Source organism: Marinobacter sp. (assembly GCF_046484525.1).
In the GTDB taxonomy this organism is placed as follows: Bacteria; Pseudomonadota; Gammaproteobacteria; order Pseudomonadales; family Oleiphilaceae; genus Marinobacter.
This window is the reverse complement of the sequence record NZ_JAWOIS010000046.1, coordinates 1-47,624: the sequence shown is the minus strand read 5'-3', so window position 1 is coordinate 47,624 and position 47,624 is coordinate 1. Positions and strand designations below refer to the sequence as shown.

At 58.6% G+C, this 47,624-nt stretch carries 49 protein-coding genes and 2 pseudogenes; 29 read left to right on the top strand and 22 right to left on the bottom strand.

The window, feature by feature from the left end; genetic code table 11:
* Window positions 1–163 precede the first annotated feature (163 nt).
* Window positions 164–796 carry a hypothetical protein gene (locus tag R6W86_RS10300; RefSeq protein WP_410329265.1) on the bottom strand — a complete coding sequence of 211 codons (633 nt, stop codon included), beginning with the start codon at window positions 794–796 and terminating at the stop codon, window positions 164–166.
* Window positions 796–1,074, bottom strand: a complete 279-nt coding sequence (locus tag R6W86_RS10295) for a peptidylprolyl isomerase (protein WP_008939100.1) — start codon at window positions 1,072–1,074, stop codon at window positions 796–798. The genes R6W86_RS10300 and R6W86_RS10295 overlap by 1 nt, the downstream gene beginning before the upstream one ends.
* 183 nt (window positions 1,075–1,257) lie before the next feature.
* Here R6W86_RS10295 and R6W86_RS10290 point away from each other — a divergent pair, with 183 nt between their 5' ends.
* The 4 genes from R6W86_RS10290 (at window position 1,258) to R6W86_RS10275 (ending at window position 5,517) form a co-directional block, all read left to right on the top strand.
* Entirely contained in the window at window positions 1,258–2,844 is a 1,587-nt protein-coding gene (locus R6W86_RS10290) for an ABC-F family ATPase (RefSeq protein ID WP_410329264.1), read from the top strand.
* 176 nt (window positions 2,845–3,020) lie between these two features.
* Entirely contained in the window at window positions 3,021–3,584 is a 564-nt protein-coding gene (locus R6W86_RS10285; protein WP_410329263.1) for a DUF1415 domain-containing protein, read from the top strand.
* Between the two features lie 282 nt (window positions 3,585–3,866).
* Complete coding sequence (locus R6W86_RS10280; RefSeq protein ID WP_410329262.1) at window positions 3,867–4,598, top strand: spermidine synthase; 732 nt, start codon at window positions 3,867–3,869, stop codon at window positions 4,596–4,598.
* A 16-nt stretch (window positions 4,599–4,614) separates the two neighbouring features.
* Window positions 4,615–5,517 carry an NAD-dependent protein deacetylase gene (locus R6W86_RS10275; RefSeq protein WP_410329261.1) on the top strand — a complete coding sequence of 301 codons (903 nt, stop codon included), beginning with the start codon at window positions 4,615–4,617 and terminating at the stop codon, window positions 5,515–5,517.
* A 56-nt stretch (window positions 5,518–5,573) separates the two neighbouring features.
* Here R6W86_RS10275 and R6W86_RS10270 read toward each other — a convergent pair whose 3' ends face one another.
* Both R6W86_RS10270 and R6W86_RS10265 read right to left on the bottom strand, forming a co-directional pair.
* A complete protein-coding gene (locus R6W86_RS10270; protein ID WP_410329260.1) occupies window positions 5,574–6,986 on the bottom strand; it encodes a sodium-dependent transporter in 1,413 nt (470 codons plus the stop codon).
* Between the two features lie 93 nt (window positions 6,987–7,079).
* Entirely contained in the window at window positions 7,080–8,180 is a 1,101-nt protein-coding gene (locus R6W86_RS10265; RefSeq protein ID WP_410329259.1) for a Glu/Leu/Phe/Val family dehydrogenase, read from the bottom strand.
* A gap of 316 nt (window positions 8,181–8,496) precedes the next feature.
* On the opposite strand from R6W86_RS10265, the gene R6W86_RS10260 reads away from it, so the two are divergent.
* Window positions 8,497–9,237 (top strand): AzlC family ABC transporter permease, encoded by a 741-nt coding sequence (locus tag R6W86_RS10260; RefSeq protein WP_410329258.1) that lies wholly within the window; start codon window positions 8,497–8,499, stop codon window positions 9,235–9,237.
* The gene (locus R6W86_RS10255; RefSeq protein ID WP_410329257.1) at window positions 9,234–9,545 is read left to right on the top strand and encodes an AzlD family protein; all 312 of its coding nucleotides are present in this window, start codon (window positions 9,234–9,236) and stop codon (window positions 9,543–9,545) included. Before R6W86_RS10260 ends, R6W86_RS10255 begins: the two co-directional genes overlap by 4 nt.
* Here the strand turns inward: R6W86_RS10255 and R6W86_RS10250 are convergent.
* A complete protein-coding gene (locus R6W86_RS10250; RefSeq protein WP_410329256.1) occupies window positions 9,474–10,310 on the bottom strand; it encodes a DUF3750 domain-containing protein in 837 nt (278 codons plus the stop codon). The two genes, R6W86_RS10255 and R6W86_RS10250, sit on opposite strands and share 72 nt — an antisense overlap.
* A gap of 86 nt (window positions 10,311–10,396) precedes the next feature.
* Here R6W86_RS10250 and R6W86_RS10245 point away from each other — a divergent pair, with 86 nt between their 5' ends.
* From R6W86_RS10245 to R6W86_RS10235, 3 genes are read left to right on the top strand one after another with little or no spacing between them, the layout of a single operon-like run.
* Window positions 10,397–10,612: a dodecin gene (locus tag R6W86_RS10245; protein WP_092001404.1), complete on the top strand. Its 216-nt coding sequence runs from the start codon at window positions 10,397–10,399 to the stop codon at window positions 10,610–10,612.
* Between the two features lie 55 nt (window positions 10,613–10,667).
* Window positions 10,668–11,216 (top strand): isochorismatase family protein, encoded by a 549-nt coding sequence (locus R6W86_RS10240; RefSeq protein ID WP_410329255.1) that lies wholly within the window; start codon window positions 10,668–10,670, stop codon window positions 11,214–11,216.
* 17 nt (window positions 11,217–11,233) lie between these two features.
* On the top strand, window positions 11,234–12,571 hold the full coding sequence (locus tag R6W86_RS10235; protein ID WP_410329254.1) for a nicotinate phosphoribosyltransferase: 1,338 nt from the start codon (window positions 11,234–11,236) through the stop codon (window positions 12,569–12,571).
* Between the two features lie 11 nt (window positions 12,572–12,582).
* On the opposite strand, the gene R6W86_RS10230 is transcribed toward R6W86_RS10235, so the two are convergent.
* Entirely contained in the window at window positions 12,583–13,248 is a 666-nt protein-coding gene (locus R6W86_RS10230; protein WP_410329253.1) for a hypothetical protein, read from the bottom strand.
* 55 nt (window positions 13,249–13,303) lie between these two features.
* Window positions 13,304–14,458 carry a GNAT family N-acetyltransferase gene (locus R6W86_RS10225; protein ID WP_410329252.1) on the bottom strand — a complete coding sequence of 385 codons (1,155 nt, stop codon included), beginning with the start codon at window positions 14,456–14,458 and terminating at the stop codon, window positions 13,304–13,306.
* Between the two features lie 188 nt (window positions 14,459–14,646).
* Between R6W86_RS10225 and R6W86_RS10220 the strand changes: the two genes are divergently transcribed.
* Window positions 14,647–14,766, top strand: coding sequence for a hypothetical protein (locus R6W86_RS10220; RefSeq protein ID WP_410329268.1), 120 nt, complete (start codon window positions 14,647–14,649; stop codon window positions 14,764–14,766).
* On the opposite strand, the gene R6W86_RS10215 is transcribed toward R6W86_RS10220, so the two are convergent.
* Entirely contained in the window at window positions 14,725–14,937 is a 213-nt protein-coding gene (locus tag R6W86_RS10215) for a hypothetical protein (protein ID WP_410329251.1), read from the bottom strand. The genes R6W86_RS10220 and R6W86_RS10215 overlap by 42 nt on opposite strands.
* Before the next feature lie 12 nt (window positions 14,938–14,949).
* On the opposite strand from R6W86_RS10215, the gene R6W86_RS10210 reads away from it, so the two are divergent.
* From R6W86_RS10210 to R6W86_RS10195, 4 genes are all read left to right on the top strand, one after another.
* Entirely contained in the window at window positions 14,950–15,555 is a 606-nt protein-coding gene (locus R6W86_RS10210; RefSeq protein WP_410329250.1) for a YigZ family protein, read from the top strand.
* 83 nt (window positions 15,556–15,638) lie between these two features.
* On the top strand, window positions 15,639–16,169 hold the full coding sequence (locus R6W86_RS10205; RefSeq protein ID WP_410329249.1) for a DUF4136 domain-containing protein: 531 nt from the start codon (window positions 15,639–15,641) through the stop codon (window positions 16,167–16,169).
* Window positions 16,170–16,193: 24 nt separating this feature from the next.
* A complete protein-coding gene (locus tag R6W86_RS10200; protein ID WP_410329248.1) occupies window positions 16,194–16,547 on the top strand; it encodes a translation initiation factor Sui1 in 354 nt (117 codons plus the stop codon).
* A gap of 135 nt (window positions 16,548–16,682) precedes the next feature.
* Window positions 16,683–17,936: a D-amino acid dehydrogenase gene (locus R6W86_RS10195; RefSeq protein WP_410329247.1), complete on the top strand. Its 1,254-nt coding sequence runs from the start codon at window positions 16,683–16,685 to the stop codon at window positions 17,934–17,936.
* 56 nt (window positions 17,937–17,992) lie between these two features.
* On the opposite strand, the gene R6W86_RS10190 is transcribed toward R6W86_RS10195, so the two are convergent.
* From R6W86_RS10190 to R6W86_RS10155, 8 genes are all read right to left on the bottom strand, one after another.
* On the bottom strand, window positions 17,993–19,636 hold the full coding sequence (locus R6W86_RS10190; RefSeq protein WP_410329246.1) for a fatty acid--CoA ligase: 1,644 nt from the start codon (window positions 19,634–19,636) through the stop codon (window positions 17,993–17,995).
* A 153-nt stretch (window positions 19,637–19,789) separates the two neighbouring features.
* Window positions 19,790–20,071 carry a pyrimidine/purine nucleoside phosphorylase gene (locus R6W86_RS10185; RefSeq protein ID WP_410329245.1) on the bottom strand — a complete coding sequence of 94 codons (282 nt, stop codon included), beginning with the start codon at window positions 20,069–20,071 and terminating at the stop codon, window positions 19,790–19,792.
* Window positions 20,072–20,284: 213 nt separating this feature from the next.
* Complete coding sequence (locus R6W86_RS10180) at window positions 20,285–20,617, bottom strand: Na+/H+ antiporter subunit G (protein ID WP_410329244.1); 333 nt, start codon at window positions 20,615–20,617, stop codon at window positions 20,285–20,287.
* 9 nt (window positions 20,618–20,626) lie between these two features.
* A complete protein-coding gene (locus tag R6W86_RS10175; RefSeq protein WP_113862974.1) occupies window positions 20,627–20,896 on the bottom strand; it encodes a K+/H+ antiporter subunit F in 270 nt (89 codons plus the stop codon).
* Window positions 20,893–21,381 carry a Na+/H+ antiporter subunit E gene (locus tag R6W86_RS10170; protein WP_410329243.1) on the bottom strand — a complete coding sequence of 163 codons (489 nt, stop codon included), beginning with the start codon at window positions 21,379–21,381 and terminating at the stop codon, window positions 20,893–20,895. Before R6W86_RS10170 ends, R6W86_RS10175 begins: the two co-directional genes overlap by 4 nt.
* Window positions 21,381–22,898, bottom strand: a complete 1,518-nt coding sequence (locus R6W86_RS10165; protein WP_410329242.1) for a monovalent cation/H+ antiporter subunit D — start codon at window positions 22,896–22,898, stop codon at window positions 21,381–21,383. The genes R6W86_RS10170 and R6W86_RS10165 overlap by 1 nt, the downstream gene beginning before the upstream one ends.
* A complete protein-coding gene (locus R6W86_RS10160; RefSeq protein WP_410329241.1) occupies window positions 22,895–23,266 on the bottom strand; it encodes a Na+/H+ antiporter subunit C in 372 nt (123 codons plus the stop codon). The genes R6W86_RS10165 and R6W86_RS10160 overlap by 4 nt, the downstream gene beginning before the upstream one ends.
* Complete coding sequence (locus tag R6W86_RS10155; protein WP_410329240.1) at window positions 23,266–26,067, bottom strand: monovalent cation/H+ antiporter subunit A; 2,802 nt, start codon at window positions 26,065–26,067, stop codon at window positions 23,266–23,268. The genes R6W86_RS10160 and R6W86_RS10155 overlap by 1 nt, the downstream gene beginning before the upstream one ends.
* Before the next feature lie 349 nt (window positions 26,068–26,416).
* Between R6W86_RS10155 and R6W86_RS10150 the strand changes: the two genes are divergently transcribed.
* Window positions 26,417–28,471 carry an FAD-dependent oxidoreductase gene (locus R6W86_RS10150; protein WP_410329239.1) on the top strand — a complete coding sequence of 685 codons (2,055 nt, stop codon included), beginning with the start codon at window positions 26,417–26,419 and terminating at the stop codon, window positions 28,469–28,471.
* A 340-nt stretch (window positions 28,472–28,811) separates the two neighbouring features.
* On the opposite strand, the gene R6W86_RS10145 is transcribed toward R6W86_RS10150, so the two are convergent.
* Window positions 28,812–28,976: a hypothetical protein gene (locus tag R6W86_RS10145; RefSeq protein ID WP_410329238.1), complete on the bottom strand. Its 165-nt coding sequence runs from the start codon at window positions 28,974–28,976 to the stop codon at window positions 28,812–28,814.
* Window positions 28,977–29,433: 457 nt separating this feature from the next.
* Between R6W86_RS10145 and R6W86_RS10140 the strand changes: the two genes are divergently transcribed.
* Both R6W86_RS10140 and R6W86_RS10135 read left to right on the top strand, forming a co-directional pair.
* Window positions 29,434–31,239, top strand: coding sequence for an acyl-CoA dehydrogenase (locus R6W86_RS10140; RefSeq protein ID WP_410329237.1), 1,806 nt, complete (start codon window positions 29,434–29,436; stop codon window positions 31,237–31,239).
* Window positions 31,239–32,018, top strand: a complete 780-nt coding sequence (locus tag R6W86_RS10135) for a crotonase/enoyl-CoA hydratase family protein (RefSeq protein ID WP_410329236.1) — start codon at window positions 31,239–31,241, stop codon at window positions 32,016–32,018. Before R6W86_RS10140 ends, R6W86_RS10135 begins: the two co-directional genes overlap by 1 nt.
* A gap of 145 nt (window positions 32,019–32,163) precedes the next feature.
* Here the strand turns inward: R6W86_RS10135 and R6W86_RS10130 are convergent, their stop codons facing one another.
* Window positions 32,164–33,432, bottom strand: a complete 1,269-nt coding sequence (locus R6W86_RS10130; protein WP_410329235.1) for an alkane 1-monooxygenase — start codon at window positions 33,430–33,432, stop codon at window positions 32,164–32,166.
* Window positions 33,433–33,629: 197 nt separating this feature from the next.
* Here R6W86_RS10130 and R6W86_RS10125 point away from each other — a divergent pair, with 197 nt between their 5' ends.
* From R6W86_RS10125 to R6W86_RS10105, 5 genes are all read left to right on the top strand, one after another.
* On the top strand, window positions 33,630–33,887 hold the full coding sequence (locus tag R6W86_RS10125; protein ID WP_410329234.1) for a hypothetical protein: 258 nt from the start codon (window positions 33,630–33,632) through the stop codon (window positions 33,885–33,887).
* Between the two features lie 90 nt (window positions 33,888–33,977).
* Complete coding sequence (locus tag R6W86_RS10120; protein ID WP_410329233.1) at window positions 33,978–34,196, top strand: hypothetical protein; 219 nt, start codon at window positions 33,978–33,980, stop codon at window positions 34,194–34,196.
* A gap of 155 nt (window positions 34,197–34,351) precedes the next feature.
* Entirely contained in the window at window positions 34,352–34,915 is a 564-nt protein-coding gene (locus R6W86_RS10115; RefSeq protein ID WP_410329232.1) for an alkaline phosphatase PhoX, read from the top strand.
* Window positions 34,854–35,696: a PhoX family protein gene (locus R6W86_RS10110; protein ID WP_410329231.1), complete on the top strand. Its 843-nt coding sequence runs from the start codon at window positions 34,854–34,856 to the stop codon at window positions 35,694–35,696. Before R6W86_RS10115 ends, R6W86_RS10110 begins: the two co-directional genes overlap by 62 nt.
* A gap of 190 nt (window positions 35,697–35,886) precedes the next feature.
* On the top strand, window positions 35,887–36,210 hold the full coding sequence (locus R6W86_RS10105; RefSeq protein ID WP_410329267.1) for a DUF4870 family protein: 324 nt from the start codon (window positions 35,887–35,889) through the stop codon (window positions 36,208–36,210).
* A gap of 7 nt (window positions 36,211–36,217) precedes the next feature.
* Here R6W86_RS10105 and R6W86_RS10100 read toward each other — a convergent pair whose 3' ends face one another.
* Window positions 36,218–36,598, bottom strand: coding sequence for a DUF6316 family protein (locus R6W86_RS10100; protein WP_410329230.1), 381 nt, complete (start codon window positions 36,596–36,598; stop codon window positions 36,218–36,220).
* Between the two features lie 377 nt (window positions 36,599–36,975).
* On the opposite strand from R6W86_RS10100, the gene R6W86_RS10095 reads away from it, so the two are divergent.
* The 4 genes and pseudogenes from R6W86_RS10095 (at window position 36,976) to R6W86_RS10080 (ending at window position 39,475) form a co-directional block, all read left to right on the top strand.
* Window positions 36,976–37,716 carry an outer membrane beta-barrel protein gene (locus R6W86_RS10095; protein WP_410329229.1) on the top strand — a complete coding sequence of 247 codons (741 nt, stop codon included), beginning with the start codon at window positions 36,976–36,978 and terminating at the stop codon, window positions 37,714–37,716.
* Entirely contained in the window at window positions 37,713–38,033 is a 321-nt protein-coding gene (locus tag R6W86_RS10090; protein WP_410329228.1) for an OmpA family protein, read from the top strand. Before R6W86_RS10095 ends, R6W86_RS10090 begins: the two co-directional genes overlap by 4 nt.
* A gap of 20 nt (window positions 38,034–38,053) precedes the next feature.
* Window positions 38,054–38,617 (top strand): annotated as a pseudogene (locus R6W86_RS10085) (thrombospondin type 3 repeat-containing protein); the annotation flags it as partial.
* Complete coding sequence (locus R6W86_RS10080; RefSeq protein WP_410329266.1) at window positions 38,594–39,475, top strand: thrombospondin type 3 repeat-containing protein; 882 nt, start codon at window positions 38,594–38,596, stop codon at window positions 39,473–39,475. The pseudogene R6W86_RS10085 and the gene R6W86_RS10080, both read left to right, overlap by 24 nt.
* Before the next feature lie 608 nt (window positions 39,476–40,083).
* Here the strand turns inward: R6W86_RS10080 and R6W86_RS10075 are convergent.
* Both R6W86_RS10075 and R6W86_RS10070 read right to left on the bottom strand, forming a co-directional pair.
* Window positions 40,084–40,374 (bottom strand): hypothetical protein, encoded by a 291-nt coding sequence (locus R6W86_RS10075; RefSeq protein WP_410329227.1) that lies wholly within the window; start codon window positions 40,372–40,374, stop codon window positions 40,084–40,086.
* A 158-nt stretch (window positions 40,375–40,532) separates the two neighbouring features.
* Window positions 40,533–43,994: an EAL domain-containing protein gene (locus R6W86_RS10070; protein WP_410329226.1), complete on the bottom strand. Its 3,462-nt coding sequence runs from the start codon at window positions 43,992–43,994 to the stop codon at window positions 40,533–40,535.
* A 295-nt stretch (window positions 43,995–44,289) separates the two neighbouring features.
* Between R6W86_RS10070 and R6W86_RS10065 the strand changes: the two genes are divergently transcribed.
* Window positions 44,290–44,637 (top strand): roadblock/LC7 domain-containing protein, encoded by a 348-nt coding sequence (locus tag R6W86_RS10065; protein ID WP_410329225.1) that lies wholly within the window; start codon window positions 44,290–44,292, stop codon window positions 44,635–44,637.
* Between the two features lie 4 nt (window positions 44,638–44,641).
* Here the strand turns inward: R6W86_RS10065 and R6W86_RS10060 are convergent, their stop codons facing one another.
* Window positions 44,642–45,955 carry an MFS transporter gene (locus R6W86_RS10060; RefSeq protein WP_410329224.1) on the bottom strand — a complete coding sequence of 438 codons (1,314 nt, stop codon included), beginning with the start codon at window positions 45,953–45,955 and terminating at the stop codon, window positions 44,642–44,644.
* 171 nt (window positions 45,956–46,126) lie between these two features.
* Between R6W86_RS10060 and R6W86_RS10055 the strand changes: the two genes are divergently transcribed.
* Together R6W86_RS10055 and R6W86_RS10050 are read left to right on the top strand one after the other, a co-directional pair.
* Window positions 46,127–46,963: a 23S rRNA (adenine(2030)-N(6))-methyltransferase RlmJ gene (locus R6W86_RS10055; RefSeq protein ID WP_410329223.1), complete on the top strand. Its 837-nt coding sequence runs from the start codon at window positions 46,127–46,129 to the stop codon at window positions 46,961–46,963.
* Between the two features lie 31 nt (window positions 46,964–46,994).
* Window positions 46,995–47,624: pseudogene (locus tag R6W86_RS10050) on the top strand (hypothetical protein); the annotation flags it as partial.

Sequence of the window (47,624 nt, the reverse complement as noted above, 5' to 3'; positions counted from 1 at the left end):
TGAAATTCTGGAAACCCTTTCCAAAGAAAGTATGGCGGCTGTAATCTCCAAACTTCTTACATCATCTTAATATATGCCTGACAACCAAAAAATTGCCATTGTAATTCTGAACTGGAACGGCGAAAAACTATTTCCTGAATTTCTGCCTTCAGTCATTCGAAATTCAGCTGAACCGGAAATAAAAATTTATGTTGCCGACAACTTTCAGGCTTTGGGGGTGGTTTGCGGTGTATCGATCGGATGGAATCGGGTTGCCACTCCAGAATGGAGCGGGGCTCCCGTTCCGGAAATCGTACAGTAGTGGAAGCTGATGGTTGACCTGCCACTGCCGGACGGCGACGGCGCTGGTGGTGCCCAGTTCGAACAGCAGTAACATTGCAGTGACGACCGGGAGAAGCCAGGAAAGCGCATCCACACCTGTGTTGCGGGAAAGTACCGGCCGCCAGGCGAGTACCAGCCAGATTCCCAGCAGGTTTCGCAGAATGTCCTGCCAGTCGGCCTGCCGGTCCGTGCCGGATTGCAGCAACTCGATCAGGATGCCCAGTAAAAGGACCAGACTGGTCGTGGCGAGCCAGAGACGCCAGCCTGTCAGCCATTGCCAGGGCTTTAGCGCGAAGGTCAGAAGGGCAAAGAGGCCAATATGGCCCAGGTTCCAGACGGACCGGTGAAAAGGGCCTGACGCCCAGTCCGGACCGCCGATAAACAGCAGCGGTGCCACTCCGGCAGCGCCCAGAAAGGCCAGCAGTCGCATTCGCTGGCCCTTAAGAGCGCACACCGGCATGGACGCGGAACCCATCAGCTGCGGCTGGTGACTTCCAGCAAGTGGTAACCGAACTGGGTCTTGATCGGACCGATCACAGTATTCAGTTCGCTGTTGAATACCGCCTTGTCGAACTCCGGTACCATCTGGCCCGGGCCGAAAGAACCCAGGTCACCGCCGTTGCGGCCGGAGGGGCAGGAGGAGTGCTGCTTTGCCACTTCGGCAAAATCCTGGCCGCCTTCGATGGCCTTCTTCAATTCTTCACATTTTGCTTCGCTGTCCACCAGAATGTGGCGTGCGGTTGCTTGTGCCATGATCAGTTTCCTGTGTCCGGATTAATGGGTACGTCAGAACGGGAATGCTGCCCGCACAGCCCGCCGGAGGCAAGCGCTTTTTATCCGTGTTTCTGCGGCCTCACAGTCCTGGCGGCAAACCTGTACAATGCCGGGTTTCTCTTTGCCGGCGCCCTGCCGGCCCCACATCGACAGGTTTCTTTCTTGATCTCCACCGCCAATATCACCATGCAGTTCGGGGCAAAGCCCCTGTTTGAAAATGTTTCCGCCAAATTCGGCAACGGCAACCGCTACGGTCTGATCGGCGCCAATGGCTGCGGTAAGTCCACCCTGATGAAAATCCTGGGTGGCGATCTTGAGCCCTCGGCCGGCCAGGTCATGCTCGAGCCCAACATCCGGCTCGGCAAACTTCGCCAGGACCAGTTTGCCTACGAAGATTGCACGGTGATGGACACCGTGATCATGGGTCACGAGGAGTTGTGGAACGTCAAGAAAGAACGTGACCGCATATACTCCCTGGCGGAGATGAGCGAGGAAGACGGCATGGCCGTGGCGGATCTGGAAGTCCGGTTCGCGGAAATGGACGGCTACACCGCCGAATCCCGTGGCGGCGAACTGCTGCTGGGCCTGGACATCCCGCTGGAGCAGCACAACGGCCCCATGAGCGCCCTTGCACCGGGCTGGAAGCTACGAGTGCTGCTGGCCCAGGCGCTGTTTTCCGACCCGGATGTTCTGTTGCTGGACGAGCCCACCAACCACCTGGACATCAACACCATCCGCTGGCTGGAAAACATCCTGGTGGCCCGCAACAGCACCATGATCATCATCTCCCACGACCGCCACTTCCTGAACAGCGTGTGCACCCACATGGCGGATCTGGACTACGGCGAACTGCGCCTGTTCCCGGGCAACTACGACGAATACATGACCGCCGCCACCCAGGCCCGCGAGCGCATGATGGCGGACAACGCGAAGAAAAAAGCGCAGATTGCCGAGCTGCAGCAGTTCGTCAGCCGTTTCTCCGCCAACGCCTCCAAGGCCAAGCAGGCCACCTCCCGCGCACGCCAGATCGACAAGATCCAGCTGGAAGAAGTGAAGCCTTCAAGCCGTGTCAGCCCGTTTATCCGTTTCGAACAGGGCAAGAAACTGCATCGCCAGGCGGTAACCCTGAAGAAGCTGACCAAGGGTTTCGATGAAAAGCCCTTGTTCGAAAACCTGGACCTGCAGATCGAGGCCGGCGAACGGGTCGCCATCATCGGCCCCAACGGTATTGGCAAGACCACGCTGCTGCAGTGCCTGGCCGGCGCCTACACACCGGACAGTGGCGACGTGAAGTGGACCGACAGCGCGGAAGTAGGCTACTTCGCCCAGGACCACACCGCGGACTTCGCCGAAGACGAAACCCTGACCGACTGGATGGCCCAGTGGACCAAGGGTGGCGAGCAACTGGTACGCGGCACTCTTGGGCGCATGCTGTTCTCTGGTGACGATATTGGCAAATCGGTGCGGGTGATTTCCGGTGGTGAGCAGGGGCGGATGCTGTTCGGCAAGCTGATCCTGCAGAAGCCCAATGTGATGCTGATGGATGAGCCCACGAACCACCTGGACATGGAGTCCATTGAGGCGCTGAACCTGGCGTTGGAGAACTATCCGGGTACACTGATTTTCGTTAGCCACGATCGGGAGTTTGTTTCTTCGTTGGCTACTCGGATTGTTGAGATGAAGCCTGATGGGGTTACCGATTTCAGTGGGACCTATGATGATTATCTTCGGAGTCAGGGGTATCTTTGAGTTTTGACCCTGGGAGTTTGCGGACGGGTGGGTAGGCCTGTCCAAAACCCGCTCCTTCGGCACGTCCATGTGACGCTTGAGCTCCGCCATCCATGGCTCCGCACAGTTTTGGACAGGCCTACCCACCCGTCCGCTCATAACTGTGAGTAGCCCTCTCTAGAAATTGGGAAAAACACGTGAACGAAACCGATATTATTAACGCCACCCGCAAATGGGTCGAAGACGTGGTCATGGGCTACAACTTATGCCCGTTCGCCAAACGGGAACTGGTCCGGAACCGGGTGCGGTTTGTGGTGTCGGAAGCCGAGACCGAAGACGATCTGTTGCACGCCCTGCATTCGGAACTCCAGCGCCTGGACGACGAGCTGGAGATCGAAACAACGTTGTTGATTCATCCGGCTGTATTGCAGGACTTCGGTCCCTACAATGAATTCCTGGACGCGGCCGACAGTCTGCTGGCTTACCTGGAAATGGAAGGCGTTTACCAAATTGCGAGCTTCCACCCGGATTACCAGTTCGAGGGCACCGAGCCGGATTCGGCGGAGAATTACACCAACCGTTCCCCGTTCCCGATGCTGCACCTGTTACGGGAAGCCAGTTTGGAAGCGGCGATTGACAGTTATCCGGATGTGGAAGGAATTCCCGACCGTAACATCGAGCTGATGGAAAAGCTGGGTGCAGAGAAGATGCGAGAGATCCTTGCGAGCTGCCTGAAGAACCCGTCCGGTTCAGGGGAGTAGAATCAGGAGCCGGTGGGCTGGGCTTTCCAAAACTGTGCGGAGCCATGGATGGCGGAGCTCAAGCGTCACAGGGGTGAGGCCGAGCGTTTATGAAGCGAAGCTTCATGCGACAGCCGAACGACTGCAATCTGTGATTGCAGGCCGGACCCCGCAGGGGTGCCGAAGGAGCGGGTTTTGGACGGCCCTGCCCACCGGCGACTCCACGGACTACCAGGCTGCAGACGGCAAACTTGGAAGCATCGGTTTAGCCGCAAACCAGATCAGACGAAAGAGCCAGAATCAATGGGACTGCTTTTCGAACAAATTGACAGCCAACCCTCCGTGATCGGTGAGATCACCCTCAGAAGGCGCCGCATCCCCGCGATCGGTGACCGCGACATCTACGAAGTGAAGCTGGGCGAGGAATTCCTCATGTCCAGCATGTTCGTGGACGCCGAAATAGCCCTCTCCGACCTGGGACTGAACGCAACAAAAGGCGACAACCTGAGTGTCGTGGTTGGCGGCCTTGGCCTTGGCTATACCGCCGTGGCCGCACTGAAACACGAACGGGTGAGCGAGCTGCTCGTGGTGGAATACCTCGAGCCGGTCATCCGCTGGCACCGGCAGGAACTCGTGCCCCTGGGCAAGGAACTGAACGCCGATCCACGGGCCCGGTATGTCCACGGCAGCTTCTTCGACCTCGCCGTAGCCGATCCCGAAACCGGCGGCTTTGATCCCGACGCCCCGGGCAAACAATTCGACGCCATCCTCCTGGACATCGACCACTCTCCCCGGGCATTACTCCACGATTCCAACGCCAGCTTCTACACCGTCGACAACATTGGCCTCATGGCCCGGCAGCTCAAACCTGGCGGCATCTTCGCCATGTGGTCGAACGAAGGTGAGGACGACGAATTCATGGCCGTGCTGCGGGACGGGTTCATCGATGTTGCCTGCCACGTCGTAAAGTTCTACAACCCATTCCAGAACCGGGAATCATTCAACACCGTTTACGTCGCCCGGATACCGGGCTGACAGAGCCGGAGTTTCCATGCCAGTGACCACCCATCGCACACGCCCCTTCAGTGCCAGCCAGCGCCTGCCGGACGCTGACCGGCCGCTGGCAAACCATGATCCCGACGAGGCCGGCGAGCAGCTGGCGGCATTCATTCGCCGCCATCCGAGGCTCATGATCCTGACCGGTGCCGGGGTAAGTACGGACTCCGGCATTCCGGATTACCGGGACGGCGATGGCGCCTGGAAGCGCAAGCAACCGGTGCAGCACCAGGATTTCATGGAAAACGTCCATACCCGCCAGCGTTATTGGGGTCGGAGTCTCATCGGCTGGCCGGTCATGCGCAATGCCATCCCCAATCCCTCCCATTTCCATATCGCCGACCTGGAGCTGCTCAATCACAGCAGTCTGGTGGTGACCCAGAACGTGGATCGTCTGCACCAGAAAGCCGGCACCCGCGCCGTTCTTGATCTGCATGGTCGGGCCGATGAAGTCCTGTGCATGACTTGCGGTTATCGCTGCCCGCGGGATGAAGTGCATGACCGGTGTGCTGATCTCAACCCCGGCTTCGCGCAATTTACCGCCACCACCGCGCCGGATGGGGATGCTGATCTGGAGGTGGATTTCTCGGATTTTCATCCGGCGGATTGTCCGAAGTGTGGTGGTATCCTCAAACCGGACGTGGTGTTCTTCGGGGATTTTGTGCCGAAACAGCGGGTCAGCTCAGCCCTGGACATGCTCAAGGCCAGCGATGGCCTGCTGGTGATCGGCTCCTCGCTGATGGTGTATTCCGGTTTCCGGTTCTGTCGTTACGGGAGGGAATGGGGTAAGCCCATGGCGACGCTCAATCTGGGTCGTACCCGGGCCGAGGAGCTGGTGGACCTGAAACTGAACGCTCGCATCGGGGAAACCCTGGCTGCGGCACTCAGGCAACTCTGACGAAGTCGGGGTCAGATGAACGGCTTCACCTGACCCCTTTCTCATTTACTGCAGCATCAGATCAGGTTGTAGATAAACACCACAGCCACAGCCACCGGCGTAATGAACCGCAGAGTCACAAACCAAAGGCTGAATGCGGATGCCGACAGCGACAGTTCGTTCTCCATCGCTTGCTTCGACATCACCCAGCCGGCGAACAGGGCCACCAGCAGGCCGCCGAGGGGCAGCAGGATGTTGGCGGTGAAGAAATCCAGCAGGTCGAAGATGGTCTTGCCTTCCAGCATCGGAATGAAACTCAGTGGCGCCACGTCCGACCAAAGGTTCAGGGACAGGATCGAGGCAATACCCAGGGCCCAGCACACCACGCCGGCACCCAGAGTGCTCACGGTGCGGTTCAGGCCTTTCTGTTCTTCCAGCCACTCGACAATCGGCTCCAGCAGGGAGATCCCGGAGGTCCAGGCGGCGAAGATCAGCAGTACGAAAAACAGGGTGCCGAAAAAGCTGCCCATGGGCATCTGGCCGAAGGCCAGCGGCAGGGTCTGGAAGATCAGACCGGGGCCGGCACCAGGCTCGAGGCCGTTGGCGAACACGATCGGGAAGATGGCCAGGCCGGCCAGCAGCGCCACACCGGTATCGATGATGGATACCGTGATAGAGGTCTTGGCGATGGAGATATTCTTCGGCAGGTAGGAGCCGTAGGCCATCATGACCGCCATGCCGAGGCTCAGGGTGAAGAATGCGTGGCCAAGGGCTACCAGCACGCCGGAGGTGGTCAGTTTGGAAAAGTCCGGCTGGAACAGGAAGGTCACCGCCTTGCCAAAGGAGCCGGAGGTCATGGCATAACCCACCACGATCAACAGCAGGATGAACAGACCGGGCATCAGGATGCTGACTGCACGCTCAAGGCCGGAGCGAACGCCTCGGGCAACCACCACCATGACCAGCGCCATGAACACGGTATGCCACAACAGCAGCGTAAGCGGGTCACTCAGCAGGCCGGAAAAGATCGCGCCAATGGCATCCGCCGACTGGCCGGCAAGCTGGCCGCTGGCGGCGGTGCCGACATAGGAAACCGCCCAGCCGCCAATCACCGAGTAGAATGACAGGATCAGGAAGCCCGCCAGGACGCCGACCGCACCCACCAGTTTCCAGGCCGGATGGAGTTTGTCGCGCTCGGCAATCAGGCGCAGGCTGTTGACCGGACTGCGGCCGCCGCGCCGGCCGATCATGACCTCGGCCATCATGATGGGAATACCCACCACGGCAATACAGGCCAGGTACATGATCACGAAAGCGCCGCCGCCGTTCTCGCCAGTGATGTAGGGAAACTTCCAGATATTGCCCAGGCCTACGGCCGACCCGGTTGCCGCCAGGATGAAGGCGAGCCTCGATGACCAGAGCCCGCGCTTGGCGTTGGAACCCTCAACGGCCTCCGAGTAGGTGGCCGATCCTGATGAAGTGACAGACATGACTATCTCCTGTGGTACTTGTTTTTGTGTCAGGGCGAAAAAGGAGAGCCGCAGAAGCCTGCGGCCCCCAAAGGGGATGGCACCGGTGTCAGGTCAACCGGTGCGAGCCAACCGCGAAGGCGCCAGCCCGGCACCCGCGGTATGTTTGCGGAACCGCTCTTCAGCCAGTTCATTGGCGATTTCCCCGGTGGGAAGGCCGGAACGGTCGGAGCGGTTGAAGATTTCGGTCAGGGTGTCTCCGATAGTGTCCACGTGGGCGCGGACTTTCTCGGGGGTGGCGCCGGTGCGCTCGTAGAATACGTCGATGATGCCGCCGGCGTTGATGGCGAAATCCGGTGCATAGAGGATGCCACGCTCTTTGAGCATGGCGTCGTGTTCGGGACGGTCCAGAAGGTTGTTTGCGGCCCCGGCAATAACCCTGGCCCGGATTTCGGGAATGCTGTGATCGTTCAGAACGGCACCCATGGCGCAGGGAGCGATCACGTCCACGGGCAGGAACAGGATGTCTTCGGCGGTGGCGGGCTTCGCCCCCAGCTGTTCCACCGCACGGCGCATGTTGTCTTCGTGGATGTCGTAGACCCAGAGCTCGGCGCCGGCGTCCTTCAGATGCCTGGCCAGGCGGAAACCGACGTTGCCGATACCCTGGATGGCAACCTTCAGGCCAGTGAGATCGTCCTGCCCCAACTTGTGCCGGACCGCGGCCTTGAGGCCGATAAAGGTGCCGTAGGCGGTGGCGGGGGAGGGATCGCCGTTACTGGGATTGCCGTCAAACCCGGTGCGGGTGGCAACACCGGCGACGTGCCTGGTATGGCGCCCCATCACTTTCAGGTCGGGTACGCTGGTGCCGGAGTCCTCGGCGGCGATGTACTGGCCACCCAGACTCTCCAGGTGCCGGCCCATGGCCTCCATCAGAGCCTCGGTCTTGTGCTTGCGGGGATCACCGATAATGACTGACTTGCCTCCGCCCAGATCAAGGTTGGCGAGGGCTGATTTGTAGGTCATGCCGCGGGACAGGCGAAGCACGTCGCGAAGGGCTTCCTCGTCCGTAGCATAGGGGAACATCCGGCAACCGCCGAGGGCAGGGCCCCGGGAGGTATTGTGGATGGCGATGATGGCTTTGAGTCCGGTTTCCGGATCACAGAAAAAGGACAGGTGTTCGTGGTTATCGAACTCCGGATGGGTAAACACGTTCATGACGAAATCCTCTCCCACCTGGCCGGATCGCGGCGGTAGGTCTGTCTTGTTTTTGTCATCCCGGCTTGTGGCCGGATCTTTGATTACATGTGCCCATGCCCGATGGATTGTGTCGGACGTGCCCTTGTGGGGCCGGACAGAAAAGAACCTAGCCTTGATTTACGTTAACGTCAACGTTTAATTTGTGAGCTCGCTCACGATAATCCGGCAGATCATCTGAGTTTCTCATCCAACTATTTGAGTCATTGAAAATTTTCAGGAGGAGTAGTGGTTTCTACCTATTCGAATTGCATGGTTTCCGGCTTAGCTTTCTTCGATGCCTAACCATTCATATCCTTATCAGCTTCAGCCCCGGAAGGTGCGTGCGGAGTTCGTTCGCCTTTTTCCCATCTCGTTGTTCGTGGTGGCGTTTGGTACTGCCTTCGGACTTGCGGCCATCCAGTCAGGTCTGGCACCGCTGGAAGCCATCGTGATGAGTACCACGGTGTTCGCCGGTGCCTCCCAGTTTGCCGCGCTCGAGTTATGGGGTACGGAAGTACCGGTTCTTCCCCTGATTGCCGTTGTGTTCGCCATCAACTCCCGTCACCTGCTGATGGGCGCATCGCTCTATCCCATGCTGAAGGACCTGTCACCGGGTAAACGCTACAGCCTGCTGCTGTTGCTGACCGACGCCAACTGGGCGGTCTCGGCCCAGGAATACCAGAGTGGCCGCCGTAACCTGGAGGTCATCCTTGGTGGCGGACTGGTACTCTGGCTGGCCTGGATTTTCGGTACCTGGCTGGGTGTTTATTTCGGGGGGCTGCTGCAGAACCCCAAGAACCTGGGGTTGGATATGGTGCTCGGCTGTTTCCTGCTGTCGATGGCCCTCGGAGGAAAGAAATCTCCCCGGGTTCTCGTATCTTGGGCCGTGGCTGCGGTCGCTTCGCTGGCCGCCTGGAAATGGTTGCCCCCGAACACCCATGTGGTGACCGGAGCCCTGGCAGGGGGGCTCATCGGTTATTTCTGGCTTGACAAGAAACCCACCGGGCAGGCGTCACAGGAGGCGGAACACTCATGACTATTACCGCAACGGAACTGGGCGTGGTGCTGCTGATTGCCATCATGACGGTGGTCACCCTGGTGACCCGGTTTGGCGGCGTCTTTGCCATGTCCTTTGTGCGTATCAGTCCGCGGATCGAGAGCTTCATCAACACCATGGCAAGCTCGGTGCTGATTGCGATCATTGTCCCCATGGCTTTCAGCGGTGATGCCGGGGCGATCGCGGCGCTCTCGGTGACCGCCGTCACCATGCTGTTACTCCACAAGCCCCTGCCCGCCATCGCTGCCGGTATCGCTTCTGCTGCCCTGGTCCGCTACCTGTTCTGATTCCTTGGTCGCCATGGGATTCGGGTTCCTCAGGGCCAGCTCTCCGATCCCTGGTAACTTGATACCGAGGGCAAGCGGGTTAATGCCGAGGGACAGGCCGAGTACGTTCAGCTCCAGTCCCTCGCGGACGCCTGCCAGCACGCCAAAGTAGCCGCCCAGGGAAAACTGGTAGCCGGCACCACCGGGGACCTCCGCCACGACACCGTTACCCAGGTAGTCCTTGCCGATGGCATGGTTGGGCAGCGCGAGCTCCAGCCCCTGCACCCGTCGGATCACCCAGGCCGTGAAGGTATTGCTGTTCGGCCCCGGCCAGGCCTCATACTCGGTGGGGTACGGGTAGTCCTCGACGGCCTGGTAGATCTGTGGAATCAGCGCAGCCGCCTGTTCGCCCCGGATATCGGCATAGAGCTCCGGTTCCGCCCCGTACCATCGCCGGTCGGGCAGGGACGGGCGCGAGTTCACCACGTGCCGGCGCCAGCCGGTGACTTCATGAACCCGGTACTGGCTGGCACCGGCTTCCTTGGTCGCGATCCAGGTGTGCACCGAAAAATAGCCCCTCCAGCTCCAGGCACGGGCACCGTACACCTGGATGATCGCGCCCTCGTACTGCTCGGGTCTAGGGGCGATATCGGCGCTGTCCCGGCTGGCGGTCTGCCAGCTTTCCGCACCCTGTAGCGTGCCGCTGGTGGCCATGAGGGCCGGTCCTGCCAGCAAGGTCAGCAGGCTGGCGAAAATCCAGGCGGCACTGTGTTTCAGTTTTCTCATAGGGGTCATTCTCCGGCCGTCATTTGCTGGCCTCGGGCTTGTCTTCTAATCTCAAAGTACAACGTTTATGTACTGGGAGATAGCCAATGTCCGATCACCATGTCTACAAAAAAGTGGAGATAGTCGGTTCCTCGAAAAAGAGCATCGAGGATGCGATCGAGAATGCCCTGGCCGAATGTGGCAAGAGCGTCCGTAACATGGAGTGGTTCGAGGTGACCGAAACTCGGGGACACATCGTGGACGGCAAGGTCGGCCATTACCAGGTGGCGCTGAAGATCGGCTTCCGGATTGCAGGGAGCTGAACTCTTCCCCTGTTGCCAACAGAGACTCCGGTGAGCCTGGCAGGAGGTGAGTGATATGCCCGCTGAAAACACAGCTCTGTTGTTGGTGGATATCCAGAATGACTTCTGTGAAGGCGGTTCACTGGCCGTCGAGGGTGCCAGTAACATCCTCCCGGTGGTCAACCGGATGATCTCGGAGGCGGAACAGGGCCACCAGCTGATCATCGCCAGCCGGGACTGGCACACGGTGGATCACTGCAGTTTCCAGGACCGGGGCGGGCCCTGGCCGCCGCACTGCATCCAGGACACCCGGGGCGCTGCCTTCCATCCGGACATGGCGCTGCCGGACACTGCCGTGCGGGTCAGCAAGGGCACGGGGTTTGATACCGATGCCTACTCCGCCTTTGACGGCACCCAGCTTGAAAGCTTCCTGAATCGCCACGGAATAACCACTCTCCGCATCGCGGGCCTGGCCCTGGATGTATGCGTCCGGGCCACGGTGCTGGATGCCCTGAAACACGGCTTTCAGGTTGATCTGATCAGCGATGGCTGCAGGGCCGTGAATCAGCAGAAGGCGCCGGAGGTACTGGACGAACTTCGGGCTGCCGGCGCGACGATTTCATGACACCGGGAGGCCCGCCTTTGATTCGGGAGCAGGATCTGCCGCTGCTGGTGGACCTCTACGAGCTGGCCATGGCCCAGGCCTACTGGTCCGAGGGTATGCATGAGCATGCCGTATTCAGCCTGTTTTTCCGGGATATGCCCGAGCACCGTAACTTTGTGCTCGCCTGCGGCCAGCGAAATATCTGCGAGGTGCTGGAAAACCTCCGGTTCACCGATGAGCATATTGCCCGACTAAGACAGTTGAACCGGTTCCAGGAAGGATTTCTGGAATGGCTGAAGGGCTTCCGCTTCAGCGGCACCGTACGCGCGGTGCCCGAGGGCACACCGGTGTTCCCCCAGGAACCGTTACTGGAAATCGAGGCCCCCATCGCAGAGGCGCAGCTGCTGGAAAGCCTGGTGATGAACTACGTGCACCTGGAGTCCGTGCTTGCCTCGAAGGCTGTGCGGGTGGCCCTGGCAGCCCGGGGCCGCTCGGTGGCGGACTTCGGGTTGCGGCGGATGCACGGTGTGGATGCCGGGCACCGGAGTGCCCGCGCCTATCGTCTGGCAGGGTTGTCGGCCACCAGCAACGTCCTGGCAGGGATGGATTTCGGCCTGGAAGTGACCGGCACCATGGCCCACAGCTTCGTACAGGCCTATCCCCGGGAGCTTGAGGCCTTCAAGGTCTACGCCACGCTCTACCCGGGCACAACACTGCTGGTGGATACCTATGACAGCCGGCGGGCGGTCCGTCGCATTGTGCAATGGCTCGCCACTGACCCCGACGCCCGGGTAGGGGCGATCCGGCTGGACTCCGGGGACCTGGGCGGCGAAGCGAAGGATTGCCGCAAAATCCTGGATAACGCCGGCTATCAGGACATCAAGATTGTCGCCAGCGGTGGCCTGGATGAGTACGGCATCGCCCGGTTACTGGAAGAAGGTGCACCCATTGACGCCTTCGGCGTTGGCACCTCCATCGGCGTCGCGGTGGATGCCCCCTCACTGGAACTGGCCTACAAACTCACGCAATACGCCGGGGAACCGAAGATGAAAAGCTCTTCGGGCAAGGTGTCCTACCCTGGTGCCAAGCAGGTGTTCCGAAGGTTCGACACCAGCGGCCGGGTCAGTGGAGATACCGTGGCCCTGAGCGATGAGCAACTCGACGGCGAGCCGCTACTGGACGTGGTGATGGAGGATGGCCGGATAGTGTCAGGAGCGGTTCCGCCACTCGATGAACAGGTCCGGCAGGCCGGTGCCCTGCTGAAAGCCCTTCCGGAACGCCTGCTCGGAATCGAGCCAGCAGAACCATTGGTGGTGACCATCAGCGAAGCGCTCAAGGCACTCCAGGCATCAACCCTGGCCCGGGTTTCAGTCTGAGCTCTCCCGGTTTATCCGTTGTTCAGGGTTCGCTTACGTATGATCTGCACCACTTGGGTCATCAGTTCCCGTGCCTCGTGATCGTGCAGGGCACTGCATTTATCCCTCATCACACGGCGGTCATGGTCAGAGGGACGGCCTCCGGCGTCCTTCAGGTCATCCAGGTATTGGCACGCGGTCAGGTGGGCCTTGATCTCCACCTCAATCAACTGGGTGATCAGGTGCTCGGCGGTATCGCAGCAGAAAGGGCGGTTGTGGTTGAGTCGCGATCTGGCATCCAGTGCGGCGTTCCGGGCATCAAGCCTCAGCTCGCCTGGCGGGTCTCCGGCTTCCACGGCCCGCAGGAAGGCACCCACGCGGTCATACAGGTGCCAGACCTGGGGCCAGAGCCGGTCATAGGCCGCTTTCTCGGTGCGGTAGCGCGCGTCGCTGTTCTGTCCCTCGGGGTTTTCTGAGAGTAGCGGGGGCTCGCTGTCTAACCCGGTCACTCTCATTTCGTCCACTTCCCGCCAGAGGGTAGAGGTTTTCTCTTCCAGCAATTCCACTCTGTCCTGGTAGGCATTCCGGATCCGGCCCGCCTGGAATGCCGCGATAACCGCAATCACCAGAGCGGCCACGGCGATAATCATCAGGCTGCTTTCCGAAAAGAGAATCTCAGGCAGGAGCTCACTTATCATGGCAGTGCATCCCGTTCAGACCCGAAAGTTGATTTGGTTCACACCAGTATAGAAGTTAATCCGCGTCCTGTTGGCGATAGGGGAGGAGTGTGAGTGCCTCCCGGTAATAGGCCTGCACCTGCGCAGCCTCGTCTTCGGTAAATTCCTGGATGGCCTCCCGGAAACCCGGATGGGCGATGCCATGCCAGGAGTGGGTCAGGGTCGGTTCGAATCCCCGCACCAGCTTGTGCTCGCCCTGGGCGCCGGCGTCAAAACGCTGGAGTCCGAGTTCTATGGCCAGTTCTATGCCCTGGTAGTAGCAGGTTTCGAAATGCAGGTGGTTGTACTCCTCCAGACAGCCCCAGTAGCGGCCGTACAGGGTGTTCTCACCACTGAGGAACAGCGCGCCGGCAATCATCTGGCCATCCCGCACGGCCATGATAATGTGCAGATGCTCGGGCAGGCGCTCGCGCAGCAGGGTGAAGAAAGTTTTGTTGAGATACGGGCGCTGGCCACGTTTGAGGTAGGTGGCCTGGTAGAACACGTGGAAGGCGGACAGCACGTGGTCGGGAATATCGGTTCCCGAAAAACGTTCGAAGCGGATGCCCTGTTCGGCCACCTGGCGCCGTTCCTTGCGAATGGATTTGCGTTTGCGGGACGTAAGTTCGGCCAGGAAGTCGTCAAACCCGCAATAGCTCCGGTTGTGCCAGTGAAACTGGCAGCCGATCCGGTGCAGCTGGTCAGGGCGACCGAGCAGAGCCTGATCCCGGTCATCGGGGAACAGCAGGTGCCAGGAGTGGGCTCCGAGTTGACCGATCAGCCCGTCCAGTAACTCCATCATGGTGCCGCCCGACAGGTTGGTCCTGACACTGTCCTCGAGCAGAAGGCGGGGCCCACGGGACGGAGTAAACGGCACGGCTATCAGTAACTTCGGGTAGTAGTCGAGGCCGTAACGCTGATAGGCATCCGCCCAGGCCCAGTCAAACACATACTCACCCATGGAATGGCTTTTGAGGTAGCCGGGGGCAACGCCGGCGATGACGCTGCCTTGCCGGAACACCAGGTGGCTCGGTTGCCAGCCGGTTTCTGCGGTGGTGCAGCCGGATTCCTCCAGGCTCTGGAAGAATTCATAACGCAGGAACGGGTTGGTGCGACCTGCCAGGCGTTCCCAGTCTTCCAGGGGAATCTCGGTGATGCTTGTGCAGGTCTGCAGGGTCAGGGGTTCGGCCATGGCTCGGATACATTGTTGATGCGTACCCGATACCATACGCCAGAACCCGACGACTGATCACTCCTGTTTGACGGTAGCTATTCTGTAAAGGTTGTGCAAAGCGGGTCCGGGAGTACCGGAGGAAATGCTGGGTCCGTTGTTCGAACCGTTTTTATGGCGACAAGTCCCGGGGTGGCAAGGGCTGGGGCCTGGGTCTGGCCATTGCCCGCGACATTATAGTCGCCCACGATGGTACCATCACTGCCAGTAACCGTATCGAGGGCGGGCTAAGAGTGGCGATCTGCCTTCCGTTTTCTCCGACTGGATAAAGGACGTTCAGCCTCTGGCTGTTCCTTGTCCTCCGGTTTGAGCGCAGCGGCACCCGAGAAGTCGATGCCTTCCTGCAGTTCGTCCTCGTCAAAACGGATACCGCAGGCTGCCTTGCGGACTTTTGCCGGCTTGGCGGTACCCGGCGCGTTTGTTTCGTCGTCGTTTGTCACAGGTTTTTCTCCATGAATAAAGATTACCCGGTACCGGCAGGATACCTTGAACGGGAAACGGAAGTTAAGAAAAGTCGATTCATAGCCCGTGTGGCCCCGGTCAGTTCCAGGGACGAGGTTCATCAATGGCTGGATCAGGCTCATAAGGATCACCCCGATGCCCGGCACATTTGCTGGGCTTACCAGATCGGGCGCCCCGGGTCGGCGGCGGAAGCGGCCATGAATGACGACGGTGAGCCCTCCGGAACGGCCGGCAAGCCCATCCTGAATGTGATACAGCATAAGGATATGGGCGATGTGCTGGTGATGGTGATTCGCTATTTTGGTGGCATCAAACTCGGTGCCGGCGGCCTGGTCCGGGCCTATGCCGGGGCGGCAGAGAGTGTGTTGTCAGCAGTTGACCGGGTAGTCCAGAAGCCGGTGACGCCAGCCCGGGTCACCATGTCTTTTGCCGATGAGCAGCCGCTGCGGCACTGGTGCGAAGGGCATGGCGCCAGTGTCGATGCGGTCGACTATGGAACCTCTGTGGTGGCCGCGTTGTCTGTGCCCATGGACAAGCGGGAGGAGTTCGCCCAGTTCTGTAACGCCCAGAAGCTGGATTACGTTCTGGAAACCTGAGGATCGAAACGGCATCGGCACGCGTGTAGCAGGCGTATACTGAACTAAATCTTTCTGGGGACCAGCAGTGTGAGGAGTCAATCATGATACGTTTTCTGACCATAGCATTCGCCGGGTTGTTGATGGCCGGGTGTGCTGCCAATGTGGTGACTGACTACGATGATGCCGTGGTGTTCGGCAATTATTCCACCTGGGCCTTTGCACCGAGTGCGGGCAAATCGTCCTTTGTATCCCTGGATGGCAACCGGGTGCGCCAGGCGGTTGAGCGGGAGCTGAACCGCAAGGCCATGCGCCGGGTGGCTGAGGCTGAGGCAGATCTGCTGGTCAACTGGCAGATTGTCGAGGAAGAGCGTCTGGAACAGAGCGGCGTTGGCCTGGGGTTCGGTTTCGGGACCGGCCATTTCGGTTGGGCGTTGGCGGCCCCGCCCCCCGTGCGTGAAATCGAGGAAGGCAAACTGGTCATCGAACTGGTGGATAACGAAACAGAGCAGGTGGTCTGGCGCGCAGCCAGCCGTCGTTATCTTCGGGAGAGCCAGTCACCGGAGACCCGCAGCGAGCTCATTGATGAGGTGGTGTCCGAGATGTTTTCGAAGTACCCTCCGGGCCTTGAATAAACGGAGGAATCTCTCGGAGGTACCATGAAGAATCGGTCTGGCGGTCTGGTCTACTCCACGGAGCAGGGCAAAATGTGCCCGGGATGCCGGAATCCGGTCGATCAGTGCACCTGCGGCAAGCCCGCCTCCCCGGCGGGTGACGGTGTTGTGCGGGTCAGTCGTGAAACCAAGGGGCGCAAAGGCAAGGGCGTGACCCTGATTACCGGCATTCCTCTCGATGACAAGGAACTGAAAGCTTTTGCCAAGGTTCTCAAGGCCAAGTGCGGTACCGGTGGCACCATCAAGGATGGCGTGGTGGAGATTCAGGGTGACCACCGAGATCTTCTGGTTCCCCTGCTTCAACAGAAGGGCTGGACCGTCAAGAAAGCCGGTGGCTAATCGTCTGATACGCAATCCCTTTTTGCTCACGTTACAATAGGGCGTAAGACAGCGTTTCCCCGAATTCTGAGCAATCAACGAAATCCCTCACTCCGGTACCCCGGGGCTGGGGGGGTTCTGTGACCGGAGGCAAGCATGCGTATACTGGTTCTGGGTGCAGGTGTGGTGGGCACAACCACCGCCTGGTTTCTGCAAAAACAGGGACACCAGGTCACGGTGGTGGACCGGCAGAGTGGTGCCGGCCTGGAAACCAGTTACGCCAATGGCGGCCAGATTTCAGTTTCCCATGCCGAGCCCTGGGCCAATCCGTCGGCGCCGCTGAAGGTCCTGAAATGGCTGTTTCAGTCGGATGCGCCGTTGCTGTTCCGGCCCCGCCTGGATCCGGCCCAGTGGCGCTGGGCGCTCGCATTTCTGGCCGAGTGCACCTCCGCCAAGGCGGCCCACAATATCCGACAGATGGTCAACCTGGGCACTTACAGCCGCAGCCAGCTCCAGGCGTTGCGGGCAGAGCTGGGCCTGGATTATGACCAGCTGGAAAAGGGTATCCTCCACTTCTACACCAATCCCGAGGAGTTCGATGGCGCCCTGGCACCCACCCGCATCATGCAGGACCTGGGATGTGATCGTCAGATCATCGACGCCAACCGGGCGGTGGAACTGGAACCGGCACTGGCGCCGATCAAGGATCGCATTGCCGGCGCTACCTACACCTCCGAGGACGAGTCCGGAGATGCGCGAAAATTCACCCAGGCGTTGGCAAAACGTTGCGAAGAAGCCGGTGTGGAGTTCCGATATGACACGGATATTCTTGGTTTTGATCAGGCGGGTGACCGGGTTCTGGGTGTCCAGACCCTGAGGGAAGGGCACCACGAAACCCTGCGGGCCGACAGTTATGTGCTGTGCCTGGGTAGTTTCAGTGCCATTCTCGCCCGGCAGCTGGGCATTACCCTGGATATTTACCCCGCCAAGGGATATTCCATCACGGTACCGGTAAAGAACGAGGAAGCTGCGTTCAAGGTCAGTCTGACCGATGACGAATACAAACTGGTCTACTCCCGCCTGGGCGATCGCCTCCGGGTTGCCGGCACGGCCGAGCTCAGTGGTTACAGCCGCAAGCTGAACCTTACCCGCTGCCGCGCCATCGTGCGGCGTACCGCCGAAGTCATGCCGGAGGCGGGCGACTGGGACCGTGCCGAGTTCTGGACCGGGTTGCGCCCGGCCACGCCTTCCAACGTGCCCTACATCGGCAAGAGCCACTTCGCCAACCTGTACCTCAATACCGGCCACGGCACCCTGGGCTGGACCCACTCCTGCGGCTCGGCCGCGGCGTTGGCGGATATCATTGCCCGGCGGAAGCCGGAGGTGGATTTCAGCTTTGCCGGGATGTGAAAGCGCGGGCATGGAAAAGGGGTCAGATGAAAGCTTTCATCTGACCCCAACTTCACTTACTTCAACTGATCCCGGATCAACTTCTTGTTGATCTTGCCAACACTGGTCTTGGGAATGTCATCCACAAAGTTCATCTGCTCCGGGATGGCCCATTTGTTGATGTCGCCACTGTCGACAAACTGCTGCAGGTGCTTCTGGAGATCCTCCTGGCTGGCGTTTTCACCCGGCTTCAGGGTGACCAGCGCATAGGGTCGTTCGCCCCATTTCTCATCGGGTACACCGACCACAGCGGCACCGGCAACGGCCGGGTGCTGGCTGATCAGGTTTTCCAGATCCAGGGAGGACAGCCATTCGCCACCGGTCTTGATCACATCCTTGATGCGATCCTTGATGGTCAGGGTGTTGTCCGGCTCCATGCTGGCGACATCACCAGTGTGCAGCCAGCCGCCTTGCCAGAGCTCCTCGCCTTTCTCCGGTTCCTTGAAATAGCTCTGGGTCAGCCAGGGCGCGCGGGTAACCACCTCGCCTTTGGCTTCGCCATCGTGGGGGACCGGCTTGCCGTCCGGATCAACGATTTCAAGCTCGACCATGGGCACCGCGATACCGGTCTTGACCCGTTTGGCGGTCTGCTGCTCCAGCGGCAGTTCCAGATCCTCGGGCTTGAGATGGGTGGCACTCAGCAGCGGGCAGGTCTCGGACATGCCGTAACCGGTGTACATGCGAATGCCGAGCTTGGCACCGGCATCGCACAGGCCCTTGGTCAGGGCGCTGCCGCCGATCAGCACGTGCCAGTTGCTCAGATCCGCGGTCTTGATGGACTCGGTGGCCATCATCATCTGCATGATGGTGGGCACGCAGTGGGAGAAGGTGACCTTGTGCTCCCTGAGCAGGTCTACCAGCAGTTCCGGCTCATAGCGGCCCGGGTAAACCTGTTTGATGCCCATCATGGTGGCAGCGTAGGGCACACCCCAGGCGTGAACGTGGAACATGGGCGTGACCGGCATGTACACGGAGCTGGAACGCAGCAACGGCATTTCATCATACGCCGCCAGGGAGCCGGTCATGGCCAGGGTATGCAGGACCAGCTGCCGATGACTGAAATACACACCCTTCGGGTTGCCGGTGGTACCCGTGGTGTAGAAAGTAGTGGCAACGCTGTTCTCATCGAAATCCGGGAAATCGAAAGCGGTTCCCGCCCGACTCAGCAGGGACTCGTATTCACCGGCGGTGTCCAGACGGGTGTCAGCGGCCGACTCGGAGTCGGTCAGCTGGATGTAGGTCTTGACCGTCTCGATCTCGTCCTTGACGCCTTCGAGAATGGGCAGGAAATCATCGTGAACCAGGACCACGTCGTCTTCTGCGTGGTTCATGGTGTAGACAATCTGTTCCGGAGACAGGCGCACGTTGATGGTGTGCAGGACGGCACCGATCATCGGGATTGCAAAGAAGCACTCCAGGTAGCGAGGGGTATCCCAGTCCATGACCGCCACCGTATCGCCCGGCTTTACGCCGGCGTCCGTCAGGGCATTGGCCAGGCGGTGAATGCGTTCCATCAGGGTGGCGTAGGTGTACTTGCTGCGGTTGGCGTAGTGGATTTCCTGGTCCGGGTTATAACGGGGCCCCGAGAGCAGGAGCTGTTTGATAAGCAGGGGGTACTGATAGGCGTTCTTGGCCGGAGACAGGATTCGGGTCTGTGCCATCTTGTGTTCCTCTTTCTCTGCTTGTGCTTGTTATAACGATGAGAAAGATAAATCTGACACAGTTTGGGAAAAACGGGAACCGCTGAAAAGGAAAAAGTTGCAGAACGTACGCGTTAATTTTGATGCATCAAGTACGCTCTGCGAATCTAGATATTACTGATAGGTACAGAGATACGCAGTATCAATATCGGCTTTCGCCCGGAAGCTGGCCTGGCCGGCAACATCAAAGCTTTCGCCTGCGCCGTAGGTCATCCATTCTTCCATGCCCGGCAGCAGTACAGTCAGCGCTCCGCTGATGACCGTCATGGTCTCCTTCTTGGTGGTACCGAACTCGTACTCACCCGGACTGATCACGCCAACCGTGGCCGGGAGAGTGGCCGTCTGGAAGGCAATGGATTTGGCTTTGCCGTCGAAATACTCGTTTACTTTAAGCATACGCTGGCCTCCTGAAATGGATTGGGCCGACTACTATACGGCAAAACCTTGCAACTCCAATGACATTTTTGGGCGGAATGTGGCGTGAAGATGGGGTCAGAAGAAAGCGTTCTTCTGACCCCTGTTCTCTCGTCCAACTCCCGGGGTGGTCACATGCTCAGGGGTCTGATGAAAGCCTTCATCTGACCCCATGTTCAACTAACCCCGGGCCAATCACTGCTCCCAGGGCTTCCCCTCAGTCCCCTCCGTCGTTTTCACCCCGATATGCATCGCCGCCTTGGCCAGGATGTTGGCGCTCACCGGCGCGGTCATGAACAGGAATACGGTAATCAGCACTTCGGAGATGTCGATACCCTCCCCCCGTGCGGTGAAGTAGATCACCGAGCCGAGCATGATGGCGCCCACGCCCAGGGTGGTGGCCTTGGTGGGGCCGTGCAGGCGGGTGAAGAAATCCGGCAGGCGCGCCAGGCCAATGGCGCCGATCAGGGTAAAGGCGCCTCCGAGCAGGAGCAGGAAAGCAATGGCGTATTCGGCAAACGGATTCATAAGGCTCTCCTATTCAATTACGCTGCCGCGCTTGAGGTACTTGGCCATGGCGACGGTACCCACAAACCCCATGACCGCGATCAGCAAGGCCGATTCGAGGTACATGCGGGTGCCCAGAGTGATACCCAGGAGGATGATCAGTGCAATCGCATTGATGTAGAGGGTATCCAGTGCCAGAACCCGGTCCGGCGCATCCGGGCCCTTGATCAGACGATACACGTTCAACAGGGCGGCCAGGGTGACCATGGCGATGGTGATGTACAGGGCGATAGTGATCATTTGAACATCTCCAATAGAGGCTGTTCGTAGCGATTACGGATGGCATTAATCACTTGCTGGTCATTGTCGGTATCCAGGGCGTGAACCAGTAACAGGCGTTGGTCGTCACTCACATCGACGCTGACGGTCCCCGGGGTCAGGGAAATGGTGCTCGCCAGGATGGAAATGGCCAGTGGGTGTTCCAGTTCCAGCGGATAGCAGACGAAGGCCGGCCGCGGCTTGCGGGGGCTGAGTATCAGCGCCGCTACCTCGAAGCTGGCAATCACGATGTCCTTGAGCACTCGGGCCAGGTACTTCGGCATCAGCCAGAACCGCATGAATAATGGGCGTTCGGGCCAGAATCCCTGGGTCATCTGCGGGATGGCCCAGGCCAGAATCAGGCCCAGCACCGCGCTGCCCCCGCTGATGCCGTCACTCAGGAACTGCCAGGTGACAAACAGGATCAGGCTAAGCAAGGGCTGGGGAAAACTCAGTCGGTCAAGCATCAGTTCTCCTCCCCGACCATCGGCGTCTGCAGGATTTCCAGATAGGCCGCACGGTTCTTCAGCTGTGCTGCGGTTGCGTCGGTGTATTCGTTGATCGGACCCGCGAAGGCAACGATCACCAGACTCATGCCAATCAGGGCACCGGTGGCGGCCCGCAGGTTACCCCCGAGCGGTTTTGGCTCCTCGATATGGCCGTCAACGGTTCGCCAGAACACAATGCTGCCGGCACGGCTGTAGGCGATAATGGTAAAGAAGCTGCCAATGATCAGCACCGACCAGAGCCACGCCATTTCGGGGCTGGAAGTCACCGAGTTGAGGATCAGGACCTTGGCAAAGAAACCACTCAGGGGTGGCAGGCCGGCAGCTGCCACTGCCCCAACGAGGAACAGCACGCTGATCATTGTGCGGTTACGCATACGTGGCGCTGTCACAATCTTGTCCAACGCACTGCCGCGCTGACTGGCCACCAGTTCCGCCAGCAGGAAGAGCCCGCCAACGGTCCAAGTAGTGTTAAGCAGATAGAACAAAGCTGCGGAGATGCCTTCCTCGGACCCCAGGGCAATTGGCGCCAATAGAGTGCCCACTGAAATAATCACCTGCCAGGCCACCAGAGTCTTCAGGCTCTGGGCGCCCAGGGCACCCACTACACCCATGATCAGGGTGATCAGGGCCAGCGGGAACAGCCAGTCCATGCCCAGATTGGCCAGGGCCCCGGCATCGTCGCCGAATATCAGCAGATAAACCCGCAGGATCGCGTAGATACCCACCTTTGTCATGACCGCAAACAGGGCAGCGACTGGTGCGGTGGCACGGGCGTAGGCCCTCGGTAACCAGAAACTCAGCGGCAGGAGGGCAGCCTTCAGGGCGAACACCACCAGGAGCATCATGCCTCCGGCCTTGACCAGCTCCAGTTCCTCACCGGAGAGCCATAGCACCCGAATGGCGAGGTCAGCCATGTTGAGCGTGCCGGTGACACTGTAGATCAGGCCGACACTGATCAGGAACACCGCCGAACCCACCAGGTTGAGCACCACGTAATGCAGGCCCGGAACCGTCCGGGCGGTGCCGCCGCCGTGCATCAGCAGTCCATAAGAAGCGATCAGCAACACCTCGAAGGCCACGAACAGGTTGAACAGATCGCCGGTCATGAAGGCGATGTTCAGCCCCATCAGCTGAAACAGGAAGAGGCCATGGAACTGGCGGTTGCCCTCGTCCGCTCCACCAATGGAGAACAGGTGGGCGAACAGGGCCAGAACGGCTGTCATTACCAGCATCAGTGCCGCCAGCCTGTCCAGGACCAGAACAATGCCGAACGGAGGCTGCCAGTTGCCAAACGCGTACAGCCGGTAGCTGCCGTCATCGGCCATAACCAGAAGCACGATGGTGGAAACCAACAGAAGCACTGTAGTGCCAAGAGCCAGGGTGCGCCGCAGGCTGATCGGGGCATAGCCCATGAATGCCTGCAGGACACCACCGAGCAGGGGAATCAGAATCGGAGCAATAAGCCAGTGGTTCATCGACTGCGTTCCTCCTCGCTTTTGTGCTCCGGTTTTTCCAGTCGTTCTCCCTGGCGGCCATCGACATGGTCGTCCCCGTTATCTGCGAGGTTTCTCAGGGACAGCACAACCACAAAGGCGGTCATCGCAAAGCCGATCACGATAGCCGTCAGCACCAGTGCCTGGGGCAGGGGATCGGAGTAGTTTTCCGTACTGCCCAGGATGGGCTGGCCACCGGTTGCCAGGCGCCCGCTGGAGAACAGGAACAGGTTGACGCCATAGGAGATGAGCGTCAGCCCGACAACCACGGGGAATGTCCGGGCCCGTAACAACAGGTAAACGCCCGAGGAGGTCAGAGCGCCGATAACAAGCGCGAAGACAAGCTCCATTACACACCCTCCTTCTTGGGCTTGATGGCGGAGTGGGGTGACAGCCGGCCAATGCTGACCAGGGCCAGCAGTGTGGCGCCGACTACGGTCAGGTAGACGCCAAGGTCAAACACCAGCGCCGAAGCCACCTCGAACTTGCCCACCACCGGCCAGGTGATGTAGCCGAAGGTAGACGTCAGGAATGGATAGCTGAAGGCCAGGCTGCCGGCACCGGCAATAATTGCGAACAGCAGGCCCAGGCCAACCACGTTGTGGTATTTGATGCCAATCCGCTCCTGGGTCCAGACCATGCCGCTGGCAATGTACTGGAGGATCAGCGCCACAGAGGTGATCAGGCCCGCGATAAAGCCACCGCCCGGCAGATTGTGACCCCGGAGGAAGATGAATGCCGACACCATCAGTGCCAGCGGCAGCATCGGCCGGGCAATCTGCTTGAGCATCATCGGATGGGCATCCCGGGTCCAGGGGTGGCCCATGCCATCGCCCGGAGGCGGCGTCAGGGCGGTATCCTTGAGCATGGCGTAGATCCCCAGGGCGGCGATGGCCAGCACCGTGATCTCGCCCAGGGTATCGAAGCCCCGGAAGTCCACCAGGATGACGTTCACCACGTTGGTACCGCCACCGCCGGTTTTGCTGTTCTCCAGGAAGAAGTCGGAAATGGAACTGAAAGGCTGTGTCAGCATGGCCAGGGTGACCAGGGTCATGCCGACGCCGGCAACCAGCGCAATCACGACATCCCGGCCACGCTGACCGCGAGTGCTCTCCAGTGGCGTCCAGGAGGGCATGTAGAACAGTGCCAGCATCAGCAGCACGATGGTGACCACCTCCACGGACAACTGGGTCATGGCCAGGTCCGGCGCCGAGAAACGGGCAAAGGCCAGCGCCACGATCAACCCCACCAAACTGAGCAGCACCAGGGCGTAGAAACGCTCCCGGTGCAGGAAGGCTGTCAGCAGAGCACAAACCACGAGTACTCCCGCCGCTACTGCGGTGGGAAGATCAACCGGGCTCAGCCCCAGTTCACCCACAAAGATGCCCACATTCATCAGAGGTGCCGCGGCCACGGTAATCACACTCAATACCAGCAACAGAGCATAGCGTTGCAAAGAGCCGTTCTCGATGCGAGCGATCAGGTCGTGCGAGAAGGCGGCAATCCGTGACACCGCCGCTTCGAACACCGCCTTTTCATCAATTTCCTTGAACCGTGCATGAAAATCAAAGAACTTCTGGCGCTGGGTGTACATCAACAAGCCACCGAAGAAAGCGACGAAGCTCATCAGCAGCGGAAGGTTCAGGCCATGAACCACGGCGAGTTTGTATTCCGGCACATTGCCGCCGAGGGTGGCAGATGCGGCGGAATACAGCAGCGGGCCGACAGAAATCGCCGGGAACATGCCCACCATCACACAGGCAAACACCAGGATTTCCACCGGAATCTTCATGTAACGAGGTGGCTCGTGGGGCGGGTATACAGGCAGGTCCACCGGCTTGCCGTTGAAGAACACGTCGTGGATGAAGCGTGCCGAATAGGCCACCGCGAAGATGCCGGCCAGGGTCGCCACGACTGGTGGCAACCAGGCCCAGAGCCCTGGCAGGTTCAGCTCCAGGGACTCGGCGAAGAACATTTCCTTGCTCAAGAAGCCGTTCAGCAGCGGTACACCCGCCATCGAGGCCGCCGCCACCATGGCCAGGGTCGCCGTATGGGGCATGTAGCGCCAGAGCCCGTTGATTCTGCGCATGTCCCGGGTACCGGTTTCATGGTCGATGATGCCGGCCGCCATGAACAGCGAGGCCTTGAAGGTGGCGTGGTTGATTACGTGGAAGACAGCGGCCACGGCCGCCAGTTGCGTGCCCATGCCGAACAGCAGGGTAATCAGGCCCAGATGGCTGACGGTGGAATAGGCCAGCAGGCCCTTGAGGTCATGCTTGAACATGGCGACATAGGCGCCGAGCAGCAGCGTCGCCATGCCGGTGAAACTCACCATGTAGAACCACTGTTCAGTACCCGCCAGCGCCGGATACAACCGGGCCATCAGGAATACACCGGCCTTGACCATCGTGGCCGAGTGCAGGTAAGCGGATACCGGCGTCGGCGCCTGCATGGCGTGGGGGAGCCAGAAATGGAACGGAAACTGGGCGGACTTGGTAAACGCGCCGAGCAGCACCAGCGTCAGCGCCACCGGGTACATGGTGTGGGCCTTGATCTGGTCCCCAGCGGCGAGGACATCGTCCAGCTCGAAGCTGCCGACGATGTTTCCGATGATCAGGATGCCAGCCAGCAGTGCCAGACCGCCACCGCCAGTCACCGCCAGGGCCATCCGGGCACCTCGTCGGGCGTCCTGCTTGTGGGTCCAGTAACTGATCAGCAGGAAAGAGACCAGGCTGGTCAGCTCCCAGAAGATCAGCAGCAGCAACAGGTTGCTGGACATCACGATACCCAGCATCGAGCCCTTGAAGCAGAGCAGCAGCGCGTAGAACTTGGCGATGTTTTCCTTCGGCTTCAGGTAGTAGCGGGCATAGAGGATGATCAGCAGCCCGATGATCAGAATCAGCAGCGCAAACAGGAGGGACAGACCGTCCAGGCGAAAGCTGAGCGAGATGCCCAGGGCGGGCAGCCACTCCTGGTGGAACAGAACGTAGCCACCGTCGGCTAACACCTGCCAGTTCGGGTAAAGGGCAGCCAGTGCAATCAGGGCCGGAACTGAAGAGGCAATGGCAATTGCCGTTCGCCCCCCCTGGGCGAACAGGGGCGCGGCAATCGCCCCCAGGAAAGGCAGTAAAACGACCAGCGGTAGCGACATCGCAACCTCGTTATCGGATTTTTTCTTTTACGTATGAAAATGGGCGTGTGTGCAGAAGTCTAGTCTCCGGACGCGGACCCTGCATGGCGCAAGGCCAGCAAGAACGCGCCGGGGGCCTGGAATCAGGCGAAGGGCGGATCCGGAAAATAGGGCAGACGACCGCGGTGGCGGGCGATATCTGCCGCTACGGGCGGGCGAATGGTCTGTTTGCAGCCGAAGGACCTTTCGGTCATTGGTTGCTCCGTCAGTCTAATGTGGGATTTGATCATACGTGGCCCGTCGGTAAGGTCAAGTCAACTTGCGATTGATCAAGTGTATACTCGCCATAAATAGTCCGTGAGAGAGTCCCATGAGCGAAACGTATCCGAACCTTTTGAAACCTCTCGATCTCGGCTTTACCGAACTCAAGAACCGGGTGTTGATGGGATCCATGCACACAGGCCTGGAGGATCGGTTCTGGAATATCCACAAGTTCGCCCGTTACTTCGCCGAGCGGGCGGAGGGCGGCGTTGGCCTCATGGTGACGGGCGGATTCTCCCCCAATCTGGCCGGGCAGCTGGCCCCCCTGTCATCAACCATGAACAACCGGACTACGGCATTCCTGCATCGGCATGTTACTGGCGCGGTTCACGAGGCGGGCGGAAAGATCTGCCTTCAGCTGTTGCACGCGGGTCGATACGGCTATCAGCCGCTGATCGTTTCGGCTTCTGCAACCAAGGCACCGATCAGTCCGTTCAAAGCCCGTGCCCTGTCCACAAAGGGCGTTGAGCGACAGATAAACGACTTCGTCAATGCTGCAAAACTGGCAAAGTTTGCTGGCTATGACGGCGTTGAGGTTATGGGCTCCGAAGGCTATTTCATCAACCAATTTCTCTGTGAGCGCACTAACAAACGGACGGACACGTGGGGCGGCCCCTACGAGAACCGTATGCGTCTACCAGTGGAAATTGTCCGGCGCATACGCGAGACGGTGGGACCGGAGTTCATCATTATCTACCGGCTGTCCATGCTGGACCTGGTTGAGGGCGGGCAGACCTGGGATCAGATTGTCACCCTGGGGAAGGCCGTCGAGCAGGTGGGAGCCACTATCATAAACACCGGTATAGGCTGGCACGAGGCGCGGGTACCCACCATTGTAACCTCGGTGCCACGCGGTGGCTTTGCCGATGTCACTGCCAAGTTCTACGGTGAGGTGGATATCCCGGTGTGCACCACGAATCGCATCAACACGCCGGAGAAAGGCGAAGAGATTCTTGCCGCAGGCAAGGCGGACATGGTGTCCATGGCCCGGCCCCTGTTGGCGGACAGCGAGTTCGTGCGCAAGGCCGAGCAGGGACGCAGTGACGAGATCAACACCTGCATTGCCTGTAACCAGGCCTGCCTGGACCATGTGTTCCAGGCCAAACGAGCGTCCTGCCTGGTGAATCCGCGGGCATGTCATGAAACCGAACTGGTCTTGACGGTAGCACCGGTGGCCCGGCGGGTTGCCGTGGTGGGTTCAGGCCCTGCCGGCCTGGCAGCGGCGACGACGGCTGCCAAACGTGGCCACAAGGTCACCCTGTTCGAAGCAGACGACCGGATCGGCGGTCAGTTCAATTACGCAAAGCGCATTCCGGGAAAAGAGGAATTCTACGAGACCCTGCGCTACTACCAGCGACAGATCGAGTTGCTGGAAATCGATCTGAAGCTCGGAACCCGCGTCGATGCAGGCTCCCTGCTTGAGCAAAGCTTCGATGATGTGGTGATCGCCACTGGCGTCAAGCCACGAACCCCAAAAATAGATGGTATTGACCACCCGAAGGTGCTCGGTTACCTCGACGTGCTCCGTGACAACAAACCGGTAGGCGAAACCGTCGCGGTCATTGGTGCTGGCGGCATTGGCTTTGATGTCAGCGAGTTTCTGACCCATGACGTCAGCCATCAGCCGGAAGGCGAACAGGTGGCTGTTGCCGACTGGCAGGCAGAATGGGGCGTAGACCCCGAGTTTGAGGGTCCCGGAGGCCTGGCCGAGCGCAAACCGACGCCATCACCCCGCAAGATCTACCTGATGCAGCGGAAGACCGGTAAAGTGGGTGGTGGCCTCGGCAAGACCTCGGGCTGGGTCCACCGGAGCAGCCTGAAACATCGGGGCGTGGAAATGCTGCGGGGCTGCCGATATGAGCGTATTGACGATCAGGGCCTGCACATTTCAGTGACTGACAAGGATGGCAAAGTTACCGAAAGCAGGGTGCTGGCCGTAGATAACGTTGTAATTTGTGCAGGCCAGGAACCGTACCGGGAACTCTTTGACCAGTTGTCGGCCTCTGGTGTGAAGACTCATCTGATCGGCGGCGCAGATGTTGCCGAAGAACTGGACGCAAAACGAGCCATCCGGCAGGGAACGGAAGTCGCAGCCCAACTATGACATTACTTATCGCCTTCGCAGTGCTGTCGATTGGCTTCTCGTTTTTGTTCTCCATTCTGGAAGCGTCGTTGCTCTCGGTTATGCCGAGCTACATAGCCTCACTGAAAAAAAGATAATCACGTGCTTTTCCTGAAGCTGAAGAAGCTCAAGAGCGACATCGATGATCCCCTTTCGGCGATACGCATGCTCAATAGTGACGCTGGAGGACATATTGGAGACACTTTTGGGCACCAAGATCATGGACGAAACCGACAACGTCTCCGATCTTCGCCGGTATGCCAAACAGCGCTGGAGCCGGCGACTGCGCAAAATGGGATCCTGAGGGACCCGCTGACCGGCGTCAGCGGATCGACTTCAGTGCCGAGAAGATCGCCTCGGCTTCGGCTTCAAGTACTTGACAGCGAAGAGGATTGCCTTGCTGCAGTGCTCGGGCGAGTTGCTTCTGTTTCATGTCATAGAGCCGGCTGAGGACATCTGCCCGACCCGACTTGGCTGGTGCGTTCATGGAATACCACCTCCCCACGTGAACACCTTGTGTCAATAATCTTTACGTTCTCCAGTGCCTGATGGCCCTGTTTAATATTAGATGCATAACATGGGCCAGTGTTACACCGCGCCAGTCAGTGCCCGAATCTTGCCCGATAGGCCCCCAGATCCCACCAGGCCAGCGATAGGGACAACCACCCGAGACTGTGTGCAGCAGGGATGCTGCACTCAAGCCTCCAGGGGTGAGGCCGAGCGCTTATGAAGCGAAGGTTCATGCGACAGCCGAACGACTGCAATCTGTGATTGCTGGACCCCGCAGGGGGATTCACGGCGTGTTTCAGGAGCGATCCTTCCGGCGAGGCCCGGGCGGTCTTATAAGACGTTTGGCGGTATTCACCAGAAATGTGTCAGAAATGCCGGTTCCAACACAACCACCGGTTATGCGAATCTAGGCAGCAATAAACAGGAGACCCAGAATGACCGACACCCTGATTGACCGCCGAGACCTGGCATTCCAACTCTACGAAGTACTCGACACCGAATCCCTCATCACCCGCGAGCGCTTCAGCGAACACAACAAGGACACCTTCGACGCCGTCATCGAAACCGCCGACAAGATGGCCCGCGAACAGTTCGCCACCCACAACAGCGCCGCCGACAAGAACGAACCCCGCTTCGAAGACGGCCAGGTCAAAATGCTGCCCCAGGTCAAACAGGCCTTTGACGCCTACGCCGAAGCCGGTTTCATCGCTGGCCGGTACGACTACGAGCTTGGCGGTATGCAGCTGCCCGAATCCGTCATGGCCGCCTGCAACGGTTTCTTCACCGCCGCCAACCCCGGCACCGCCGGCTACCCGTTCCTGACGACCGCGGCCGCTAACCTGATCCGCATCTTCGGCAATGAACAGCAGAAAGCCACCTATCTGCCCCACATGCTCTCCGGCCGCTACTCCGGCACCATGGCCCTGACCGAGCCCCACGCCGGCTCCAGCCTCGCGGACATCCGCACCTCCGCCAGCCCGACCGACGACGGCCACTACCTGATCAAAGGGGCCAAGATCTACATCTCCGGCGGCGAGCAGTCCATCACCGACAACATCGTCCACATGGTCCTGGCCAAGATCAAAGGCGCGCCGGCCGGGGTCAAAGGCATCTCCCTGTTCATCGTGCCCAAGTTCCGGGTCGATTCCGAAGGCAACCCGGGTGAACGCAACGGTGTCAGCCTCGCCGGCCTGATCCACAAACTCGGCTATCGGGGCACCACCTCCACCGCCCTGAGCTTCGGTGACGACGCTCCCTGCCACGGCTACCTCGTCGGCGAGCCCCACCAGGGCCTCAAATACATGTTCCAGATGATGAACGAAGCTCGCCTGGGTGTCGGATTCGGCGCTGCGGTCATCGGCTACCGGGGCTACATGCACAGCCTCGAATACGCCAAGGACCGCCTGCAGGGCCGCAAACCCTCCGAAAAGAACCCGGAAAGCCCGCAGGTGCCCATCATCGAACACGCTGATGTTCGCCGCATGCTGCTGGCGCAAAAAGCCTACAGTGAAGGCGGTCTGGCCCTGTGCCTCTACGGCGCAAGTCTGGTGGATGACCAGAACACCCACCCGGAAGAACAGAAACGCCTGGAAGCCGGCAAGCTGCTCGACCTGCTGACTCCGGTGATGAAGGCCTGGCCTTCGGAGTACGGTCCCAAAGCCAACGACCTGGCCATCCAGGTCTATGGGGGGGCCGGCTACACTCGGGAATACCCCGTGGAACAGTGCTGGCGGGACAATCGCCTGAATCCGATCCACGAGGGCACCAACGGCATCCAGGCCCTTGACCTGCTCGGTCGCAAGATCTGGCAGGACCAAAGCCACGGCCTCCAACTGTTGATGCGGCAAATGCAGACTGACCTCGAAGCCGCTACCACCGACCGCTGCCAGCAGTGGGCGCTGTCCCTGAGCGAAACCCTGCAACAGGCGGTCAAAGTCACCCAGAGCCTGGGAAAATCCCTCATGGGCGGCGGCAACCCCGACAACGTCCTGGCGAATGCTTCATGTTATCTGCACCTCTTCGGCCATATCACCGTGGCCTGGATGTGGCTGCGCCAGGCCAATGCCGCGGCAAAGGCCCTGGAACCCGCTTCCACAGAAGACGACCAAAACTTCTATAACGGCAAGCTGCAGGCCGCCCAGTACTTCTTCCACTGGGAACTTCCCACCGTTGCCCAGGACCTGGTGCTGCTGCGCAATCAGGATGACACCTGCCTGAACATGAAAGCGGAGTGGTTCTGATGGCCCTGGTCAAGGTAGAAAAACAAGGCCACATCCTGTTGATCGGCCTCAACCGCCCGGAAAAAATGAACGCCATGAACCGGGCCATGTACCACGAAATCGCCGCCGCCTATTTCCAGCTTCAGAATGACCCGGAGCTCCGGGTCGGATTGATGTACGCCGAAGGAGACCACTTCACCAGCGGCCTGCAACTGGACGACTGGGCCGGTGTCTTCGCCAACGGCAAAGGCATCGAACCGGACGAAGGCGAACTTGACCCGTTCCACATCACCGGCGAAGGCCTGACCAAACCGGTCGTGTTTGCGGCCCAGGGCATCTGCTTCACCTGTGGCGTCGAAATGATGCTCAACACCGACGTCCGCGTGGCCGCCAAAGGCACCCGCTTCGCTCAGCTGGAAGTCAAACGCGGCATCTTCGCCTGCGGCGGCGCCAGCATCCGGTTACAGCGGGAAATCGGCTGGGGCAACGCCCAACGGTACCTGCTGACCGGCGACGAATGGAGCGCTGACCAGGCCTACCAATGGGGCCTGATCCAGGAACTGGTCGAGCCCGGCGAGCAGTTCAACAAGGCCCTGGAAATCGCCGAAAAAATTGCCAAGGCCGCGCCGCTGGGTGTTCAGGGGAGTTTGAAGTCCTCAAAAATCGCGGTCAGTGAAGGTCAGGAAGCGGCCAAACAGCGATTGTTCCCGGACCTGCAGCCGGTTATGGCCAGTGAGGATGTAAAAGAAGGGATTCAGTCGTTTCTAGGAAGGCGTGAGGCTGTTTTCAAAGGAAAATAACTCCGAGATCTGAACGGTCGGGCGCTCCCATCCTTCCGAAACCGTCTGTGGCCATGGATGGCCACAGCCGAGCCCTACAGGGACGTACTTGCGGGCGTGTTTCGGAAGGATGGGGGCGCCTGACCGCAGGCACCCAACTCTGCGGCTACGCAGCCTCGGAATCCGACCTGGACTCCCGCCGAGCCTTGGCCTCAGCCGCCACCCTGGCAGCATAATCCGCATACCTGGCCATCAGCTCCTCCTTCCGATCCGGATCCCAGTTGATCTTGCTGAGATTGCCCTCGTAGTGGTCGATGACTCGCTTGTCCATCTCCTCGTACCACCAGTTCGGAACATAAGCCGGCAACAGCATCGATGCATAGCCACCGGGCAACTGTGGCGCCTTCTCGAAGTGGCGCAAGGCCTGGAAACTCCGGGTCGGATGGGCGTGATGGTCCGAATGCCGCTGCAGCTGATACAGGAACAGGTTGGTCACAATGTGATTGCTGTTCCAGCTGTGCTCCGGCTTCGTCCGCTCATACTTGCCGTTCTTGTCCTTCTGCCGCAGCAGACCATAGTGCTCGATGTAGTTCACGCTCTCCAGCAGACTGGCGCCATACACCGCCTGCGCCGCCAGGAACGGAACCGCACGGGGACCGCACACCAGCGTGGTGGCACCAAAGAACCCGGCACTCATTGCCCAGCCCTGCAGCAACTCATTGTCCAGACTCCAGAAACCCTTGCCCTTGCGAGCCAGACGGGCCTTCTCGATCTTGACCGACGACTTGATGCCGCCAATCACCGTCCGCGGCAGGAACTTCCAGAAACTTTCACCCATACGGCTGCTGGCAGGGTCCTCCGGGGTGGCTACCCGCTTGTGATGCCCGAAATTGTGCTCCACCAGGAAGTGCGTGTAACCGGTCGGCGCCAGCGCCGCCATCGCCAGCAGCTTGTTCAGCTTATTGGACTTGTGGCCCAGCTCATGGGCTGTGTTGATGCCCACTCCATTGATGGCACCAACCGTCAAAGTCAGACCGATCTTGTCCTCAATTGGGGTCTTCTTCCGGCTGGCCAGCCAGGCGCCCATGAACGTCATGGCGTACTGGGTCGGGATGAACGCCTTCACAATCCGGTCATAGTATTTGTCCTGCTCCAGTGGCTTGACCGCTGCTTCCGGAGGATTGCTCTGATCTTCACCGATGGCCCGGTCCAGGGCGGGAATGATTCCGTGTACCAGCGCCGGACCAGTCCAGGCGAGGGCTTTAAGTTTCTTCGGGGCGATGGCATACCCGGACAGGGCGGCCAGGCCGATGCCGGGCAGGGCGGGGCCAAGGAGCCACAGGTAACGTTTCGGATCTGTCCAGTCCTTGCCGTTCTGAAGGGAGGCATCCTTCTCTTCATGCTTTTGTACCGCGTCGTTGACCTTGGCATTCATATCCGGATCTCCGTCTTGTTCATTGTTTGATCCAATTTATGTCGGACAATCGGGCAATTCAACTTTTGTCGGACAATTTTGGTGGGTTGGCATGAAATGACAAGCAAAGAGAGAGTGGCGAATCCACGACAACTGAACCAAACTTTGTGCAAACAACAATCAGCTCGGCCAAACAGCGCGACAGGGATGATTCAGCCATGACACCTCAAGATACTCAGGGCGCCGTCGCCCATTGGTCCGTTCAGGATATGCTCCGGGAATACGTGACCACAGGCAAAATGGCAGAAGTCGTGTACCGGGATGGAGCCGGTCAGGTCTGTATTGCCCACGACACCATCCGGGACATTTTCAGCCGTGCCGGCAAGGACTTTATCCTCCTCGGCAGGGGGGAAATGGTGGGTGTTGACCACGTCATCACCATCGATGGCAGGTTCCCCACTGTAAGTTGCTGCTAACCAAAGGGTAATGCCCCAGTAATTGTGTTATCTGCCGCCATGGGCGTAATCTCATCCCCATTGCGATTGATCTTCAACGGAGGGAACGTTATGAAAAAGCAAATGCTCGTAGCCATGGCATTGGCCGCTTCACTGGGGCTGGTAGCCTGCAGCTCAGAGGACGAGGAGGCCAACCAGGGCGTGGACATCGAACAGGCCGCCGACAACGCCGGTGATATGGCGGAAGAAGCCGGCGATGCAGTAGGCGATGCCGCAGAGGAAACCGCGGAAGAGGTGGAAGAGGGGTACGACGACGCGACCCAGCAGTGAATACGCCCTCGCCAGTCTCCTGCTGGGAGGCTGGCGTTTTGCTGTCAATAAACAGTTATGAATTTGTCTTCAAACAGTTCCCGTCCTGTCATATTTCCTGCCGAAACTGGCCTCTCCAAACCAACTTCCCCTGACCGTTGTGAGAGAGGCAAGAAATGGCCAAGCACGATCTTGATCCGAACTACCTGAACCCGAACTACGAGCCGGTAGTCAACCATTCCGAAAACACCCCGTTCCACCAGGTTCTGGCTGCCCGTATGCAGCGTCGTACCGTTATGAAAGGCACTGTGGGTGCCGCGTTGGCCAGTGTTATGGGTTTGGGGCTGGCAGGTTGTGGTGGTGACAGTGACAGCAATGCCAGCACCAGCACGAGTGACACTCCCGACGCCGATGTTCCGACCACCGAGCTGGGATTCAAAGCGGTGCCGGTTTCAACCGCTAACGAGATCAAAGTTCCGGAAGGTTACTCTTCACAGGCCTTCCTGCCCTGGGGTACCCCGATTACCGGTTCCTATCCCGAATACAGGCCGGACGGCACCAACAGCGGTGCTGACCAGGAGCAGCAGGTGGGCATGCACCATGACGGCATGCACTTCTTCCCGATCGATCTGAAGGCGGGAGGAAACAGTTCGACCGAAGGCCTGCTGGTGATGAACCATGAATACATCAACCAGGGTGCTCTGCACGCCAACGGTGCTACGTATAGGTGCTACGTATAATAGCAGCGGCAACCGCCCTTCGGATGAAGTCCGCAAGGAAATCGGAGCTCATGGTGTTTCCGTCGTTCATATCAAGCAGGACAGCAATGGTACCTGGGATACCGTATTCGGCAGCCCATTCAACCCGGAAAGCACTCCTCAGACGCGCACGGCGCTTGGACGTTTCGGTCACGAAGGTGTCATCTTTGCGCCAGTGAAGGAAGGCCAGCCGGTTGTCTGCTACTCGGGCGACGACTTCCGGTTCAATGAGGACGGCACCGGTGAATGGCTGCCGTTGGATCTGGATAATGCCGATTTCGCCGCCAACCCGATCGCCAACAACCAGAATGGTCACATTATTCGCTGGATGGAGGCGGGTAACGACCATGGTGCAACCTCCTTTGATTGGGACATCTTCGTGTTTGCCGGTCTCCAGGGTACCGAGACCGTTGTCGAGGGTGATGCGGTGGTAACCTTGAACGACGACAACATCTTCAACAGCCCGGATGGCCTGTGGTTCGACTACAATGGCCGCTTGTGGATCCAGACGGATGGTCGTGACGAGGCTCCGTATCAGAACAACATGATGCTGGCCGCCAATCCGGAGACCCGTGAAATCAAGCGATTCTTCGTTGGCCCCGTCGGTTGCGAGGTGACAGGTGTTGTCACTACCCCGGACGTCAAGACCATGTTTGTCAACATCCAGCACCCGGATGGTAACTGGCCGGATTCCTCCGATCCGCGTCCCCGGGATGCAACCGTCATCGTTACCCGCGATGACGGTGGTGTTATCGGCGCCTGATAGCCTCAAATCAGGAAGAAGTTGATTGAGAGGCCGACCCTGCACAAGTGGGGCCGGCCTTTTCTTTCATTGTTCGAGTCCGCGAAAACCACGGGTAGGCTTCGAAAAAGGCTGTGTTAGACTTCCGGAAAACCGATTGGAAGGAGTAGTTACCTTGCCCGAGGAATACATCCCCGCAAACGACGACCCCATGCAGCGCCGCTCGGACTCCGGGCGCAACCTGGCAGTGGCCGTTTACATCCTTCAGGCACTCGCGTTCTTCCTCGGCGGAATCACCGGTCTGGTGGGCGTGATTATCAACTACGTGAAGCTGGATGATGTCCGCAATACCTGGATTGAGCGCCACTTTCGCTGGCAGATACGGACCTTCTGGATCGGTTTGCTGTGGACGGTGATCGGAATTGTTACCACGCCGCTGATCATCGGCTGGTTTATCCTGCTGGGTATTTCAATCTGGATCATCTACCGGATTGTGAAGGGCGCTCTGGCCCTGAATGAAGGCAAGGTGGTCTGAACCCGGATCATCCGGTCTGTCGTGAACTGGCCCAATAGCGAATCTCGGCGCACAGCGCGCAGTGCTGTTTCTGGCAGGTTTCTTCGTCGTGGATCTGTATGCCGTGGAGCTGCAATGGCTGGTAGCGGCGCAGGGAATGCTTACTGCCATGGCGCTTCAGGTAATCGTCCAGGATGGAGCGGGCCTCTGCCTCTGACTCGAAGGGGCCCAGATCGCGTGCCTCTCGCGTTCTCACAAACCACCCCGCAGGCGTTTTCAGGAACCGGTTGCTCTTGACCGGTCCATCCTGGATATGACCGGGATCTTCCGCCACCGATTCTACAAGTCCTTCGACCCTCTCCTTTTGTCGTGCCTGTTTTGACAGGCGCTTCAGTCCCTTTCTGATCATTCTGGTTCTCTCATGTTTCTATGCACCGCGGTTCTCGAAGTTGCCCGGAGCAAAATATATCAGCTTCCGAGGTAATTTGTGACGTGGTTCACAAAAAAGTCTGAATGCCAAAAGGAGAACGGGCCATTTGAAGAGGCCGATCGTTACCGACGACACATCACATATGGCCAAGTGTATGGTTCTAAAGATGTAACGATCGCGTCACAAAAAAAGCAGGCGTCAGGATCAAAGTTGGTAAATTTGACGCAGGTCAATGCGGATTAAGGCCAAGCAATGTCGTGCCCGTTTGGCCCAAACTGCCAATGTCCAAGAAATACGATCACGGGTGTGATCAGAAGGAAATCCGATAAGAGAAAACAATAGAAAGGAGTGGTTGCATGATGAGACGGCGAGCATTGACCTCTGTAATTGCCGCAAGCAGCCTCGCGCTGGCCGCGCAGGTTGCCCAGGCTGAGGCGGTCAGGCATGAGACCGAGGTATCGCTGCTGGGCACTTACATTGAGCCTGACAGTGACCGCACCGATGAATACGGCTCTGCGGTACGGGGCATTTTCAGCATCCGGATGGGCAAGCACTGGTGGGTAGAACCCCAGTTCTATACTGGTGTCATCGAGACCGGCGTAGATGGCGGCACTGACTATTACCAACAGGGTCTGGGAGCCGACCTCAGCTACCGTCTGTGGGAGAGTGATTCGTTCACCCCCTACGGCTCTCTTGGCGGTGGTGTCTCACGAAATGACGTGGCCAATAATCCGGCCAGCGAATTTGGCGGTTACGGCAACGCTGCTTTGGGCATCCTCAGCAGTTCCTTCACCCAGTCTGGCCTCAGGGTGCGAGCCGATGCCCGCTACGTCTACGACTCCTTTGACGACGGACTTTCCGACCTCCATTTCAGCCTCGGCGTGACTGTTCCCATTGGCGCCACCGCACCCGGATTGTCGAGAAAACCACCGTTATCGAGAAGCCTGTGGTTGTTGAGAAAGACTTCGCCGATTCGGACAAGGACGGCGTTGTGGATGGTGTCGATCAGTGCCCGAATACCCTGGAAGGTCTTGAGGTCAATTCCGTGGGCTGCGTCGAGACTGACAAGGCCCAATCCGTGGTTCTGCAGGGCGTGACCTTTGAATTCAACTCGGATCGCCTGACCGCCAATGCCCGGGATATCCTCATTCCGGCCGCCGACGCCCTTAAGGGACAGCCGGATCTGAATGTGGAACTGGCCGGGCACACCGATAGCGTGGGCTCCGAAGCCTACAACCAAAAGCTGTCGCAGCGCCGGGCAGAGTCCGTGCGTAATTACCTGCTAGACCTCGGCTTTGATCCTGACCAGTTGACCGCTGTCGGCTATGGCGAATCGAAGCCGATTCGCAGCAACGACACCGAGGAAGGCCGCGAACGGAATCGTCGCGTTGAATTCAATGTTGTCTCCGAGTGAGATGTAGAGGGAGTTTGAATATGAATCTCAAAAACTATAACTGGCCTTTGATACTGCTGGCTACTGCGCTGCTTTCGCTGGCGGGGTGTAAGTCTGACAGTATGGTTGTTCCTGATAGTGGCATTGGTGGCGATTCTCAGGTCTTTGATGCTGATGGTGATGGCATTCCGGATAATCAGGATTCCTGTCCGAATACGGTTAACAGCGGTGTTGATGCTGATGCCGATGGTATCGATGATGCCTGTGATGGAGAGGTAACCAGCAACGACCTCGACAATGACGGGGTGCTCAATAGCGAGGACAACTGCCCCCTCGTCAAGAATCCTGGCCAGGCCAACAAGGACAGTGACCTGTATGGCAATGCCTGCGATACCGATGCTGATGGTGACGGGGTCGATGACAAAACCGATAATGGTGATGGCACGTTCACCGTCATTCCGGTTTCAGGGGGTGGGGATAACTGCCCATTGACGCCGAACAGCAGTCAGGCTGATCAGGATAATGACGAAATCGGTAATGCTTGTGACGACGACATTGACGGCGATAACGTCAATAACGATGTGGATAACTGCCCGCTAGCAGCAAACGCCGATCAGGCAGATGATGATGGCGATGGTGTTGGTAATGTCTGCGAAGCTGACGCAGACAGCGATGGTATCCCCGATGGCGCGGATAACTGCCCTGATATAGCGAACCCGGACCAGGAAGATCTTGATGGTGATGGTCAGGGTGATGTCTGCGATTCTGACACCGATGGTGACGGAATTGATGATGAAAATGCACGTGGGCAACCCCTGGATAACTGTCCATTGGCAGCTAACCCGGACCAGGCTGACACTGACGGCGATGGCATTGGTGATGAGTGTGACTTGGTGAATGATGCAGAATATGCGTGCGATTTAGGCGAGCAATTCTCACCGATGTTGACCAGTGATACCGATTTGGCAGCGGAAGCGTCCAAAGATCGCTCTGACTGCCTGCTCAGTCTTGGTCTTCTGTGTGATGTCGACTCACCCGAGAACGTTGTCGACAACGATCTGGCGAACTTTGCCACTATGCTGAACGGCGTGGATTTGCTCGGGCTTTCCGCAGTTAGACTCCGTGTTGCCACAACCACTGGATTCGCTTACCCGGGAAGTAATGCCGTCGGTATAGCTTTCAATGAAAGCGCTCAGTCGCTGCAGACGGATCTTCTGGGTGGTCAACTGATCGTTCGGACGCTGCTTGATGGCGCTGTTCAGGAGGAGAGCACAGCGACAGGGGCACTGGATCTTGATCTTCTCGGCGCATCTGGCTTTTTGGGCGGGACAGATAGCTCGTTCCTGGTCTTCCAGACAGAGCAGCGGTTTGACAGTGTTGAAGTGGAATTTGCCCCCTCACTGCTCTCACTGCTCAATGAGGTCAACATCCAGGCGGTGTGCGCAGCCAAAGAGGGTCTTTGATCTCGCTGGCAGCACATGAAACCTCGAATCAGGGCCGGCAATTTGCCGGCTCTTTTTGTTTTAGATCTGACTTCCGACCCAACTCACCGAAGCCAGCCCAACAAGGAAAACCAGCACTGCGATTAACACCCTTCTGCGCCGGTGTGGTGGCACCAGACTAGGCTGCGCTGCGGTCCCTTCGGTCACTCCACTCATGATGTTACCTCCACGGAAATTCCGGCAGTGCGGGCTGTAGTGACCTGTCTGCCAGGGATACTGAAATAATTTCTGCAGTTATGCCGAGTCCACGGGAAATACATTGATTCAGCCTCCCGGCTTCTTTGGTGAGAGAAGGGAAGGCTTGGGTGGGTGTTCGTCGGAGAGTGTTGAAGAAGAGTCGGGAATCCGGCCCGTCGGCAGAGAAGGCGAAAAAAGTATTGGGCGTTATGTTGCTGCCCGTGTCTGTCCATTCGCATGTTCAATCCTTTACCGGATTGGATAACCACTACACGAAATGACATTTCCCTGTCGGGCCACATCCTATGACACACTATAGATCACAGCAGCCGGATGGGGATAAAAAATATGTTAAATATTCGGATTGATCCTGGAATTCACCAGACGGGACACTAGGCAATGGCCAGGGCTCCCTGGTAGTCCAACGTCTCCGCGCACCTGCCGCAATTGTTCTTTACGCATGTCTCGGAATCGTGAACTGAGAATCCGCTGTACCGGTGATCGGGGTCACGAGGGTTCAGGCCTGCATGAAGCTTGATGTGAGCCGCCAGCGCAGCATAGGCTTGTGGTTTCGTCGGAAAGGGGCCCAGATCATAGGGTTCGCGAGTCAGGGCATACCAGCCGGCCGGTGTCTTCACAAATCGGCGGGGATCAGACTGTGGATTGATCTTGCCAGTATTCATGGGCCATGGCTCCGGATGGGTTATCTGCCTGAGTTGAAAATCTTTTTTTCTCAATCCTGTCGGACAATTTACTCTAAACAGGTCATTGCGAAATTGTTTGAAATGACCGGGTTTCCCGGCAAACGGGTCAATGTTCGCACATCCTTTCCTGTCTGTAATCAGGATCTAATCCACTGAACCAGGTCAGCGAAGGGCATTGGGCGCGCGAAGTAGTAGCCCTGAAACGCACCGCAGCCAAACTCTTTCAGCTTTTCCAGCTCATCCGCAGTCTCGACACCCTCGGCGACGACATTCAGGTCCATTTCTCGTGCAAGAGTGATAACGCCCCTGCAGACTTTGGCATCTCTCTCGCTGTAGGGGACCCTCTCGACAAAGCTTCGATCAATTTTGATCTTGTTCACTGGCAGGTCTCGCAGATAGCTGAAACTGGAGAAGCCGGTGCCAAAATCGTCTATTGCGGTGGCTATTCCCATGCCGCTGAGCGCGTGGAGTGTGTCAATAGCACCTTCCGTATCTTTCATCAGGATGCCTTCGGTAAGCTCCAGCTCCAGATATTCCGGCGGCAGACCGGTTTTCTCAAGGGTCGCTCGCAACGCTGCCATGAACGTTGGACGGTGAAACTGCATGGGCGAGAGATTTACAGCCATTCTGCCCCTCAAGAGGCCCATGGATCGCAGCTTTTGGGCATCCTGACAGGCTTGGGTGGTAACCCATTTGCCAACCTGAATGATCTGCCCGGTTTCCTCTGCGATCGGGATAAACTCAGCCGGAGAAATAAAGCCTTTAACCGGGTGTTTCCAGCGAATGAGAGCCTCGATACCGCAAAGTTCCCCGTGCTCATTTGTCTGTGGTTGATAGTGCAGTTGAAGCTGAGCGGACTGTATGGCCTCCTGCAGGTCATTTCTCAGAGTCACCCGTTTTGAAACCTTGGTGTCCAGGTCGGGGGTAAAAATCTCGTAGGTGTTCCGGCCACGCTGCTTGGCTTTGTACATGGCCATATCGGCCTGCTGTAACAGTTTTTCCGGGTGGTCGACGCCAGCAGAAAGTACGCTGATGCCGATGCTTGCTGAGATGTTGAGCTCATGCTCACCAATGATGTGTGGCCTGGACAATTTTCCGAGGATCCGTTCAGCTACGTCCTCCGCCTCGTGAAGTGATGAAAGGTCCGGCAGCACAAGTACGAACTCATCGCCTCCGAATCGAACCAGCGTGTCGATGGGGCGGATGCAGCAGCTCAGCCGATCGGCCACACTGATCAGGAGATCGTCTCCGATTTTATGGCCGAGTGTGTCGTTGATCGGTTTGAACTCATCCAGATCGACAAAGAGCACGGCCAACGGCTGATCATGGCGGCGTGAGAGAGCAAAGTCATGGCTTAGATGATCCTCGAACAGGGCGCGGTTACCAAGTCCGGTCAGTGCGTCGTGAGTGGCCTGGTGGGCGAGCTGGCTCTCTTCCTCCTTTCTCACGGAGATATCTTTCATGATTGCTACAAAGTGGGTGACTATCTGCTGATTATTGTGCACGGGCGCTACAGAGACCTGGTTCCAGAAAGGACTGCCATCCTTGCGATAACTTTTGAGGGTCAGGGTAACCGGGCGACCGCTCTCCGTTGCCGACCGAATCTGCTCGAGATCGTCGGGATCCGTCTCGATGCCGGCCAGCTGGCGGGCGGGCGTGCCGACGACTTCGTCTCTGTCATAGCCGGTCATTGCTGTGAAAGCCGGATTGGCGAAAACGATCGGACGGTCTGGATCCCTCTCATCAACCACCAGTACAGCGTTATCGCTGGATTCCAGGCCTCGCTTGAAGATACGTTGGTTCTCTTCGGCAGCTACCCGCTCTGTGATGTCCTGGGCGATCGTAAAGACGCCGGTAACCAGGCCCTCTTCAACGATCGGCAAAAAGTCGCAGTCATAGTGTTTGGTGTTGCTGCCCTGTGGCGTGAAGGACACCTTGATCGTTTGTGTATGACCTTCCGCTGCATTGCGAAACGCTGTATCGAACATGTGTTGATCGGCCTCAGGCATCGAGCCCGATTCAATCACATCGTTGTAATGAGTGATCCCCAGCTGGGTGTCGTCCAGTCGTGTTGTGTTCCTGGCAAGTCGGTTTAGTGCCTGGAAGTGGCCATCTTTGTCAAAAGCAAAAACCGCGTTGGGCGATTGCGAAAACAGCGAACGGAACCTTTGTTCACTTTTCGCCAATAAGTGGGTCTGTTTCTTGTGGGTGCGGATCAGGTCCCGGCCCGTGGTCAGCAGGTAACTTACCAGCAAGCCGACGATGAAGAGCATGGGGGGGAGCGCAGCCCGCAACGAGTAAGGTTCGAGAGGCCCCGCTGTTGCAACAAGTTTAAGTGCGGGGCCGCTGCTGATGTTCAGGGCAAGCTCTTCATAGACGTCAGCAGCCGGGTCGGGTTGCCTTTTTACGTTATTGCTTTCAGTAAGTTCCAGGGTGACAGTGAACTCGTCGGTGACTTGTGGGCTGCTTTCTTGCAGTGTTCTCTTTAAATCGAACACCGCCAGCATGCGTCCGCCGGCCACAAGGTGCGGTGAAACGATGACCAATGCCATGAATGGGCGGGAGGTATCGGGAAGCCGCCACGAACTTGCCACTTCCTGCTCTTTGCTATGGCGCATCCATTTGAGCGTCTCCGGAGACACGACCTGATCCATCAGCCACAGAAGTTCCGTAGGGCTTCTGGCTACCCGCCACTGATCGGCTTGATCCTCATGGAAAAACAACAGTGCCTGAAGCGCTGGTGTATCATCCAGGTAGCGCCGAGTCTCCAGCTCTTTCAGTTGCTCGGGCACGTTGAATTCCAGAACCGCCCACCGTCTGATCATCCGTTCTATCAGGTTGACCTGGCTCTTCATGGAATCATTAAAAGCTTTGGCATGATGTTCCAGTACCGTTATGGCGCTGTGGTTGCGGGAGGCATAGGTTCCCCATGCGGCGAGGGCAACCAGAGTAAACGTGGTGATAACAGCGGCGCTGCCCATCGCGACCGACCCCTTGCTCAAAACCTGGCGCGTTGAAGCGCCCTGGTTTGCGAGAAGCAACGAGGCAATTCCAAAACACAGATAAAACAAGCCGGCTGCAGGAGATATGTCGCCTAACAGCCATTCGAACTGAGGAATGACACGGCCGATCAGATGGTAGGCAATGACCAACACTCCGACTGCGACACTCAGAGCTCCTCCAATAAGAGCAATCGATTGACGAGTATTGGTTTTGAAACCCAGTAAGAATGACGCTGCGGGGATAGCCATCAGCAGTAATAACGGGGGCCAGGATTCACTTTGAAGAGGCGAAGAATCCGAGGGATGGAAAGACGCAGGTGCGATGGTTGGGCCGGATAGCGAACTGTATCCTGCCAGCAGCAACAAGAGAGACCCAGAAAGGATGGCCCAGAGCCGGCTAGCTGTTAGCTCTGCACTGAGCGCGAGCGAAACAAGAACGACTGCGACCGATTCGGACAGGGATAACTCAAACCTGCCTGGTATCGGAAGCCGGGGATAAATTTGTGCAAAAACGCTTAGCAGGCTGCTGAGCAATCCACATATGACAACAATAAGCAGCCAGGCCTGAATTCTCAGGTCTTGAATCGTTTTAACCAATCTACTGTTCCATGTAAGGCATTAAGCGGGTGTTTTTCCAGAACGCAGCATGCAAATGCAAATCCAGTGTTTCGCATGACGATATGGCTGCCTGATTTTTCCGCGATTTTTGAACCTGAGCAATGCATATTCGCGTGAAAAGCAGATGATCGGCGCTTTTTTGCAAGTTTTTACACTGTCCGAACACATTTTCTTACCTTTCCGCAACTTTGAAATATCCGTTTGGGGGCTGGAATAAGGTAGTGTTCGTTAAGTCATTAGCGAAATACGAAGGTTGCAAATGTCCGGATCTACCATGAATGAATTGCTGGAGAGACTATGTGAAGGCTCGGACGAGCTTTGGTTGAGCATGGTGGTTTCGACGGATGGCCTTGTCCTGGCACACCATGGCAACGTGAGGGATCCGGACCGGTTCGGAGCTTACTTTGCCGAGCTCAAGGTGGTTTGTGAAAAAATCATTGCCCAATTGGACCTTGAGGAGATCGAGGAAATCTACATACGGTCAAAGTCGGGCGCGGTAACGCTGTTTCCGATTTTTGACAAGGGGTACCTGGCCTGTTTGTCCTCAGCCAGCATGAATGCCGGGAAAGTGCAGATCCATGCCTGGCAATACATCAGGAAAATTCATGCGCTGATGTCCTGAGGCATCAGTCCTCAGTAACTTCCTTTAGGCGTATCGCACTGAACATCCCCGCAAGTCCCATCAGCCCCAGCACGAGGATGACGGCAACCTCTGAAAACACAGAAATCACTGCCGTCAGGCCACCGGTGACCAGCAGCAGTGCCCCGATCACCGTATTGCTCACGGCCGTATAGTCCGTGCGCTTGTTGCCTCCGGCCATGTCCACCAGATAGGTCTTGCGTCCGAGGCGGACGCCGGCGTGGGCGATGCTGAGGACAAAGAAGGCGACCGGGTAAAACCAGACGCTGCCGATATCTTCTCCCACGATCAGCGCGGTGATGCCGACGGCCAGGCACACAAAGCTGGCCATGGCAGCACCGCGGATCATGACCCGGCGGCTGGAGGTGTCTGCCGCCCAGCCCCAGAAGCTGGCACTCAGGGAACTGGCAAGACTGCTGGCGAGAATGAAAACACCGAGCATCCAGCCGATGTCGGATTCCTTCTGGGCCAGTACCACAAAATAGGGTGAGGCGAGGGCAGAGCCCAGTAGCAGCGCCCGGGTAATCACGAAATGCCGGAATGGCGCATCATCGCGCACCAGGGAGAGGCTGTGAATGGCTTCGGTCAGGGCGTTACCACCGCCTCCGGTTTCACCGGCGTATTCCTCGACATTGGCGAACAGGAATCCGGCAATCACCCAGAGCACCGCCGCCAACAGCAGCAGAGCCGTGTAGAAGGCCAGGGTAGGATCGCCACGATCCCAGAACAGCAGGGCGGTCATGATGACGGTGGCGGTGCCGCCGATGGTTGCGGCCAGCCCCGACAGGCGCCCCCGGCGGGTCTTGGGAATGCATTTTCCCTGCACGTCTTTCATGGAGACCGAGCAGAACCCCCGGGCCAGGGAAAATGCGATCAATGCCGCTACAATGCCGCCACCGGCGGCGTAGCCTTCCAGGAACCAGACGCTCGCGGCCATGGCGGCCACGCTGACGGCCTGGCCGAAGCTGCCAAGGGTCCAGAACCATTTGCGTACTGCTTTTCGGCGGACCCAGGCGGCAATCACCAGCTGCGGCACCATGGAGCCGGATTCACGGATCGGCACCAGCCAGGCCACCAGTGCCGGTGCACCCACGGCACTCATCAACCATGCCAGCACGGTCTTGGGGCTGATCAGCAGGTCGCCCAGCTTGGTGAGCACATTACTGGCGAGGATCAGGAAGAAGTTGCGGGGCACCTCCCGGCAGGCTTCCTCCGGGATGTCCTTGCAGACCCGGGCATCTTCCTCGTTGGCAATCAGGCTGTACAGCTGGTCTATGGTGTCCTGCTTCTTGGCTGGCAAGTGGCCGTCCTCCGGAAGAAATTTGGCAAGAGGATACCAGTAACGGTGGTATCCCTTAAGGGCGGAGTAAGGCCGATGCCGTTAAACAGAACAGATGATGGCTCCAGCACTGATCTTGCACATCCGGGGCCTGCTCGGGCTTAATGGGCGGCAAACCATGGAGCTTTTTTGATGCTGAGCTATCTGCATGCCTTCCACGCCGGCAATTTTGCCGACATCCAGAAACACGCCGCACTGACCCTCGCTTTATCCATGATGCAGGCCAAGCCATCGGGGATTGCCTGCTTTGATACCCATGCCGGCAGTGCCGTCTATGACCTTGGAAGCGAACGGGCCAGGAAAACCGGTGAAGCGGATTCCGGCGTGCAGAAACTGTGGGAGGTGCGCGAAAGTCTCGGATCACCGGACTGGCAGTCGGTATTGGCGCTGCTTGGCCGGCTGAACGCCGGTGACGGCCACCTGACGACCTATCCCGGGTCTCCCTTCTGGTTCCGCGAGTTTTTGCGGGTCGATGATTCATTGACCACATTCGAGTTACACCCGTCCGAGGGTGAGCAGCTGGCCGGCTGGGCCGGTCAGAAGGTGCGGGTGCTCAGGGAAGACGGGCTGAAGGGGCTGCTTGGGCAACTACCGCCAAAACAGCCTCGCCTGCTGGTGTTGATCGATCCTTCCTATGAAATCAAGGCGGATTACGGTTCCGTCGCCAAAACCCTGCAAAAGGCGTGGCAGAAATGCCGGCATGGCGTCTATCTTATCTGGTATCCGGTGCTGACCTCCGGCCTTGAGAAACAGCTTGCAGACGCGCTGCGTTCCGGGCCGGTTCGGAAAATTCTCCGCAGCGAGATACACCTCAACCATCCCCCGGAACGGGGCATGACCGGTTCCGGCATGTTGGTGGTCAATCCGCCCTGGGGCTTTGATGAGCGCCTCGGCGCGATGATCGATGATGTGTCTGGCGCGGACGGACTCGATGTCCGGCATGAGCTGGGCTGGCTGGTTCCGGAGTAGATTCCGGCCTCAGATTGCAGGAGCTGTCTTTTTGAAGGACGAAAACACGACCGAGCATTCCCCCCCGCTTCCCGGCGGTCTGATTCCCGTGGATCAGTGGAAACAGCCGGAAATGTCCGTGCCGCGGACACTCAAGGATGCTGTCCGTCACCTTACCGCCCAGCTTCGCGCGGGCATCTCACCGGATGAGGAACCTTTCCAGAGCCTGGATGATCTGCCTTCGCTCACCGACAAGCAGATTCAGCATATTGCTCCCCATCCGGACTCTACCGCCCTGGCCGGCGCCCTTCTGGATTCCCTTCGGGAGCTCAGGCAATTGGAAACCTTGCGCCGAGAGGTGGCCGTAGTGGTCGCGCCGCCATTTTCCGGGGTCAGGGAGGCATTGGTCCGGCTGCCCGGCCTCGGGGCAGTCTCCGCGGATGCCGAATCCTGGCACCTGATCGCACCTCCGGACAACCTGCTGATGAATCGGGAAGATGCCCGCCGTTGGTGGGATGAACAGAATCTGACCGGGCCCTGGGTCATTCCCGAGCTGGCGGATTTCTGGCTTCGTCATACCTCCGGTTTTGCCCTCATCAGCGAGTTGTTACGGCGTATCGCCTCCGGTCAGGTTGGGCCCGGATTGGTGGGCTGCTCCAGCTGGTGCTGGCAATTTTGGGAA

Bases quoted from the DNA above. Each gene is read 5' to 3' on its own strand.
- R6W86_RS10125 (WP_410329234.1), top strand. From the start codon at position 33,630: ATGACACCTCAAGATACTCAGGGCGCCGTCGCCCATTGGTCCGTTCAG.
- R6W86_RS10160 (WP_410329241.1), bottom strand. From the start codon at position 23,266: ATGGAGCTTGTCTTCGCGCTTGTTATCGGCGCTCTGACCTCCTCGGGC.
- R6W86_RS10190 (WP_410329246.1), bottom strand. From the start codon at position 19,636: ATGGCACAGACCCGAATCCTGTCTCCGGCCAAGAACGCCTATCAGTAC.
- R6W86_RS10065 (WP_410329225.1), top strand. From the start codon at position 44,290: ATGAATGAATTGCTGGAGAGACTATGTGAAGGCTCGGACGAGCTTTGG.
- R6W86_RS10185 (WP_410329245.1), bottom strand. From the start codon at position 20,071: ATGCTTAAAGTAAACGAGTATTTCGACGGCAAAGCCAAATCCATTGCC.
- R6W86_RS10245 (WP_092001404.1), top strand. From the start codon at position 10,397: ATGTCCGATCACCATGTCTACAAAAAAGTGGAGATAGTCGGTTCCTCG.
- R6W86_RS10200 (WP_410329248.1), top strand. From the start codon at position 16,194: ATGAAGAATCGGTCTGGCGGTCTGGTCTACTCCACGGAGCAGGGCAAA.
- R6W86_RS10265 (WP_410329259.1), bottom strand. From the start codon at position 8,180: ATGAACGTGTTTACCCATCCGGAGTTCGATAACCACGAACACCTGTCC.
- R6W86_RS10260 (WP_410329258.1), top strand. From the start codon at position 8,497: ATGCCTAACCATTCATATCCTTATCAGCTTCAGCCCCGGAAGGTGCGT.
- R6W86_RS10255 (WP_410329257.1), top strand. From the start codon at position 9,234: ATGACTATTACCGCAACGGAACTGGGCGTGGTGCTGCTGATTGCCATC.
- R6W86_RS10180 (WP_410329244.1), bottom strand. From the start codon at position 20,617: ATGAATCCGTTTGCCGAATACGCCATTGCTTTCCTGCTCCTGCTCGGA.
- R6W86_RS10055 (WP_410329223.1), top strand. From the start codon at position 46,127: ATGCTGAGCTATCTGCATGCCTTCCACGCCGGCAATTTTGCCGACATC.
- R6W86_RS10135 (WP_410329236.1), top strand. From the start codon at position 31,239: ATGGCCCTGGTCAAGGTAGAAAAACAAGGCCACATCCTGTTGATCGGC.
- R6W86_RS10205 (WP_410329249.1), top strand. From the start codon at position 15,639: ATGATACGTTTTCTGACCATAGCATTCGCCGGGTTGTTGATGGCCGGG.
- R6W86_RS10210 (WP_410329250.1), top strand. From the start codon at position 14,950: ATGAATAAAGATTACCCGGTACCGGCAGGATACCTTGAACGGGAAACG.
- R6W86_RS10230 (WP_410329253.1), bottom strand. From the start codon at position 13,248: ATGATAAGTGAGCTCCTGCCTGAGATTCTCTTTTCGGAAAGCAGCCTG.
- R6W86_RS10095 (WP_410329229.1), top strand. From the start codon at position 36,976: ATGATGAGACGGCGAGCATTGACCTCTGTAATTGCCGCAAGCAGCCTC.
- R6W86_RS10175 (WP_113862974.1), bottom strand. From the start codon at position 20,896: ATGATCACTATCGCCCTGTACATCACCATCGCCATGGTCACCCTGGCC.
- R6W86_RS10145 (WP_410329238.1), bottom strand. From the start codon at position 28,976: ATGAACGCACCAGCCAAGTCGGGTCGGGCAGATGTCCTCAGCCGGCTC.
- R6W86_RS10150 (WP_410329239.1), top strand. From the start codon at position 26,417: ATGAGCGAAACGTATCCGAACCTTTTGAAACCTCTCGATCTCGGCTTT.
- R6W86_RS10110 (WP_410329231.1), top strand. From the start codon at position 34,854: ATGAATACATCAACCAGGGTGCTCTGCACGCCAACGGTGCTACGTATA.
- R6W86_RS10140 (WP_410329237.1), top strand. From the start codon at position 29,434: ATGACCGACACCCTGATTGACCGCCGAGACCTGGCATTCCAACTCTAC.
- R6W86_RS10170 (WP_410329243.1), bottom strand. From the start codon at position 21,381: ATGCTTGACCGACTGAGTTTTCCCCAGCCCTTGCTTAGCCTGATCCTG.
- R6W86_RS10280 (WP_410329262.1), top strand. From the start codon at position 3,867: ATGGGACTGCTTTTCGAACAAATTGACAGCCAACCCTCCGTGATCGGT.
- R6W86_RS10075 (WP_410329227.1), bottom strand. From the start codon at position 40,374: ATGAATACTGGCAAGATCAATCCACAGTCTGATCCCCGCCGATTTGTG.
- R6W86_RS10275 (WP_410329261.1), top strand. From the start codon at position 4,615: ATGCCAGTGACCACCCATCGCACACGCCCCTTCAGTGCCAGCCAGCGC.
- R6W86_RS10115 (WP_410329232.1), top strand. From the start codon at position 34,352: ATGGCCAAGCACGATCTTGATCCGAACTACCTGAACCCGAACTACGAG.
- R6W86_RS10225 (WP_410329252.1), bottom strand. From the start codon at position 14,458: ATGGCCGAACCCCTGACCCTGCAGACCTGCACAAGCATCACCGAGATT.
- R6W86_RS10165 (WP_410329242.1), bottom strand. From the start codon at position 22,898: ATGAACCACTGGCTTATTGCTCCGATTCTGATTCCCCTGCTCGGTGGT.
- R6W86_RS10250 (WP_410329256.1), bottom strand. From the start codon at position 10,310: ATGAGAAAACTGAAACACAGTGCCGCCTGGATTTTCGCCAGCCTGCTG.
- R6W86_RS10240 (WP_410329255.1), top strand. From the start codon at position 10,668: ATGCCCGCTGAAAACACAGCTCTGTTGTTGGTGGATATCCAGAATGAC.
- R6W86_RS10295 (WP_008939100.1), bottom strand. From the start codon at position 1,074: ATGGCACAAGCAACCGCACGCCACATTCTGGTGGACAGCGAAGCAAAA.
- R6W86_RS10105 (WP_410329267.1), top strand. From the start codon at position 35,887: ATGCAGCGCCGCTCGGACTCCGGGCGCAACCTGGCAGTGGCCGTTTAC.
- R6W86_RS10100 (WP_410329230.1), bottom strand. From the start codon at position 36,598: ATGATCAGAAAGGGACTGAAGCGCCTGTCAAAACAGGCACGACAAAAG.
- R6W86_RS10120 (WP_410329233.1), top strand. From the start codon at position 33,978: ATGAAAAAGCAAATGCTCGTAGCCATGGCATTGGCCGCTTCACTGGGG.
- R6W86_RS10195 (WP_410329247.1), top strand. From the start codon at position 16,683: ATGCGTATACTGGTTCTGGGTGCAGGTGTGGTGGGCACAACCACCGCC.
- R6W86_RS10270 (WP_410329260.1), bottom strand. From the start codon at position 6,986: ATGTCTGTCACTTCATCAGGATCGGCCACCTACTCGGAGGCCGTTGAG.
- R6W86_RS10300 (WP_410329265.1), bottom strand. From the start codon at position 796: ATGGGTTCCGCGTCCATGCCGGTGTGCGCTCTTAAGGGCCAGCGAATG.
- R6W86_RS10155 (WP_410329240.1), bottom strand. From the start codon at position 26,067: ATGTCGCTACCGCTGGTCGTTTTACTGCCTTTCCTGGGGGCGATTGCC.
- R6W86_RS10130 (WP_410329235.1), bottom strand. From the start codon at position 33,432: ATGAATGCCAAGGTCAACGACGCGGTACAAAAGCATGAAGAGAAGGAT.